Origin of the sequence: Mycolicibacillus trivialis (assembly GCF_002102395.1) — a bacterium.
GTDB classification, from domain to species: Bacteria; Actinomycetota; Actinomycetes; order Mycobacteriales; family Mycobacteriaceae; genus Mycobacterium; species Mycobacterium triviale.
In genome coordinates this window covers 54462-110379 of record NZ_LQPZ01000008.1, presented here as the reverse complement: position 1 = coordinate 110379, position 55918 = coordinate 54462, and the positions used below count along the sequence as shown (strand labels likewise).

At 71.3% G+C, this 55918-nt stretch carries 58 protein-coding genes and 2 pseudogenes (2 of these 60 only partly in view); 14 read left to right on the top strand and 46 right to left on the bottom strand.

The window, feature by feature from the left end; genetic code table 11:
- A protein-coding gene (locus AWC30_RS02040; protein WP_085108147.1) for an esterase LipI crosses the window boundary here: on the top strand, positions 1-33 show its final stretch. Its footprint begins 909 nt before the window's first position; 33 of the gene's 942 nt are visible here — the last part of the coding sequence; its start codon lies off the left edge, out of view; it ends in the stop codon at positions 31-33.
- A gap of 4 nt (positions 34-37) precedes the next feature.
- Here AWC30_RS02040 and AWC30_RS02035 read toward each other — a convergent pair whose 3' ends face one another.
- From AWC30_RS02035 to pyrR, 13 genes are all read right to left on the bottom strand, one after another.
- A complete protein-coding gene (locus AWC30_RS02035) occupies positions 38-289 on the bottom strand; it encodes a hypothetical protein (RefSeq protein WP_085108143.1) in 252 nt (83 codons plus the stop codon).
- Between the two features lie 54 nt (positions 290-343).
- On the bottom strand, positions 344-1546 hold the full coding sequence (gene metK / locus AWC30_RS02030) for a methionine adenosyltransferase (RefSeq protein WP_109561884.1): 1203 nt from the start codon (positions 1544-1546) through the stop codon (positions 344-346).
- Between the two features lie 98 nt (positions 1547-1644).
- Positions 1645-2895 carry a bifunctional phosphopantothenoylcysteine decarboxylase/phosphopantothenate--cysteine ligase CoaBC gene (gene coaBC, locus AWC30_RS02025; protein ID WP_085108137.1) on the bottom strand — a complete coding sequence of 417 codons (1251 nt, stop codon included), beginning with the start codon at positions 2893-2895 and terminating at the stop codon, positions 1645-1647.
- Between the two features lie 14 nt (positions 2896-2909).
- Positions 2910-3215 (bottom strand): DNA-directed RNA polymerase subunit omega, encoded by a 306-nt coding sequence (rpoZ, locus tag AWC30_RS02020; RefSeq protein WP_085108134.1) that lies wholly within the window; start codon positions 3213-3215, stop codon positions 2910-2912.
- A gap of 82 nt (positions 3216-3297) precedes the next feature.
- The gene (gene gmk / locus AWC30_RS02015) at positions 3298-3930 is read right to left on the bottom strand and encodes a guanylate kinase (RefSeq protein WP_085108622.1); all 633 of its coding nucleotides are present in this window, start codon (positions 3928-3930) and stop codon (positions 3298-3300) included.
- Positions 3931-3934: 4 nt separating this feature from the next.
- On the bottom strand, positions 3935-4252 hold the full coding sequence (gene mihF / locus AWC30_RS02010) for an integration host factor, actinobacterial type (RefSeq protein ID WP_085108131.1): 318 nt from the start codon (positions 4250-4252) through the stop codon (positions 3935-3937).
- Positions 4253-4743: 491 nt separating this feature from the next.
- A complete protein-coding gene (gene pyrF, locus AWC30_RS02005; RefSeq protein ID WP_085108128.1) occupies positions 4744-5559 on the bottom strand; it encodes an orotidine-5'-phosphate decarboxylase in 816 nt (271 codons plus the stop codon).
- A gap of 2 nt (positions 5560-5561) precedes the next feature.
- Positions 5562-8903 (bottom strand): carbamoyl-phosphate synthase large subunit, encoded by a 3342-nt coding sequence (carB, locus tag AWC30_RS02000; RefSeq protein WP_085108125.1) that lies wholly within the window; start codon positions 8901-8903, stop codon positions 5562-5564.
- A complete protein-coding gene (gene carA / locus AWC30_RS01995) occupies positions 8903-10024 on the bottom strand; it encodes a glutamine-hydrolyzing carbamoyl-phosphate synthase small subunit (RefSeq protein ID WP_085108122.1) in 1122 nt (373 codons plus the stop codon). The genes carB and carA overlap by 1 nt, the downstream gene beginning before the upstream one ends.
- The gene (locus AWC30_RS01990) at positions 10021-10533 is read right to left on the bottom strand and encodes a PH-like domain-containing protein (RefSeq protein ID WP_085108119.1); all 513 of its coding nucleotides are present in this window, start codon (positions 10531-10533) and stop codon (positions 10021-10023) included. Before AWC30_RS01990 ends, carA begins: the two co-directional genes overlap by 4 nt.
- The gene (locus AWC30_RS01985; RefSeq protein WP_085108116.1) at positions 10530-11822 is read right to left on the bottom strand and encodes a dihydroorotase; all 1293 of its coding nucleotides are present in this window, start codon (positions 11820-11822) and stop codon (positions 10530-10532) included. Before AWC30_RS01985 ends, AWC30_RS01990 begins: the two co-directional genes overlap by 4 nt.
- On the bottom strand, positions 11819-12778 hold the full coding sequence (locus AWC30_RS01980) for an aspartate carbamoyltransferase catalytic subunit (RefSeq protein WP_085108113.1): 960 nt from the start codon (positions 12776-12778) through the stop codon (positions 11819-11821). Before AWC30_RS01980 ends, AWC30_RS01985 begins: the two co-directional genes overlap by 4 nt.
- Entirely contained in the window at positions 12775-13362 is a 588-nt protein-coding gene (gene pyrR / locus AWC30_RS01975) for a bifunctional pyr operon transcriptional regulator/uracil phosphoribosyltransferase PyrR (protein WP_085108110.1), read from the bottom strand. The genes AWC30_RS01980 and pyrR overlap by 4 nt, the downstream gene beginning before the upstream one ends.
- 105 nt (positions 13363-13467) lie before the next feature.
- Here pyrR and AWC30_RS01970 point away from each other — a divergent pair, with 105 nt between their 5' ends.
- Both AWC30_RS01970 and AWC30_RS01965 read left to right on the top strand, forming a co-directional pair.
- Positions 13468-14118 (top strand): class I SAM-dependent methyltransferase, encoded by a 651-nt coding sequence (locus AWC30_RS01970; protein ID WP_085108107.1) that lies wholly within the window; start codon positions 13468-13470, stop codon positions 14116-14118.
- Positions 14115-15320, top strand: coding sequence for a serine hydrolase domain-containing protein (locus AWC30_RS01965; RefSeq protein WP_085108104.1), 1206 nt, complete (start codon positions 14115-14117; stop codon positions 15318-15320). The genes AWC30_RS01970 and AWC30_RS01965 overlap by 4 nt, the downstream gene beginning before the upstream one ends.
- On the opposite strand, the gene AWC30_RS01960 is transcribed toward AWC30_RS01965, so the two are convergent.
- From AWC30_RS01960 to AWC30_RS01945, 4 genes are read right to left on the bottom strand one after another with little or no spacing between them, the layout of a single operon-like run.
- Positions 15317-15958 (bottom strand): NAD(P)H-dependent oxidoreductase, encoded by a 642-nt coding sequence (locus AWC30_RS01960; protein WP_085108100.1) that lies wholly within the window; start codon positions 15956-15958, stop codon positions 15317-15319. The two genes, AWC30_RS01965 and AWC30_RS01960, sit on opposite strands and share 4 nt — an antisense overlap.
- A gap of 11 nt (positions 15959-15969) precedes the next feature.
- On the bottom strand, positions 15970-17148 hold the full coding sequence (locus tag AWC30_RS01955; protein ID WP_085108097.1) for an acyl-CoA dehydrogenase family protein: 1179 nt from the start codon (positions 17146-17148) through the stop codon (positions 15970-15972).
- A gap of 39 nt (positions 17149-17187) precedes the next feature.
- Positions 17188-17754, bottom strand: a complete 567-nt coding sequence (locus AWC30_RS01950) for a TetR/AcrR family transcriptional regulator (protein WP_085108094.1) — start codon at positions 17752-17754, stop codon at positions 17188-17190.
- 47 nt (positions 17755-17801) lie between these two features.
- Positions 17802-18458, bottom strand: a complete 657-nt coding sequence (locus tag AWC30_RS01945; protein WP_085108091.1) for a class I SAM-dependent methyltransferase — start codon at positions 18456-18458, stop codon at positions 17802-17804.
- Between the two features lie 95 nt (positions 18459-18553).
- Between AWC30_RS01945 and AWC30_RS01940 the strand changes: the two genes are divergently transcribed.
- Complete coding sequence (locus tag AWC30_RS01940) at positions 18554-18967, top strand: DoxX family protein (RefSeq protein WP_085108620.1); 414 nt, start codon at positions 18554-18556, stop codon at positions 18965-18967.
- An 18-nt stretch (positions 18968-18985) separates the two neighbouring features.
- Here AWC30_RS01940 and AWC30_RS01935 read toward each other — a convergent pair whose 3' ends face one another.
- The 5 genes from AWC30_RS01935 to AWC30_RS01915 all read right to left on the bottom strand — a co-directional run bounded on the left by AWC30_RS01935 (position 18986) and on the right by AWC30_RS01915 (position 25063).
- Positions 18986-19996 (bottom strand): phosphotransferase family protein, encoded by a 1011-nt coding sequence (locus AWC30_RS01935; RefSeq protein ID WP_085108088.1) that lies wholly within the window; start codon positions 19994-19996, stop codon positions 18986-18988.
- On the bottom strand, positions 19993-22728 hold the full coding sequence (locus AWC30_RS01930) for an aminotransferase class I/II-fold pyridoxal phosphate-dependent enzyme (RefSeq protein WP_085108085.1): 2736 nt from the start codon (positions 22726-22728) through the stop codon (positions 19993-19995). The genes AWC30_RS01935 and AWC30_RS01930 overlap by 4 nt, the downstream gene beginning before the upstream one ends.
- A gap of 133 nt (positions 22729-22861) precedes the next feature.
- Positions 22862-23383 (bottom strand): transcription antitermination factor NusB, encoded by a 522-nt coding sequence (nusB, locus tag AWC30_RS01925; RefSeq protein WP_085108081.1) that lies wholly within the window; start codon positions 23381-23383, stop codon positions 22862-22864.
- A gap of 9 nt (positions 23384-23392) precedes the next feature.
- Entirely contained in the window at positions 23393-23956 is a 564-nt protein-coding gene (efp, locus tag AWC30_RS01920) for an elongation factor P (protein ID WP_085108078.1), read from the bottom strand.
- 15 nt (positions 23957-23971) lie between these two features.
- Positions 23972-25063: a M24 family metallopeptidase gene (locus AWC30_RS01915; RefSeq protein WP_085108075.1), complete on the bottom strand. Its 1092-nt coding sequence runs from the start codon at positions 25061-25063 to the stop codon at positions 23972-23974.
- A gap of 48 nt (positions 25064-25111) precedes the next feature.
- Between AWC30_RS01915 and AWC30_RS17960 the strand changes: the two are divergent.
- Positions 25112-25732 (top strand): annotated as a pseudogene (locus tag AWC30_RS17960) (B-4DMT family transporter); the annotation flags it as partial.
- Positions 25733-25965: 233 nt separating this feature from the next.
- Here the strand turns inward: AWC30_RS17960 and aroQ are convergent.
- The 10 genes from aroQ to AWC30_RS01860 form a co-directional block, all read right to left on the bottom strand.
- Positions 25966-26403 (bottom strand): type II 3-dehydroquinate dehydratase, encoded by a 438-nt coding sequence (gene aroQ, locus AWC30_RS01905; protein WP_085108616.1) that lies wholly within the window; start codon positions 26401-26403, stop codon positions 25966-25968.
- Positions 26400-27488 (bottom strand): 3-dehydroquinate synthase, encoded by a 1089-nt coding sequence (gene aroB, locus AWC30_RS01900; protein ID WP_085108072.1) that lies wholly within the window; start codon positions 27486-27488, stop codon positions 26400-26402. The genes aroQ and aroB overlap by 4 nt, the downstream gene beginning before the upstream one ends.
- On the bottom strand, positions 27485-28069 hold the full coding sequence (locus AWC30_RS01895; protein ID WP_085108069.1) for a shikimate kinase: 585 nt from the start codon (positions 28067-28069) through the stop codon (positions 27485-27487). Before AWC30_RS01895 ends, aroB begins: the two co-directional genes overlap by 4 nt.
- An 8-nt stretch (positions 28070-28077) precedes the next feature.
- Positions 28078-29280: a chorismate synthase gene (gene aroC, locus AWC30_RS01890; protein ID WP_085108614.1), complete on the bottom strand. Its 1203-nt coding sequence runs from the start codon at positions 29278-29280 to the stop codon at positions 28078-28080.
- A 49-nt stretch (positions 29281-29329) separates the two neighbouring features.
- On the bottom strand, positions 29330-29761 hold the full coding sequence (locus AWC30_RS01885; protein ID WP_234807904.1) for a prepilin peptidase: 432 nt from the start codon (positions 29759-29761) through the stop codon (positions 29330-29332).
- A 10-nt stretch (positions 29762-29771) separates the two neighbouring features.
- Positions 29772-30584 (bottom strand): shikimate dehydrogenase, encoded by an 813-nt coding sequence (locus tag AWC30_RS01880; protein WP_234807903.1) that lies wholly within the window; start codon positions 30582-30584, stop codon positions 29772-29774.
- The gene (locus tag AWC30_RS01875) at positions 30574-31821 is read right to left on the bottom strand and encodes an endolytic transglycosylase MltG (RefSeq protein WP_085108062.1); all 1248 of its coding nucleotides are present in this window, start codon (positions 31819-31821) and stop codon (positions 30574-30576) included. The genes AWC30_RS01880 and AWC30_RS01875 overlap by 11 nt, the downstream gene beginning before the upstream one ends.
- Positions 31814-32320: a Holliday junction resolvase RuvX gene (gene ruvX / locus AWC30_RS01870; RefSeq protein WP_085108059.1), complete on the bottom strand. Its 507-nt coding sequence runs from the start codon at positions 32318-32320 to the stop codon at positions 31814-31816. Before ruvX ends, AWC30_RS01875 begins: the two co-directional genes overlap by 8 nt.
- A gap of 3 nt (positions 32321-32323) precedes the next feature.
- On the bottom strand, positions 32324-35011 hold the full coding sequence (gene alaS, locus AWC30_RS01865; RefSeq protein WP_085108056.1) for an alanine--tRNA ligase: 2688 nt from the start codon (positions 35009-35011) through the stop codon (positions 32324-32326).
- Between the two features lie 87 nt (positions 35012-35098).
- Entirely contained in the window at positions 35099-35500 is a 402-nt protein-coding gene (locus AWC30_RS01860) for a secondary thiamine-phosphate synthase enzyme YjbQ (protein ID WP_085108052.1), read from the bottom strand.
- Between the two features lie 106 nt (positions 35501-35606).
- On the opposite strand from AWC30_RS01860, the gene AWC30_RS01855 reads away from it, so the two are divergent.
- A complete protein-coding gene (locus tag AWC30_RS01855; RefSeq protein WP_085108048.1) occupies positions 35607-36230 on the top strand; it encodes a hypothetical protein in 624 nt (207 codons plus the stop codon).
- A gap of 7 nt (positions 36231-36237) precedes the next feature.
- Here the strand turns inward: AWC30_RS01855 and AWC30_RS01850 are convergent, their stop codons facing one another.
- From AWC30_RS01850 to AWC30_RS01840, 3 genes are read right to left on the bottom strand one after another with little or no spacing between them, the layout of a single operon-like run.
- On the bottom strand, positions 36238-37581 hold the full coding sequence (locus tag AWC30_RS01850; RefSeq protein WP_109561882.1) for a replication-associated recombination protein A: 1344 nt from the start codon (positions 37579-37581) through the stop codon (positions 36238-36240).
- A gap of 21 nt (positions 37582-37602) precedes the next feature.
- Complete coding sequence (locus tag AWC30_RS01845) at positions 37603-37971, bottom strand: TM2 domain-containing protein (protein ID WP_085108045.1); 369 nt, start codon at positions 37969-37971, stop codon at positions 37603-37605.
- A gap of 24 nt (positions 37972-37995) precedes the next feature.
- Positions 37996-38838, bottom strand: a complete 843-nt coding sequence (locus tag AWC30_RS01840; protein ID WP_085108042.1) for a DUF3097 domain-containing protein — start codon at positions 38836-38838, stop codon at positions 37996-37998.
- 68 nt (positions 38839-38906) lie between these two features.
- On the opposite strand from AWC30_RS01840, the gene AWC30_RS01835 reads away from it, so the two are divergent.
- Together AWC30_RS01835 and AWC30_RS01830 are read left to right on the top strand one after the other, a co-directional pair.
- Positions 38907-39995, top strand: a complete 1089-nt coding sequence (locus AWC30_RS01835) for an ESX-1 system-associated protein (protein WP_085108039.1) — start codon at positions 38907-38909, stop codon at positions 39993-39995.
- A 46-nt stretch (positions 39996-40041) separates the two neighbouring features.
- On the top strand, positions 40042-40434 hold the full coding sequence (locus tag AWC30_RS01830) for an MmcQ/YjbR family DNA-binding protein (protein WP_085108036.1): 393 nt from the start codon (positions 40042-40044) through the stop codon (positions 40432-40434).
- Between the two features lie 19 nt (positions 40435-40453).
- On the opposite strand, the gene aspS is transcribed toward AWC30_RS01830, so the two are convergent.
- Positions 40454-42217 carry an aspartate--tRNA ligase gene (gene aspS / locus AWC30_RS01825; protein WP_085108033.1) on the bottom strand — a complete coding sequence of 588 codons (1764 nt, stop codon included), beginning with the start codon at positions 42215-42217 and terminating at the stop codon, positions 40454-40456.
- A gap of 121 nt (positions 42218-42338) precedes the next feature.
- Here aspS and AWC30_RS01820 point away from each other — a divergent pair, with 121 nt between their 5' ends.
- Together AWC30_RS01820 and ypfJ are read left to right on the top strand one after the other, a co-directional pair.
- The gene (locus tag AWC30_RS01820; RefSeq protein ID WP_085108608.1) at positions 42339-42845 is read left to right on the top strand and encodes an SRPBCC family protein; all 507 of its coding nucleotides are present in this window, start codon (positions 42339-42341) and stop codon (positions 42843-42845) included.
- A 134-nt stretch (positions 42846-42979) separates the two neighbouring features.
- On the top strand, positions 42980-43864 hold the full coding sequence (ypfJ, locus tag AWC30_RS01815; protein ID WP_085108029.1) for a KPN_02809 family neutral zinc metallopeptidase: 885 nt from the start codon (positions 42980-42982) through the stop codon (positions 43862-43864).
- Positions 43865-43975: 111 nt separating this feature from the next.
- Here ypfJ and AWC30_RS01810 read toward each other — a convergent pair whose 3' ends face one another.
- The 6 genes from AWC30_RS01810 to AWC30_RS01785 form a co-directional block, all read right to left on the bottom strand.
- Entirely contained in the window at positions 43976-44260 is a 285-nt protein-coding gene (locus AWC30_RS01810; protein ID WP_085108025.1) for a WXG100 family type VII secretion target, read from the bottom strand.
- Between the two features lie 31 nt (positions 44261-44291).
- Positions 44292-44588 carry a WXG100 family type VII secretion target gene (locus AWC30_RS01805; protein WP_085108022.1) on the bottom strand — a complete coding sequence of 99 codons (297 nt, stop codon included), beginning with the start codon at positions 44586-44588 and terminating at the stop codon, positions 44292-44294.
- A gap of 69 nt (positions 44589-44657) precedes the next feature.
- Entirely contained in the window at positions 44658-45878 is a 1221-nt protein-coding gene (locus AWC30_RS01800; protein ID WP_085108019.1) for a PPE family protein, read from the bottom strand.
- Positions 45879-45890: 12 nt separating this feature from the next.
- Positions 45891-46187 (bottom strand): PE family protein, encoded by a 297-nt coding sequence (locus AWC30_RS01795; RefSeq protein WP_264000516.1) that lies wholly within the window; start codon positions 46185-46187, stop codon positions 45891-45893.
- A gap of 524 nt (positions 46188-46711) precedes the next feature.
- Positions 46712-47596, bottom strand: a complete 885-nt coding sequence (locus AWC30_RS01790; RefSeq protein WP_085108016.1) for a dihydrodipicolinate synthase family protein — start codon at positions 47594-47596, stop codon at positions 46712-46714.
- 27 nt (positions 47597-47623) lie between these two features.
- Complete coding sequence (locus AWC30_RS01785) at positions 47624-48409, bottom strand: aldolase (RefSeq protein WP_085108012.1); 786 nt, start codon at positions 48407-48409, stop codon at positions 47624-47626.
- A 62-nt stretch (positions 48410-48471) separates the two neighbouring features.
- Between AWC30_RS01785 and AWC30_RS01780 the strand changes: the two genes are divergently transcribed.
- The gene (locus AWC30_RS01780; protein WP_085108009.1) at positions 48472-48990 is read left to right on the top strand and encodes a helix-turn-helix domain-containing protein; all 519 of its coding nucleotides are present in this window, start codon (positions 48472-48474) and stop codon (positions 48988-48990) included.
- 34 nt (positions 48991-49024) lie between these two features.
- Here AWC30_RS01780 and AWC30_RS01775 read toward each other — a convergent pair whose 3' ends face one another.
- The 3 genes from AWC30_RS01775 to AWC30_RS01765 form a co-directional block, all read right to left on the bottom strand.
- Positions 49025-49444, bottom strand: coding sequence for an Rv2576c family protein (locus tag AWC30_RS01775; RefSeq protein WP_372507256.1), 420 nt, complete (start codon positions 49442-49444; stop codon positions 49025-49027).
- Between the two features lie 214 nt (positions 49445-49658).
- The gene (gene hisS / locus AWC30_RS01770) at positions 49659-50933 is read right to left on the bottom strand and encodes a histidine--tRNA ligase (RefSeq protein WP_085108003.1); all 1275 of its coding nucleotides are present in this window, start codon (positions 50931-50933) and stop codon (positions 49659-49661) included.
- Positions 50930-51607: an MBL fold metallo-hydrolase gene (locus AWC30_RS01765; protein ID WP_085108000.1), complete on the bottom strand. Its 678-nt coding sequence runs from the start codon at positions 51605-51607 to the stop codon at positions 50930-50932. Before AWC30_RS01765 ends, hisS begins: the two co-directional genes overlap by 4 nt.
- Before the next feature lie 91 nt (positions 51608-51698).
- On the opposite strand from AWC30_RS01765, the gene AWC30_RS01760 reads away from it, so the two are divergent.
- The 3 genes and pseudogenes from AWC30_RS01760 to AWC30_RS01750 all read left to right on the top strand — a co-directional run bounded on the left by AWC30_RS01760 (position 51699) and on the right by AWC30_RS01750 (position 54435).
- A complete protein-coding gene (locus tag AWC30_RS01760) occupies positions 51699-52568 on the top strand; it encodes a peptidylprolyl isomerase (RefSeq protein WP_085107997.1) in 870 nt (289 codons plus the stop codon).
- 4 nt (positions 52569-52572) lie between these two features.
- A pseudogene (locus AWC30_RS01755) lies at positions 52573-53358 on the top strand (peptidylprolyl isomerase); the annotation flags it as partial.
- Positions 53359-53361: 3 nt separating this feature from the next.
- A complete protein-coding gene (locus tag AWC30_RS01750; RefSeq protein WP_085107992.1) occupies positions 53362-54435 on the top strand; it encodes a SecDF P1 head subdomain-containing protein in 1074 nt (357 codons plus the stop codon).
- A 13-nt stretch (positions 54436-54448) separates the two neighbouring features.
- Here AWC30_RS01750 and AWC30_RS01745 read toward each other — a convergent pair whose 3' ends face one another.
- Positions 54449-55918: the 3' portion of a RelA/SpoT family protein gene (locus AWC30_RS01745; RefSeq protein ID WP_085107990.1), read on the bottom strand. The gene runs 855 nt beyond the window's last position; 1470 of the gene's 2325 nt are visible here — the last part of the coding sequence; its start codon lies beyond the right edge, outside the window; its stop codon occupies positions 54449-54451.

The following is a 55918-nucleotide window of genomic DNA, read 5'->3' as shown; positions in this document are numbered from 1 at the left end:
GGGCTGGCGGCACTGCGGGCGGCGCTGCACTGACCCGTCACCGCGGCGGCGGGCTGTCCCGGCCCTCGTCCTCGTCGGGCGGGTCGGCGGCACTGCGGTGCGCCCACTCCGGCAGCGGGGTCGGCGGCCGCGGCCCGAACATCGCCTTCAGGTAGGCCTCCGCGCCGGGATAGGGCGGCAGTTCCGGCAGGCCGCGGGCGCGCACCCGGCGCACCGCCACCACCGTGAGGTAGCCGAGCGCGAGCAGCAGGTAGACCGTGACCGCGACCTTGACGACGGTGAGCACCACACCGGGCAATCTACCGGCGCCGCCGGCGGGCTCGGCGCAGCGATGCGCGCGGACTCAGATGGCGCGTTTGAGCTCGTCGACCTTGTTCAGCTGCTCCCAGGGCAGGTCGATGTCGGTGCGCCCGAAGTGCCCGTAGGCGGCGGTCTGGGCGTAGATCGGCCGCAGCAGGTCCAGTTCCCGGATGATGGCGCCGGGCCGCAGGTCGAAGACGTCGCCGATGGCCTTCTCGATCTTCACCGGGTCTACGGTCTCGGTGCCGAACGTCTCCACGAACAGCCCGACCGGGGCGGCCTTGCCGATGGCGTAGGCCACCTGCACCTCGATCCGTTCGGCCAGGCCGGCGGCGACGACGTTCTTGGCCACCCAGCGCATCGCGTAGGCCGCCGAGCGGTCCACCTTGGACGGGTCCTTGCCGGAGAACGCCCCGCCACCGTGGCGGGCCCATCCGCCGTAGGTGTCGACGATGATCTTGCGGCCGGTCAGCCCGGCGTCGCCCATCGGGCCGCCGAGGACGAACTTCCCGGTCGGGTTGATCAGCAGCCGGTAATCGGAGGTGTCCATGGTGGAGTGCTGCAACTCCCCGAGCACAGTGTTGACCACCTGCTCACGGATGTCCGGCGCGAGGGTGGCGTCGAGGTCCACCCCCTCGGCGTGCTGGGTGGAGAGCACCACGGTGTCCAGCCGCACCGGGGTGCTGCCGTCGTACTGGACGGTGACCTGCGTCTTGCCGTCGGGGCGCAGGTAGTCCAGCACGCCGGTCTTGCGGACCTCGGTGAGCCGGCGGGATAGTCGGTGGGCCAGCGCGATCGGCAGCGGCATCATCTCGGGGGTGTCGGTGATCGCGTAGCCGAACATCAGACCCTGGTCACCGGCGCCCTGGGCGTCGAGCGGGTCGGTGGCGGCCTCCACCCGGGCCTCGTGTGCGGTGTTGACGCCCTGGGCGATGTCCGGGGACTGCCGGCCGATCGCGATGTTGACCCCGCAGGTGGTCCCGTCGAAGCCGGTCTCGGAGGAGTCGTAGCCGATGTCGAGGATGCGTTGGCGGACGATGTCGGTGATGTCGGCGAAGGCCTCTTTGGCGGTGGTGGTGACCTCCCCGGCGACGTGCACCTGACCGGTGGTGACCAGGGTCTCGACCGCGACGCGGGAGGCGGGGTCCTGGCTGATCAGCGCGTCGAGCACCGAGTCGCTGATCGCGTCACAGACCTTGTCCGGATGCCCCTCGGTCACCGATTCGCTGGTGAACAGCCGCCCCATCTCACTCACAATGGCATCCTTCCCGGACCTCGAAAAAACTTAGCTCGCCAAATGGTATCGCCGCGGCGGCCGGCCGGTCCGGTCGGTGCCGGGGTGTTCTAGTCGGCCGGTCCGCGCAGGAACGCGGCGACGGCGTCCACGATACGGCTCGCCATCACCGTTTTGGACGCGGGTTCCAGCGCCGCCTCGGCGCCGTCGGCGGACAACAGCCAGCCGTCGTTGTGGTCGACCTCGAAGGCCCGCCCCTCCCCGACCGCGTTGACCACCAACAGGTCACAGCCCTTGCGCCGCAGTTTGGCCCGGGCGTGGAAGAGGACGTCGCCCTGGTCGTCGCCGGTCTCGGCGGCGAACCCGACGATGGCGCGCATGTCGGGCAGTTGACCGTCGGCGCGGGCGCGCACCGCCCCGGCCAGCACGTCGTCGTTGCGCACCAGGGTGATGGTGGGCGCCTGGGATTCGATCTCGGTGTTCTTCTTGATCTTGGCGGCCGACACCTGCGCCGGGCGGAAGTCGGCGACGGCGGCGGCCATCACCAGCACGTCGGTGTCGGGGGCGTGTTTGGAGACCGCGTCCTGCAGTTGCTGGGCGGAGCTGACCCGCACCACCTGGACGCCGGCCGGGTCGATCAACCCGGCGGTGTGCCCGGCGATCAGGGTGACCTGCGCACCGCGCTGCGCGGCCACCCGGGCCACCGCGTAGCCCTGCTTGCCCGAGCTGCGGTTGCCGATGAACCGGACCGGGTCGATGGCCTCCCGGGTGCCGCCCGCGGTCACCAGCATCCGCACCCCGGCCAGGTCGTAGGGCAGCGCGTCGTGGCGGTCGAGCAGCAGCTGGGCGAAGGTGGTGATCTCCTCGGCCTCGGGCAGCCGCCCGGCGCCGCTGTCGGCGCCGGTGAGCCGGCCGGAGGCGGGTTCCAGGACCACCGCGCCGCGCCGGCGCAGGGTCGCGACGTTGTCCTGGGTGGCCGGGTGCAGCCACATCTCGGTGTGCATGGCCGGGGCGAACAGCACCGGACATCGCGCGGTGAGCAGGGTGGCGGTCAGCAGGTCGTCGGCCCGGCCTCCGACGGCCCGGGCCAGCAGGTCGGCGGTGGCCGGCGCCACCACCACCAGGTCGGCGCCCTGCCCGATCGCCACATGGGGGACCTGGGGGACGTCGTCGAACACGCCGGTGTGCACCGGCTGGCCGGAGAGCGCCTCGAAGGTGGCCGCGCCGACGAACCGCAACGCCGCCGCCGTCGGTGCGACACGGACGTGGTGGCCCGCCTCGACGAGTTGACGGACGACCGTGCAGGCCTTGTAGGCGGCGATTCCCCCGGAGACGCCGACGACGATCCGCTTGCCGTCCATCGCCCGAATCCCGGCTATTCGCCTTCGGTGTGCTCGAGCAGGTCGGAGTGGATCTCGCGCAGCGCGATCGACAGCGGCTTCTCGTGCAGGCCGGGCTCGACCAGCGGGCCGACGTACTCCAGGATCCCGTCGCCGAGCTGGTTGTAGTAGTCGTTGATCTGCCGGGCTCGTTTGGCCGCGTAGATCACCAGCGCGTACTTGCTCGACGCGCGCTCGAGCAGCTCGTCGATGGGCGGGTTGGTGATGCCCAGCGGGTTGTCGTAGGACTCGTAGCTCGCGTGGGCGTCGGCCTGCGGGGTCTCGGCTTGCGAGGTGCTCACGTGGATTGTCTCCCGGGGTTGTTGGGGTCGGGGTGCTCGGTGGGCTCGGTGGGCCCGGCCCCCGGAGGGTGTCGGCCGGACGTCAGTTCGGGTCCGGTGCCGTTCCCACCAGCAACGATACCAATTTCTTGCCCGCGTTCTCCAATCGGTCGTTGATCACGACCGTGTCGAACTCGTCCTGGGCGGCCAGTTCGGCGCGGGCGGTGGCCAGCCGCCGGGCGATCACCTGCGCGGTCTCGGTGCCGCGGCCGGTCAACCGCGACTCCAGTGTGGCCCAGTCCGGCGGCGCCAGGAAGACGCTGACCGCGTCGGGCAGCGCCTGTTTGACCGCGCGGGCACCGGCCAGGTCGACCTCGATGAGCACCGGGTGCCCGGCCCGGGCGGCGGCCCGGACCGGCGCGGCCGGCGTGCCGGACCGGTGCAGACCGCCGTGGATCTCGGCCCACTCCAGCAGCGCCCCCTCGTCGATGAGGCGCTGGAAGGCCTCCGGGGTGACGAAGTGGTAGTCCACCCCGTCGACCTCGCCGGGCCGCGGGGCCCGGGTGGTGGCGGAGACGCTGAAGTGCAGGTCGGGGATCAGCCGGCGCAGCAGCGCCACGACGGTGGTCTTCCCGACGGCAGACGGGCCGGACAGCACCACCACCCGGCCGGCGCCGGATGACCCCGGCCGCCGGTGGTGTGCGCCGTCCGGCCCCTCGTCGGCGTTGGCTGCCAGCGGTCTAGGAGAAGTCGAACTTCTCCAGCAGCGCCTTGCGCTGCCGGTCACCCAGGCCGCGCAGGCGGCGGGTGGGAGCGATCTCCAGCTCGGTCATGATCTCCTGCGCCTTGACCTTGCCCACCTTCGGCAGTGCCTCGAGCAGCGCGGAGACCTTCATCTTGCCCAGGACCTCGTTGGTCTCGGCGTCCTTGAGCACCTGCTTGAGGTTGGTGCCGCCGCGCTTGAGCCGGTCCTTCAGCTCCGCTCGCGCCCGGCGCGCCTCGGCAGCCTTCTGCAACGCTGCCGCACGCTGCTCGTCGGTCAACTGGGGAAGGGCCACGATTCCTCCGTCTCATGATCACGCGTAGCCGCTCTCGGCTACCGATCGATTTGTGCTGGTTCAGGGGTACATCCGCCAGCGACGACGACCGTACCCACGCCTACCGACGAAATCTAACCCCACCCCCACGCCGCCCGGTGCGCCGGTCCGTCCGCGGCGGTGCCGCCCGAGCCTGCGACCGGGTGCCCGCCGGTCCCGCACTGGCGGCCGTCGCGTCCGGCGACCGCCGCCGCCGGGCAGCAACGTCGTTGCGCGCCAGTCTGTTTGACGTCCGGTCCGGAAAAGGCCGGGTTTGCCCCGCCTGGCCGGCGCCGGCACGGGACGCGGAAAAGGTGAAAAAAATCTCGCTTCCACGCCGCTTGGCGTGTCGCGCGTGTCGGGTTCGGCGGGTCGCGGACCCGGCCGCCGCCGAACCCGATCGCCGCAGGTCACCGGCGTCGTCACCGCCGTGGCAGCTGATACGGACGGGGCGGTTGAGGTCGGCCCGACGGTCAGTCGAGGTGCCGGGCGGCCGCGTCACGCAGCCGCTCCCCCGCCGCGCGCACCGCCGCGACGTCCGGGCCGGCGCCGAGCACCTCCCGTGACACCGCGGGCAGCAGCCGGCCCGGCGGCGCACCGCCCAGCCCGCGCAGGGCGTCGATGCGGCCGCCCTGGGCCCCCACCCCGGGCACCAGCACCGGGCCGCCCAGGGCGCTGACATCGGGCGGTTCGGCGACGGTGGCCCCGACGACCACCCCGACGTCGCCGGCGCCTGCGGCCTGGTTGGCGGCGGCCGCGGCATCCACGATGCGCTGCGCCACCGTCGCCCCGTCCGCGACGGCCCGCTGTATCTGTGCCCCCTGCGGGTTGGAGGTGGCGGCCAGCACGAAGACCCCGCGGTCGTGGGCCGCGGCGACGTCCAGCAACGGCTGCAGCGACCCGAACCCCAGGTACGGGCTGGCGGTCACGGCGTCGGCGGCCAGCGGCGAATCCCCGGCCCAGGCGGCGGCGTAGGCGGCCATGGTGGAGCCGATGTCGCCGCGTTTGGCGTCGGCGAGCACCAGCACCCCGGCGGCCCGCAGCCCGGCGATGGTGTCCTCGAGCACCGCGTAGCCGGCGGCGCCGTACGCCTCGAAGAACGCCACCTGCGGTTTGACCACCGCGAACCCGGCGTAGGCGGCCACGCAGATCTCACTGAACCGGGCCAGCCCGTCGGGGTCGGCGGGCAGGCCCCAGGCGGCCAGCAGTTCCGGGTGCGGGTCGATGCCCAGGCACAGCGGGCCGCGGGCCCGTGTCGCCGCGGCCAGCCGCGCCCCGAACCCGGCCACCGCTACCCCGACCCCAGCCGCCGGTGCAGTTCCTGCAGGGACTGCACCCCGATGTCGCCGCGGATCCCCGCCTCGATGCCCTGTACGGCGGCCGAGGCGCCCTGCACGGTGGTGACGCACGGGATGTTCATCGCCACCGCCGCCGAGCGGATCTCGTAGCCGTCCCGGCGCGGCCCGGAGTTACCGTAGGGCGTGTTGAGCACCAGGTCGACCTCACCGGCCAGGATCGCGTCCACCGCCGACATCGACGGCCGGCCCGGCTGCGGGTCCTCGAAGTGCTTGCGCACCTCGTCGCAGGGGATCCCGTTGCGGCGCAGCATCTCCGCGGTGCCCTCGGTGGCCAGCACCCGGAACCCCAGGTCGGCCAGCCGTTTGACCGGGAAGACCAGCGAGCGCTTGTCCCGGTTGGCCACCGACACGAAGATGGTCCCGGTGGCCGGCAGCGACCCGTAGGCGGCGGTCTGGCTCTTGGCGAACGCGCTGCCGAAGTCGCGGTCGATGCCCATCACCTCGCCGGTGGACTTCATCTCCGGGCCCAGCAGGGAGTCCACCCCGGAGCCGTCGGCGGCGCGGAACCGGTAGAACGGCAGCACCGCCTCCTTGACCGCGATCGGCGCGTACGGGGCGACGGTGGCGCCGTCGCCGGTGGCGGCGAGCAGGCCCTCGCTGCGCAGCGTGGCGATCGAGGCTCCCAGCATCACCCGGGCGCACGCCTTGGCCAGCGGGACCGCGGTGGCCTTGGACACGAACGGCACGGTGCGGCTGGCGCGCGGGTTGGCCTCCAGCACGTAGAGCACGTCGTCTTTCAGTGCGTACTGGACGTTGAGCAGCCCGACCACCCCGATGCCGTGGGCGATGGCCTCGGTGGCGCGGCGGACCTTGTCCACGTCGGTGCGGCCCAGGGTGACCGGCGGCAGCGCGCAGGCGGAATCCCCGGAGTGCACCCCGGCTTCCTCGATGTGCTCCATCACCCCGCCGAGGTAGACCTCGGTGCCGTCACAGAGCGCGTCGACGTCGATCTCGATGGCGTCCTCGAGGAACCGGTCGACCAGCACCGGGTGCTCCGGGGACAGCAGTGCGGCACGGGTGATGTAGCCGCGCAACGTCTCCTCGTCGTAGACGATCTCCATGCCCCGCCCGCCGAGCACGTAGGACGGGCGCACCAGCACCGGGTAACCGATCTCGGCGGCGATGCGGCGGGCCTGCTCGAAGGTGGTGGCGGTGCCGAACCGCGGGGCGGGCAGCCCGGCGGTGGCCAGCACCTCGCCGAACGCGCCGCGGTCCTCGGCCAGGTCGATGGCCGCGGGCGGGGTGCCGACGATGGGCACTCCGGCGGCCTCGAGCCGCTCGGCCAGGCCCAGCGGGGTCTGCCCGCCCAGCTGCACGATGACCCCGACCACCCCGGGGCCGCCGGCACCGGACTGCTGCTCGGCGTAGTACACCTCGAGGACGTCCTCGAAGGTCAGCGGCTCGAAGTAGAGCCGGTCGGCGGTGTCGTAGTCGGTGGAGACCGTCTCCGGGTTGCAGTTGATCATCACGGTCTCGAAGCCGGCCGCACTCAGCGTGGTGGCGGCGTGCACACAGCTGTAGTCGAACTCGATGCCCTGCCCGATGCGGTTGGGGCCGGAGCCCAGGATCAGCACCTTGGGTTTCTCGGTCTGCGGGGCGACCTCGGTCTCGGCCGCCGGGTCGAGCTCGAAAGTGCTGTAGTGGTAGGGCGTTTTCGCCTCGAACTCCGCCGCGCAGGTGTCGACGGTCTTGAACACCGGGTGCACGCCGAGGCGCTGGCGCAGGGTGCGCACCCCGCCCTCGCCGGCCAGTTCGGGGCGCAGCGCGGCGATCTGGTGGTCGGAGAGCCCGTTGTACTTGGCCCGCCGCAGCAACGGCTCGTCGAGCACCGGTGTCTCCAGCAGCTCCGCGCGCAGCGCCACCAGCTCGGCGATCTGGGCGACGAACCAGGGGTCGACGCCCGAGGCGCTCGCCACCTGCTCGATCGTGCCGCCCAGCCGCAGCGCCAGCTCCACGTCGTAGAGCCGGCCTTCGGTCGGGACCTTCAGCCGGTCCAACACCCCGGTGAGGTCGCCGTCGGGGTCGGGGCCGGTCCAGAACCCGGCCCGGCTGGTCTCCAGCGAGCGCATCACCTTGCCGAGCGCCTCGATGAAATTGCGGCCCAACGACATCGCCTCACCGACGGATTTCATCGTGGTGGTCAGCGTCGGGTCGGCGCCGGGGAACTTCTCGAATGCGAACCGCGGCGCCTTGACCACCACATAGTCCAGGGTGGGTTCGAAGCAGGCCGGGGTCTCCTTGGTGATGTCGTTGACGATCTCGTCGAGGGTGTAGCCGATCGCCAGTTTCGCGGCGATCTTGGCGATCGGGAACCCGGTGGCCTTGGACGCCAGCGCACTGGAACGCGACACCCGCGGGTTCATCTCGATGACGATCATCCGGCCGTCGGCCGGGTCGATCGCGAACTGGATGTTGCAGCCGCCGGTGGCCACCCCGACCTCACGCAGGATCGCGATGCCCAGGTTGCGCATCGCCTGGTACTCCCGGTCGGTCAGCGTCATCGCGGGGGCGACGGTCACCGAGTCGCCGGTGTGCACGCCCATCGGGTCGACGTTCTCGATCGAACAGACGACGACCACGTTGTCGTTGGCGTCGCGCATCAGCTCGAGTTCGTATTCCTTCCAGCCGTAGATGGACTCCTCGATGAGCACGTTGGCGCTCGGCGAGGCGGCCAGGCCGGCGCCGGCCATCCGGGCCAGTTCCTCACGGGTGTGGGCGAGCCCGGAGCCCAGCCCGCCCATGGTGAACGACGGCCGCACCACCACCGGCAGCCCGAGGTCGGCGATGGCCTCGTCGACCTCGGCCATGGTGTAGCAGACCGCCGAGCGGGCCGACTCCCCGCCGACGGTGGCCACGATGTCCTTGAACTTCTGCCGGTCCTCGCCGCGCTGGATCGCCTCGAAGTCCGCGCCGATAAGTTCGACGCCGTAGCGGGCCAACACGCCGTTGTCGTGCAGCGCCACCGCGGTGTTCAGCGCGGTCTGGCCGCCCAGGGTGGCCAGCAGCGCGTCGATCTTGTTGCCGCGCTCGGCCTGCTGGGCGATGACCCGCTCGACGAACTCCGGGGTGATCGGCTCGACGTAGGTGTGGTCGGCGTACTCCGGGTCGGTCATGATCGTGGCCGGGTTGGAGTTGACCAGGCTGACCTGCAGGCCCTCGGCGCGCAGCACCCGGCAGGCCTGGGTGCCCGAGTAGTCGAACTCGCAGGCCTGACCGATGACGATCGGGCCGGAGCCGATCACCAGCACATGGTTGATATCGGTGCGACGCGCCATCAGCGGCCCTCCATCAGCTCGCAGAACTGGTCGAACAGGAACTCGGCGTCGTGCGGGCCCGCACCCGCCTCGGGGTGGTACTGCACCGAGAAGGCCCGGCCGTCGGCCAGCCGAACCCCTTCCACCACACCGTCGTTGGCGCAGGTGTGGCTGACCTGCGCGGGACCGAAGTCGGTGTCGAACCGCTGGCCGGCCTCCCCCTGCAGGGCGAACCCGTGGTTGTGGGCGGTCACCGCGACCCGGCCGGTGGCGTGGTCGATGACCGGGATGTTGATGCCGTGGTGGCCGAAGGTCATCTTGTAGGTGGACAGGCCCAGGGCCCGGCCCAGGATCTGGTTGCCGAAACAGATCCCGAACAGCGGGATCCCGGCGCCCAGCACCTCCCGGGTGACGGCCACGACCCGGTCGGCGACCGCCGGGTCGCCGGGCCCGTTGGACAGGAACACCCCGTCGGGGCGCAGCGCGGCGATCTCGTCGAACGTGGTCGACACCGGCAGCACGTGGCTGCGGATACCGCGGCGCAGGAAGTTGGCCTGGGTGCTGGTCTTCACCCCGAGGTCGAGCTGGGCGACGGTGAACCGGGGCGACCCGTCGGGCTCGATGGTGTAGGGCTGAGCGGTGCTGACCTCGCCGACCAGGTCGGCGCCGAGCATGGCGGGCTGGCTGCGCACCCGCTCGAGCAGTTCGTCGGTGCCGGCCAGCGCGGCCCCGGAGAACACCCCGGCCTTCATCGAGCCGCGGCTGCGCAGGTGGCGCACCACGGCCCGGGTGTCGATGCCGGCGATGCCGACGATCCGCTGGGCGGTCAGTTCGTCGGCCAGGGTGGCGGTGGCCCGCCAGTTCGACACCCGCGGTGAGGGGTCGCGCACCGCGTAACCGGCTACCCAGATGCGGTGGTCGCGGCTCTCGTTGTCCTCCGGGTTCCAGCCGGTGTTGCCGATCTGCGGCGCGGTGGCCACCACGATCTGGCGGTGGTAGCTGGGGTCGGTGAGGGTCTCCTGGTAGCCGGACATGCCGGTGTTGAACACCGCCTCCCCCAGCGCCTGCCCGGTCGCGCCGAACTGCACGCCGGTGAAGATCCGGCCGTCCTCGAGCACCAGGTGCGCGGTCGGCGAACTCATCGGGCCTCCTCGATCCAGTGGACGTATTCGCGGCGGTCGTCGGCGCGGATACCGGTGTCGATCTCGGTCCCCGACGGCAGCCGCCACCGGATGGCCAGGATCCCGCCGTCGTGGTTCGCGGTGGGCACGGCTTTGCCGACCATGCCGCGTTCGGTGCGGACCGCCAGGACCGTGTCGGCGGGGATCCAGATCGGGCGGCCGCCGCTGCGCTGCACCATGATCCCCTCCGGATAGCGGGTCAGCACCGCTTTGCTGCGGTAGCCCAGGTCGCCGACGGCGACCCGGTCATGCCAGCGCGGGCTGAGGGTGCAGCCGACGTAGAGTCCGCGCAGCGGGCCGGCCAGGACCGGCCCCACCGTGTCGGGGACCGGGGGCAGTTCCCCGATCAGGTCGGCCTGGCGTTGGGCGCGGCGCCGCCAGCCGCGGATCATCAGCTGGATGAGCCAGGTGACCAGCAGCAACAGCACGAACGCGAAGATCAGCGACCCGACCAGTGTGCCGGTGTTCATGCCGGGATCGCCCCGTCCCGGGCGGTGATCCGGCCGCGCAGCAGGGTCGCGGTGACGGTGGCGGGCAGGGTCAGCTCTTCGTAGGGGGTGTTGGCCGAGCGGCTGGCCATCGCCGCGCCGCGCACCGTCCAGCTGGCGTCCGGGTCGACGACGGTGAGGTTGGCCGGCTCGCCGACCGCCAGCGGCCGGCCCTGATCGGGCAGGCCGACGATGCGGGCGGGGTTCTCGCTCATCACCGCGGCGACGCCGCGCCAGTCGAGCAGGCCGGGGACGACCATGGTGGCGGCCACCACCGACAGCGCGGTCTGCAGGCCCAGCATGCCGGGGCGGGCGGCGGCGAACTCGCAGCATTTCTCGTGGTCGGCGTGCGGGGCGTGGTCGGTGGCCACGCAGTCGATCACCCCGTCGGCCAGGGCCTGCCGCAGCGCGGCCGCGTCGGCGGCCTCCCGCAGCGGCGGGTTGACCCGGTTGATGCCGTCGTAGCTGCGCAGCCGGCTGTCGTCGAGCAGCAGGTGGTGCGGGGTGACCTCGGCGGTGATCGCGATGCCCTGCGCCTTGGCCCAGCGCAGGATCTCCACGGTGCCCGCGGTGGAGGCGTGGCAGATGTGCACGCGGGCGCCGGCGTCGCGGGCCAGCAGCGCGTCGCGGGCGACGATCGCCTCCTCGGCGGCGCGGGGCCAGCCGGTCAGGCCCAGCCGGGCGGCGGTGGGGCCCTCGTGGGCGACGGCGCCGACGGTCAGCCGCGGCTCCTCGGCGTGCTGGGCGATGAGCACCCCCAGCCCGGAGGCGTACTCCAGGGCGCGGCGCATCACCAGCGGGTCGGCGACGCAGAGCCCGTCGTCGGAGAACATCCGCACCTGGGCGGCGCCGGCGGCCATCATGCCCATCTCGGTGAGCTCGGTGCCAGCCAGGCCGACGGTGACCGCGCCGACCGGGTGCACGTCGACCAGCCCGACCTGCTGGCCGCGCGCCCAGACGTGGTCGGTGACCACCGGGGAGTCGGCGACCGGGGTGGTGTTGGCCATCGCGAAGACCGCGGTGTAGCCGCCGAGGGCGGCGGCGGCCGAGCCGGTCTCGATGTCCTCGGCGTATTCGCGGCCGGGTTCGCGCAGGTGGGTGTGCAGGTCGACGAAGCCGGGCAGCAGCACCTGGCCGGCCGCCTCGATCACCTCGGCGCCTGCGGGGGCGGTCAGCTCGGCGCCGATCTCGGTGATCTGGCCGTCGGCCGCCGCGACGTCGACGGGTTCGCCCTCACCGTAGGGCCGCACACCGCGGATCAGCACGCTCATGCGCCCACCGCCGCGGACTCCGCGCTGCCGGCGCCGATCAGCAGGTGGAACAGCACCGCCATGCGCACCTGGACCCCGTTGGCGACCTGCTGCAGCACCGCCGAGCGCGACGAATCGGCCACCGAGGAGGTGATCTCCATGCCGCGCAGCATCGGTCCGGGGTGCAACACCACGGCGTGCTCGCCGAGCAGCGCCGCGCGCCGGTCGGACAGCCCGTAGCGCACCGAGTACTCCCGCGGGGACGGGAAGAACCCGCCGGTCATCCGTTCGGCCTGCACCCGCAGCATCACCACGGCGTCGGCGGCGGGCAGTTCGGCGTCCAGGTCGTAGCCCACGGTGACCGGCCAGTCGGCCACCCCGACCGGCAGCAGGGTGGGCGGGGCCACCAGCACCACCTCCGCGCCGAGGGTGGCCAGCAGCATGACGTTGGAGCGCGCCACCCGGGAATGCAGGATGTCGCCGACGATCACCACCCGCCGGCCCTCGATGCCGCCGAGCCGCTGCCGCAGGGTCAGCGCGTCCAGCAGCGCCTGGGTGGGGTGCTCGTGGGTGCCGTCGCCGGCGTTGATCACCGCCGGGCCTGCGCCGTCCTCGGCGGTCCACTCGGCGAGCAGTTGGGCGGCGCCGGAGGCCGGGTGGCGGATCACCAGGGCGTCGGCCCCGGCGGCGCGCAGCGTGCGGGCGGTGTCGCGCAGCGATTCGCCCTTGTTGACCGAGGAGCCGCTGGCCGAGACGTTGACCACATCGGCGCTCATCCACTTGCCTGCCACCTCGAAGGAGACCCGGGTTCGGGTGGAGTTCTCGTAGAACATGGTGATCACGGTGCGGCCGCGCAGGGTCGGCAGTTTCTTGACGTCGCGGCCCAGCAGGGCCTCGGCGAACCGGTCGGCGTCGTCGAGGATCGCGGTGGCCTCGTCGCGGGTGAGGTCCCCGGCGGCCAGCAGGTGCCGGCTCATGCGGCGTCCCGGGAGATCAGCACCGCGTCGCGGTCGTCGTGTTCACGCAGCAGGACCCGCACGCTCTCGCTGCGCGCGGTGGGGATGTTCTTGCCGACGTAGTCGGCGCGGATCGGCAGTTCGCGGTGCCCGCGGTCGACCAGCACCGCCAGCTGCACGGCGGCCGGGCGGCCCTGGTCGCGCAGCGCGTCGAGGGCGGCACGCACCGAGCGGCCGGCGTAGAGGACGTCGTCGACGAGGATGACCAGGGCGTCGTCGAGGCCGCCGGCCGGGATCGAGGTGGCCTCCAGCGGGCGGGGCGGCTTGATCATCAGGTCGTCGCGGTAGAGCGTGATGTCCAGTGAGCCGTGCGGCACCTGCACGCCGCAGAATTCGCTGATCTTGTCGGCGAGCCGGCCGGCCAGTATCGCGCCGCGGGTCGGGATGCCCAGCAGCACCACCCGCGGGCCCGAATCGGTCGGGTCGTCCAGGGCGGTCTTCTCGATGATCTGATGCGCGATGCGCGAAACCGTGCGGCCCACGTCGGCCGCGGTCATCAGTTCCCGGTCGGGCCCGACGGTGCCGTCGGGTGGGGCTCCGCCCATTTCGCCCATGCCGATTCCTGACCTCCTTCTCCGCCTCACGGGACGGATCGTTAAAGGATGTCGTACGACTCGGCAGCCTAGCACCCCGCGACTAGGCTGGGTGAGATGACCGAGCCGCAGTTCCCACGCCTGGATTTCGACGCGTTCTACCGCGGGGAGAGCCCCGCCGAGGGGGTGCCGGGCACCGCGACCGTGCCGTGGGACACCAAAGCGCCCAAAGAGAGCGTCATCGGCTGGCACGAGCGGGGCCTGGTGCGCGGGGCGGTGCTCGACGTCGGCTGCGGGCTCGGCGACAACGCCATCTACCTGGCCCGGCAGGGTTTCACCGTGACCGGGGTCGACATCTCGGCGACCGCGCTGATCACCGCCGAGCGTCGCGCCGCCGACGCGCAGGCGGACGTCCGGTTCGCCGTCGCCGACGCCACCGAGTTGGCCGGCTACACCGACGCGTTCGACACCGTCGTCGACAGCGGCATGTTCCACTGCCTGGCGCCCGCGGACCGGCCCCGCTACGCCGCCGCCGCGCACCGGGCCACCCGCAGCGGCGCGACACTGCTGCTGTCGTGTTTCAGCGACGCCAACCCGCCCGACGCCGAGCGCCCGCTGCCCGGTCTCACCGAAGCCCAGGTGCGCGAGGTGTGGGACGGGCCGGGCTGGCAGGTGGCGTCGCTGGAGCGGACCGCGGTGCACCGGGAGGGCTGGGGCGGCGAGATGCACTTCTTCTCGGTGCAGGCCACGCGGGTGCCGACGCGGTGAAACTGGAACCCAACCGGGCCCCGATCCTCGAGGCCTGCGACGCCGGACTGCTCGCCGGGGCGCTGACCCTGGTGTGGCAGCACGGAAAGGTGCTGCAGGTCAACGAGATCGGCTACCGCGACGTGGAAGCCCGGCTGCCGATGAGTCGCGACACGCTGTTTCGGATCGCCTCGATGACCAAACCGGTGACGGTCGCCGCGGCGTTGCGGCTGGCCGAGTCGGGCAAGCTGGCACTGCGCGACCCGATCACCCGCTGGGCTCCGGAGTTCGCGACGATGCGGGTGCTGGCCGACGCCGACGGCCCGTTGGAGAAGACGGTGGCCGCGCAGCGGACCATCACCGTCGAAGACCTGATGACCCACCGCTCCGGGCTGGCCTACGGGTTCACGGTGACCGGCCCGCTGGCCAAGGCCTACCGGCGGCTGCCGTTCGGGTCCGGCCCGGATGCCTGGCTGTCCGCGCTCGCCGAGCTGCCGCTCGCCCACCAGCCCGGAGAGCGACTGACCTACGGCCACGCCATCGACGTGCTGGGGGTGCTGCTGGCCCGGATCGAGGGCAAGCCGCTCGACCGGGTGCTCGACGAGCAGATCCTGGGCCCTCTCGGCATGGCCGACACCGCGTTCTTCGTGCCTGCGGCGCAGCGCGGCCGGGCCGCCACCATGTACAGCCTCGGCGACGATCTTCGGCTGCGCCACGACGTGATGGGCCCGCCGCCGATCACGGCGCCGGCGTTCCCCAACGCCGGCGGCGGCTTGTGGTCGACCGCCGACGACTATCTGCGGTTCGCCCGGATGCTGTTGGCCGACGGAGTGATCGACGGACAGCGGGTGCTGTCGGCGGCTTCGGTGCAGGCGATGCGCACCGATCGGCTGACCGCCGCGCAGAAGCGGGAACCGTTCCTGGGCGCCCCGTTTTGGGTCGGCCGCGGTTTCGGCCTGAACCTGTCGGTGGTCACCGACGCCGAGAGGTCACGCCCGCTGTACGGGCCCGGCGGCCCCGGCACGTTCGGCTGGCCGGGGGCGTACGGGACGTGGTGGCAGGCCGATCCGTCCGCGGAGTTGATCGTGCTGTATCTGGTGCAGAACCAGCCGGTGTTCTCCACGACGGCCGCCGCGGCGGTGGCGGGCAACACCGCGGTCACCAAATTACAAACCGCGCAACCGAAGTTCGTCTCCCGCACCTACCGCGCGCTGGTCGACTAGGCGGGCCGTACCGGCTCCAGGGCGGCCCCGGCGCCGCGGGCCGTGGCCAGTGCGTCCTCGCGCAACCGGGCGCGCTCCTCCGGTGTCCAGCGGGTGGTGGGTTCGACGACGAGGGTCTCGACGCGGTAGCCGAGCAGACTGAACACGTACTCCAGGTAGGGCCGCTGGAAGTCCTGCAGTTCGGGGTGGGTGCCGTCGTAGGCGCTGGATCGGGTCAGGATGAGCTGGGCGGGCCGGCCCTCCCCCAGTGTGCCGACGTGTTCGCCGCGCTCGTTGAGGGTGAAGCTGGCCATCGGCTGCACGATGACGTCGATCCATGCTTTCAGCGCGTGCGGCACATGCCAATTCCACATCGGCGACGACACCACCAGGCGGTCGAACCCGCGGACCCGGTCGATCTCGCCGAGCACGGCCGTCCAGATCTGTTTCTGCTCCGGGCTGCGCCGCTCACCGAGCAACGGCGCGAACTTGGCGATCGCGGCGTCCCGGCCGAACCGCAGCACCTCCTCGCCCCAGACCGAGAACCGTTCGACCTCGCCGACCGCGGCGGCCGGTGCCGCGGCGAGGAACTCCTCGGCCAGCGCCGAGGACAGCGAATCGTGTTGCTTGGGGCTGCCTTCCACCCACAGGGTCCGCATCGCGGCCGTCCTCAGATCATCGAGATCGGTGAGATCTTCACGCCGACCTCCAGAGCGCCGGCGAGTTCCCGGCTGACGTCGTAGTCGAAGACGACGTGCCCGCAGATGATGTCGACGTCGCGTTTGGCGCGTTGCAGCGGGTTGTCCAGGAAGTGCACGCTGGCCCCGGCCGCCTCGAGGAGGTCGGCGACGACGGCGCGGGACTCGTGGACGATGTGGGCGGCGGCGGCGCGGGCGTCGGCGCGGGCGGCGCGACCGACCCGCTCACCGGCGGTGACCGCGCCCTGGATCGAGCCCACCGTGTCGTCGAGGAGGCCGTGCAGGGCTCGCAGCCGCACCCGGGCCGAGCCGAGCCGGATCTGGGCGGCGGGCTGATCCTTCTGTGCGGCACCGCTGTAGGCCATCACCCGCTTGCTCAGCCGTTCGGCGAACAGGTCGGTCACCCGCTCGGCGGAGCCCAGGGCGGGCATCGCGGCGACCAGGGCGAGCGCGGGCACCATCGGCCAGCGGTAGGCGGCGGCGTCGTGCAGGGCCGCACCCGGTGTGGTGCCCCCGTAGATGTCGACGACGTTGACCAGCCGGTGGCCCGGCACCCAGACGTCGTCGGCGATGACGTCGTTGGAGCCGGTGGCGCGCATGCCCGCGGTGTGCCAGACGTCGGCGACGCTGATGTCGGCGGCGGGCACCAGCACCAGCGCGGGGAAGATGGCGTCGTCGGCGCCGCAGAGCGCCCCGACCAGGACCCAGTCGGCGTCCATGATCCCGGTGGCCCACGACCAGCGGCCGGTGAGCCGGTATCCGCCATTGCCGGCCGGGTCGGGCACCGCGCGTCCGGTCGGGGCCAGCGGCGCCGGGCAGAGCACCGGGCCGTCGGCGAACACCTCGTCCTGGGTGCGTTCGTCGAAGAGCGCCAGCATCCAGTTGTGCAGGGTGTAGAAGCCCAGCGTCCAGGCGCTGGAGGCACAGCCGTGCGCCATTCGGCGCACCGGGTCCAGGATCGCGGGGAACTCCGCCTGCGCACCGCCGTAGCGGGCTGGCAGCAGCAGTTCGGGCAGACCGGAGCTGCGGTAGTCGCTGATCGTGTCGGCCGGCAGCCGGCGCAGTTGTTCGGCCTCGGCGGCCCGTTCGCCGAGGCGGGTGATGAAGGCGTCGTCGATCCCGGCGGCCGGCGCGGATGTGGTCGTGGTCACGCTCCGGACATTACCATACCTTTTGGTACGGGGTGGGGTTCACCGCCGCAACATCAGCTCCAGGAACGCCTCGCGCCGGGCGGCGGCCCGCGGGTTGGGCCGTGAGCCGGCCAGGTGCAAAAACCCGATACCCGCGGCGAAGGTGGCGTTGGCGCGCATGTCGGCGTCGTCGCCGGCGAACCCGTCGTCGAGGAAGGCCTGGCGCACCGCGGCCACGATGCGGGCGTCCGAGCCGCGGACCGCGTCGGCCACGGCGTCGTCGCTGCGCGCCCACTCCCGCATCGCGCGCTCCAGCATCCAGTGCCGGGGGCTGACCAGCGAGGTCATCATCTTCGACAACCGTTGGCGAGGCGGCAATCCGGTGAGGTGGTCGAAGAGCTCGCGGTCCTCGTCGCGGAAGTCGGCCCAGGCCTCGATCAGGGCGCTGCGGTAGGTCTTCATGTCGGCGAAATGCCAATAGAAGCTGCCCTTGGTCACCCCGAGCCGGTTGCACAGCCGCTGGATGGTCAACGCCTTGATGCCGTCCTCGGCCAGGATGCGGAAGCCGGCCTGGACCCAGTCGCCCGCCGACATGCGGCCGGTTGCGCCGGCATCCGAGGCGGTCATGGCGCCCTACCCTAGCGATGCCCGGCGACGCCGGGGGCCGGTTGGGCTCAGCCCGGCTTGTGGGCGGTGGCCAACAGCCCCGGGATCGTCAGCCGGCCGCGCTCGTCGGTGGCCGCGGCCGGCGGCGCCGACCCGTCGGGCAGGCGGGTCGCGGCCGACTGCAGGTATGCGGTCCGGATCTCCCCCACCTGCCAGTGCCGCCCGAGGACGGCGCGCAACCCCGCCGCGCTGAACCGGGCCGGGCCTTCGCCACCGGCGGCGGGAAAGGCGTCGGCGGCGAAGGCCAGGACGTGCAGCTGCGCACCGCGTGCGGCGGCCCGCGACATCGCGGCCAGGTAGTCGTCGCGCCGCTCCGCCGGCAGCGCGTGCAGCAAGCCGCTGTCGACGATGGTGGTGAACCGGCCGTCGTATCCGGTCAGTTCGGTCACGTCGGCGGTCACGAATTGCGCAGTCAAGCCACGTGTCTCGGCGGCTGCGACGGCTGCGGACAGCGCCGTTTCCGACACGTCCATGCCGACCACGGTGTGGCCCCGGGCGGCGATCGCCAGGGTCAACTCCCCGTAACCGCAGCCGGCGTCGAGCACCTCCGAGCGCACCGCTCCGGGACGGTCCAGGAGGGCGGCCAGTTCCGGTTGGGGTTCGCCGATGCTCCAGGCGGGCGGCCGGTCCCCGCGGTAGGCGCGGTCCCAGTCGGTCGATTCCATGTCAGCTCGTGTCCTCTCCGGTCCGAACGAAGACGTTGCGGGATGCGGCCGCACCGACGACAGTGGATGACAGCGGTATCGGCAAAGGAGTCACCATGGATCTTCTCATCCTCGTCGGGCGCATTCTGTTCGCTGCCGTCTTCCTCGGTGGCGCACTGGGCCATTTCACCAACACCGCCGCGATGAGCGGCTACGCGGAGTCGATGGGGGTGCGTCCCGGGCGGTTGTTTGTGCTGGGCAGCGGCGTGTGGCAGCTTCTCGGCGGGCTCTCGGTGCTGCTGGGGGTCTGGACCGATGTGGGCGCGCTGATGCTGCTGGTGTTCCTGCTGCCGACCGCGGTGATCATGCACCGGTTCTGGGCTGCCGACGACGCCGAGACCCGGGCCGCCGAGCAGATCCACTTCAACAAGGACGTCTCGCTGGCCGGTGCGTCGCTCATCCTGCTGGGATTCGTGCTCAAGGCCGGTGACACCCTCGGCTACACGCTGACCGGACCGCTGCTGGGCTGACGGTCGCCGGCGACGCGGTCAGCCCCGCAGTGCGGCGGCGGCCATCTCGGCGAGCATCGCCGGGCGAGCGGCCATCTCGTCGAGGTAGACGCCCTGCACGCCCATCGCGCCGTCGCGGTAGCGGTGGTAGACGCCCTCGGCGATGCACCCGAGCCGCCACAGCGCGAAGGCGTGGTAGTAGCCGATGTCGCCGATGTCCAGGCCGGTGCGGCGCTGGTATTCGGCGATGATCCGCTCGGTCGGGGCGAAACCCTGTGCGGGGTCGGGAGCCCAACCGACCGGGCGCGGTGAGTCCCACATCGCCACCAGCCAGCCCAGGTCGGCGAGCACGTCGCCGACCGTGCACAGTTCCCAGTCCAGCACCGCACGGACACCGCCATCCGGACCGATGATGAGGTTTCCGGGCCGGTAGTCACCGTGGACAAGCCCGACGCTCTGCTCGGCGGGGATGTCGCGCCCCAACCGGCGCGCCACGTCGCGCAGCGCCCCGGTGGTGGCCTCGATGCGGTCCAGTTGCTGCCCCCACCGCCGCAGCTGTCGTTCGACGTAGCCGCCGGGACGACGCCACTGCGCGAACGGCGCACGGTCGCAATCGATCCGGTGAATGTGCACCAGGACGGCCACGACGTCGGCGGAGAACGCGGCGGGCCCGGACGCGGTCAGGGCGGCGGTGTCGTCGTCGCTGTTGAGGATGACCCCGTCGACGAAGTCCATCACGTAGAAGTCCGCGCCGGTCACCGCCGGGTCGCTGCAATGACCGGCCACGGCCGGGACCGGCACGGCGCTGCCGGCCAGCCCGGACAGGATCGCCTGTTCGCGCAGCACGTTGTGCGCCGAGGGCAGCACGGCGCCGGTCGGCGGGCGGCGCAGCACCCAGCGCCCGCCGGCGCGGTCGGTGACCACGTAGGTGAGGTTGGAGCGCCCGCCGAGCACCAGCTCGAACGCCAACGGCACTGTCACGCCGGGGATGTGGGCCAGAAACCAGTCGGTGACCGCGGCGGAGTCGATGCCTACCGGGTCACCGCTCACCGGTGCGCCGTCATCCGCGCCAGCGCGTCCTCGGTGAACACCGACAGGCCCAGTTCGGCGTGGTAGCCGTGGATCTCCTTGACATCGAGTTCCAACAGGAACCGCAGGATCTCCGGAGAGACCGTCTGGCCGGGGACCAGCACCGGGAACCCCGGCGGGTAGGGCACGACGAACGTGGTGGACACCAGCCGGCGGCCGGACTCGAGCACCGCGCCGGCCTTCTCCAGCGGGATGTGTTCGCGGTCGGTGTCGTCGTAGCCGGCGTAGAACGCGGTGCGCATGTCGCCGAACGCGCCGGTCGGTTCGGGGCGGAACGCGTCGTCGAAGCTGCTGAAGTCCGGCAGCGGCGGCAGTCCGTCGGTGATCGCGGCGACGCGGTGGCGGTGCAGCGCGGCGTCTTCGGCGCCGGCCTGCTCGGCGGCGCGTTCGAAGTCGATGGCCACCCGGCGCAGCGCGTCGAGCAGGTAGTGGACGCTGGACCAGGTGGCGCCGATGGTGAAGATCAGCAGCACGCTGTTGATCGAGGTCTTGTTGATCTGGATGCCGAAGCGTTCCATCAGGATCTTCTCCCGGAACGCGTAGCCGGTCATCCCGGTATTGCCGACGAACAGGGTCGCCCGGGTCGGGTCGAGCACGAATTCATCGGAGCGCCAAGCCTCGTTCCATTCGGCCAGCGCGCCCTGACGCACCTGCCGGTAGGACTGCACCGCCGAGGCGCGGAATTCCTCGGGCACCAGGTCGAATTCGTCGAGGATGCGGAACCATTTACTGATCAACGGGTCCCGGCGGATGCGGTACCGGAACACCAGCGCCATGTCGTAGACCCCGCGGACCATCTGAAAGCCCTCCAGGTCCACCTGGCGGCGGGCCAGGTCCAGCGAGGCCAGCAGCTGCTGGTTCGGGGAGGTGGAGGTGTGGGTCAGGAACGCCTCGGCGAACGAGTCGCGGTGCCCGCCGAAATCCTGGTCGCGGACGTGGATCATCGACGCCTGCCGCAGCGCTGACAGCGACTTGTGGGTGGAGTGGGTGGCGTACACCCGCACCCGGGCCTTGTCCGGGTCGGGCAGCAGCCGCTGGGTCAGCCAGTGCGCACGGTCCTCCCCCGGCTCGAAGCCACTCATCCCGTCGCGCCAGGCGCGGTACTCCTCGGCGTACTCGGGTGAGGCGAGCCGGTTCTCCAGCCGCTCGGCGGCGATCATCGCGGTCCGCTGCCGCGACCAGGGCACCGCGGTGGCGAAGGCGTACCAGGCCTCGTCCCACAGGAAACAGATGTCGGGTTTGATCGCGAGCACTTCCTCCATCACCCGCAGCGGGTTGTAGACCACGCCGTCGAAGGTGCAGTTGGTCAGCAGCAACATCCGCACCCGGTCGAGTTGGCCGGCCGCCTCCAGGTCCAGCAGCGTCTTCTTCACGGTGTGCAGCGACACTCCGCCGTAGATCGCGTACGGCGCCAGCGGATAGGCGTCCAGGTACAGCGGGTAGGCCCCGGCCAGCACCAGCCCGTAGTGGTGGGATTTGTGGCAGTTGCGGTCGATCAGCACGATGTCGCCGGGCCGGGTGAGCGCCTGCACGACGATCTTGTTGGCGGTCGAGGTGCCGTTGGTGACGAAGTAGCTCTGGTGGGAGTTCCAGGTCAGCGCCGCCTTGTCCATGGCCGCACGGATGTTGCCCTGCGGATCCAGCAGCGAGTCCAATCCTCCTGAGGTGGTGGAGGTTTCGGCCATGAAGATGTTACGGCCGTAGAACTCGCCCATATCCTGCAGGGATTTGGAGTTGAAGATCGAGGCCCCGCGGGCCACCGGCAGGGCGTGGAACTGGCCGACCGGCTCCTCAGCGTAGCTGCGCAGCGCGTCGAAGAACGGGGTGGCGAACCGCTTGCGGATCCCGGCGAGCACCGTGGAGTGCAGGTCGGTCACGTCGTTGAGCCGGTAGAAGGTGCGGTCGTAGACGTCGGGTTCGACGGTGGTATCCGCGGCGATCGATTCGTCGGTGAGCAGGTAGCGGTCGATGTGCGGGCGAAGTTCGCGGATCCATTCGGCGCATTCGAACGCGTCGTGGGTGCAGTCGGCGGCCACCGCGTCGTCGTTGGCGCCCAGCAGTGCGGTCATCAACGGCAGCCGGTCGCGGGACCGCAACGGCAGATCGTGGCGGATGATGGCGGCCTGGATCTCGCCGTTGAGGGCGACCGCCGTGATGACGTCTTCGATGCTGGTCATCACCAGCAGTTCGAACCGGATGTCGTCGGCGGGGTCGTGCAGGGCGCGCAGGCTGCCCGCGAGGCTCTCCGGTGCGTCCGGTGAGTAGTCGTCGCCGAGTACCACGGTGTAGAACTGCTGCTGCTTGGTCTGCGCCACCAGTTCCTGTTCGGCCAGCGGGACGGTGGTGTCGAACAGGGCGGCGCGGTCGCCGTACTCCGACAGCAGTCGCACCGCCAGCGAGACCTCGTCGGTGAGCCGGATGGTCTTGTTCTCCTCGAGGTAGCGGCGGAACTTCGCCAGGTTCGCCGCCCCGGGGTACAGCCAGTAGCGCTCGTAGGCGCCGATGCGGTCCAGCAGCCGTTTCACCCGGTTGGCGTGGTGGGTGATGTCCCGGCGGGCCCGGTTGACCTCGGCCAGCTGCCGGCAGGCGTCGTCGAGCAGGTTCCAGGTGTCCACCCGCGAGTACGACGGGTTGGCCACTGCGGCCAGTGCCGACACCCGAAGTCGCCGGGGCCGTTCCCGGTCGCCGATCATGCCTGTACCCGCGGTTCGAATATGGAGGCCACGGCCGACATTGTCCCGTGTCCTCGCACCGGATGGGCGGGTTTGGCGTTCCCCGCACGGCGCGCGGGTGACCGGGCCCGCTACCCGGTGCGGAAGTCGGCGATCACGGCTGGGGCGTGGCTTTCGGCGGTGCGTCGGGTCCCTCGTCGCCGGCGGGGCCCGGCCGGCGAACCGCCTCGGCGGCGGCGCGGATCTGCGGGGTCACCAGCATCACCTGTCCCAGCACGCCGTTGACGAAGCCCGGCGAGTCGTCGGTGGACAGTTTCTTGGCCAGCTCGACGGCCTCGTCGACCGCGACCGGCTCGGGCACGTCCTCGGCGTGCAGCAGCTCCCACACCGCCACCCGCAGGATCGCCCGGTCCACCGCGGGCAGCCGTTCCAGCAGCCAGCCCTGCAGATGCGAGCTGATCAGGTCGTCGATGTGCGGGCCGTGCTCGGTGACCCCGTGCGCCACCGTGACCGTGTACGGGTGCGGTGGGCTGACGTCGGGGTTCGCCGCGGCCAGCTCGCGGCGGGCGTCGGCGGCCGCGGCCGGGCTCACCCCACGCGCCTCGGCCTCGAAGAGCAGGTCCACGGCGCGTTTGCGGGCCTGGTGACGGCCCCGCACCGGTTTGCCGTCAGGCATCGGGCAGGCTCACCCGCTGACCCGGCCCAGGTAACTGCCGTCCCGGGTGTCGACCTTGACCTTGTCGCCGGTGTTGAGGAACAGCGGCACGTTGATCTGCGCCCCGGTCTCCACGGTGGCCGGTTTGGTGCCCGCGTTGGACCGGTCGCCCTGCAGCCCGGGGTCGGTGTGGGTGATCTCCAGTTCGACGCTGACCGGCAGCTCCAGGTAGAGCGGCGCACCGTTGTGGAAGGCGATCTGCACCGGCATGCTCTCCAGCAGGAAGTCGGCGGCGGTGCCCACCATGGTGGCCGGCAGCGGGTGCTGCTCGTAGTCGGCGCTGTCCATGAACACGAAGTCGGCGCCGTCGCGGTACAGGTAGGTGGCGTCGCGGCGGTCCACGGTGGCGGTCTCCACCTTCACCCCGGCGTTGTAGGTCTTGTCCACGGTCTTGCCGGAGACGACGTTCTTGAGCTTGGTCCGCACGAACGCCGGGCCCTTGCCGGGTTTGACGTGCTGGAACTCGACGATCTGCCACAGTTGGCCGTCGATGACCAACACCAGTCCGTTCTTGAAGTCGGCGGTCGATGCCACGGTCTTCTCTGTCTCCTAAACGACGGCCAGTTCCTTCGGGAACCGGGTCAGCACTTCCGGGGTCTGCCCCGAGTCCCCCACGATCAGCGTGTCCTCGATCCGGACACCGCCGCGGTCGGGCAGATAGACGCCGGGCTCCACCGTTACCGCGGAGCCAGCAAGCAGTGTACCGGCGGCGCTGGCGTTGATTCCGGGCGCTTCGTGGATCTGCAGGCCCACGCCGTGGCCCAGCCCGTGCGGGAAGCGCTCCGCATGCCCGGCGTCGGCGATCACGTCGCGGGCGGCGGCGTCGACGTCGCGGAGCGCGGCCCCGGCGACCGCGGCCACCGCGCCGGCCCGCTGCGCGGTGGCGACCAGTTCGTAGAGTTCGCGCTGCCAGTCGGCCGCGCGTCCCAGGACGAACGTGCGGGTCATGTCGGAGTGGTAGCCGGCCACCAGCGCGCCGAAGTCGATCTTGACGAAGTCGCCGGTCGCCAGCACCGCCTCGGTGGGCCGGTGATGCGGGATCGCGGAGTGGGCTCCGGCCGCGACGATCGTCTCGAACGACGCGCCGTCGGCGCCGTGCTCGACCATCAGGGCCTCCAGGTCGCGGGCGACCTGCCGTTCGGTGCGGCCGGCGCGCAGGCCGCCGTGTGCGACCAGGTCGCGCAGCGCGGCGTCGGCGGCCGCGCAGGCCCGGCGCAGCAGCGCCACCTCGTCGGGGCCCTTGATCTCGCGCAGCGGTTCCACCAGCCGCGGGGCGCGCACCAGCTCGGCGCCGTCGGGCAGATCGGCGGTCAGGGCGTCGAGTCCGTCGACGGTGACCACGTGGCTTTCGAAACCCAGCCGGCGCGTGCCCGCGGCGGCGGCCCGGCCGGCCAGGTGCCTGCCGACCGCGCGGTCGATGGCCACCTCGACGTCGGGGGCCTGCGCGGCCGCCTGGGTGCGGTAGCGGCCGTCGGTGGCCAGCACGGTCGGCGTGTCGTCGGCGAAGACCAGCAGCGCGGCGTTGGATCCGGTGAATCCGCTGAGGTAGCGCACGTTGACCAGGTCGGTGACCAGCAGTGCGTCGATGTCGGCGGTTCCGATCCGGTCGCGCAGGGCGGCTCGACGGTGGGAATGTGTCACGCCCCGGAACGGTACTCGTTACGCTGTGGCCTCATGACCAACAACTGGCTGCTGCGCGGGCTGGTCTTCGCGGCGGGGATGATCGTGATCCGGCTGATCCAGGGTGTGCTGATCAACACCTTCGAGATGCACGCGACGCTGATCAGTGTGCTGCTGCTGCTCGTCTTTGTCGCCGGTGTGGCGGTGTGGGCCTACGCCGACGGCCGCGAGGACGCCAAGGCCACCGCCGACCCGGAGCGTCGCACCGACCTGGCGATGACCTGGCTGCTGGCCGGGCTGGTGGCCGGGGTGCTCGGCGGCGCGGTCGTCTGGCTGTTCTCCCTGTTCGATGAGGGCATCTACGCCGGGTCGCTGATCAACGAGTTGACCACGTTCGCGTCGTTCACCGCGCTGCTGACCTGGGTTCCTGCGGTGGCCGCGGTCGCCGTCGGCCGCTGGCAGGTGGACCGGGAGTACGAGAAGAACCCCGAGCTGCGCCGCCGGCGTCCCGATGACGACGACGACCGCGCCGACACCGATGTGTTCGCCGCGGTCGGCGGCGAACCGGCCGAAGCCGAGGCCACCGAGACGGTCGATCCGGCCGCGAGCGCCGAGACCACCGAGCTGGCGCCCGCCGGTGAGGAGCAGACCACCGCGATCGCGACGCTGCCCGATTTCGAGAAGACCGAACCGAAGAAGCGCTGGTGGCAGCGGAGCAAGAAGACCGCGGCCGCACCGACCGTGCCCGCGCCGACCGCCTACACGATGGACCAGACCCAGCCGGTCGAGACCGACCAGGCCGGGCAGGCCGAGGAGACGGTCCGCATCGACGCCGACGGCTCCGCGGAGCCGACCACCGAGATCCCGGCGGTCTCCCCCGCCGAGGACGAGCAGACCACCGAGATCGACCGCGGCGAGCAGCCCTAGCCGGCCGTGGGCCCGTCTGCCAGGTAGCGCAGGGCCAGCAGGTAGCCCTGCACGCCGAGGCCGACGATGACCCCGGCGGCGACCGGGCTCAGATAGGAGTGGTGGCGGAACTCCTCGCGGGCGAACACGTTCGAGATGTGCACCTCGATCAGGGGGGCGGTCAGTTCGGCGCAGGCATCACGCAGCGCCACCGAGGTGTGGGTCAGCCCGCCGGCGTTGAGGATCACCGGTTCGCCCGCGTCGGCGGCCCGATGGATCCAGCCGAGCAGTTCGGCTTCGCTGTCGGTCTGGCGGACCTCCGCGGTCAGCCCCAGCGCCTCGGCTTCGCGTCGCACCAGCGCGGCGAGATCCTCATGGCTGAGCGCGCCGTAGACGTCGGGCTCCCGGCGGCCGAGCCGGCCCAGGTTGGGCCCGTTGAGCACCTGCACCGTCACCACGGCCGCGCCACCTCCGCGTAGGCGGCGGCCAGCAGCGTCGGGTCCGGGCCCTCCAGCCGGCCGGGCTTGCCGAGTCCGTCGAGGACCACGAACCGCATCACCCCGGCCCGGCTCTTCTTGTCGCCGGCCATGTACTCCATAAGTTTCGGTAAGGCGTTGGCGTGGTAGGTGTCCGGCAATCCGATTGCACGGATGATGCGGCGGTGCCGATCGGCGGTGGCGTCGTCGAGCCGCCCGGCCAGCCGGGCCAGTTCGGCGGCGAACACCAGGCCGACCGCGACGGCGTCGCCGTGGCGCCAGCGGTAGTTCTCCAGCGCCTCGATGGCGTGCGCCAGGGTGTGGCCGTAGTTGAGGATCTCGCGCAGTTCCGATTCCTTCTCGTCGGCGGCGACCACCTCGGCCTTGACCGCGATCGCGCGCCGGATCAATTCTCCCAGAACCGGTTTGGTGGGGTCGACGGCGGCTTCGGGGTCGGCTTCGATGAGGTCGAGGATCACCGGGTCGGCGATGAACCCGGCCTTGACCACCTCGGCCATCCCGGTCACGATCTCGCGCGGCGGCAGGGTCTCCAGGGTGGCCAGGTCGACGACGACCGCGTCGGGCTGGTGGAACGCGCCCACCAGGTTCTTGCCCGCATCGGTGTTGATCCCGGTCTTGCCGCCGATCGCGGCGTCGACCATCGCTAGCAGGGTGGTGGGCACGTGCACGATCGACACCCCCCGCAACCAGGTCGCGGCGGCGAACCCGGCCACATCGGTCGCGGCCCCGCCGCCCAGGCTGACCAGGGCGTCCTTGCGGCCCAACCCGATTCGTCCCAGCACATCCCAGATGAACCCGAGGACCGGCAACTCCTTGCCGTCCTCGGCGTCGGCGATCTCGACGCGGTGCGCGTCGATCCCGGTGTCGGCCAGGTGCGCGCGGATCGCCTCGGCGGTGGCCGCCAGCGTCGGCTGGTACAGGATCGCCACCCGGTGGCGGCCCTGCAGCAGCTCGGCCAGGTCGCCGAGCAGACCGGTTCCGATCACCACCGGGTAGGGCGGGTCGGTCTGCACCTGCACGGTGACCGGTTCGGGCTGAGTCATTCACGGACCTCGGTTCGTCGGGCGGCCAGCGCTGCCGCGGTGGCCGGCGTGGGCTTGGTGTCGGGGACGGGTTTGGGTTTCTGCAGCCGGGAGACGATCTGGCGGACGACCGCGCCCGGGTTGCGGCGGTTGGTGTTGATCCGCACGGTCGCGACCTTGCGGTACAGCGGCGCCCGCTCGGCCATCAGCGCACGGTACTTCTCGGCCCGGTCCGGCCCGGCCAGCAGCGGGCGAACCGTGCTGCCGCCGGTGCGCCGCACCCCTTCGGCCAGTGAGATGTCCAGGTAGACCACGGTGTGCCCGGCCAACGCGTCCCGGACCCCGGCGGTGGTGATGGCGCCGCCGCCCAGCGACAGGACCCCGTCGTGCTCGGCGAGGGCGGCGCGCACCACCTCTTCCTCGATGCGGCGGAAGCCGGGTTCGCCGTCGGTGGCGAAGATGTCGGCGATGGTGCGGCCGGTCCGCTGTTCGATCGCGACGTCGGTGTCGAGCATCGGCACGCCGAGGGCCTTGGCCAGCCGCCGACCGATCGTGGACTTGCCCGATCCGGGCAGCCCCACCAGTACGGCCCGCGGCGCCATCGCCCCGGCTACCCTGACGCTCGGTGCGCGGCCGGTTGCTGTTCGGCGACCGCCCGCAGGTACGCGTCGATGTTGCGGCGGGTCTCGGTCAGCGAGTCCCCGCCGAATTTCGCCAGCGCGGCCCGGGCCAGCACCAGCGCCACCATGGTCTCGGCGACCACCCCGGCTGCCGGTACCGCGCAGACGTCGGAGCGCTGGTGGATGGCGACGGCCTCTTCACCGGTGGCCATGTCGACGGTGGCCAGCGCCCGCGGCACGGTGGAGATCGGTTTCATCGCGGCGCGCACCCGCACCGGCTGGCCGTTGGTCATGCCGCCCTCCAGGCCGCCGGCCCGATTGGTGGAGCGCCCCACCCCGTCGGCGCCGGGGTACATCTCGTCGTGGGCGGCGCTGCCGCGCCTGCGGGCGGTGGCGAAGCCGTCGCCGATCTCGACGCCCTTGATCGCCTGGATCCCCATCACCGCCCCGGCGAGTTGGCTGTCCAGCCGGTTGTCGCCGCTGGTGAACGAGCCGAGGCCGACCGGAAGGCCGGTGGCGACCACCTCCACCACCCCGCCGAGGGTGTCGCCGTCGGCCTTGGCGGCCTCGATCTCGGCGATCATCGACTCCTCGGCCGCCTTGTCGTGGGCCCGCACCGGGCTGGCGTCGATGGCCGGCAGGTCGCCGGCCTGCGGCGGCGGCCCGGTGTAGGGCTCGGAGGCGCCGATCGCGATGACGTGGGACAGCACCTCCACGCCGAGCGCCTCGCGCAGGAAGGCCCGGGCGACGGTGCCCGCGGCGACCCGGGCGGCGGTCTCCCGGGCGCTGGCCCGCTCGAGCACCGGGCGGGCGTCGTCGAAGCCGTACTTGAGCATGCCGGCGTAGTCGGCGTGGCCGGGCCGCGGCCGGGTCAGCGGGGCGTTGCGCGCCACCTCCAGGTCGGCCGGGTCGACCGGGTCCGGCGACATCACGGCCTGCCATTTGGGCCATTCGGTGTTGCCGATCTCCACCGCGATCGGCCCGCCCAGGGTGATGCCGTGCCGGACCCCGGCCAGCACGCTGACCTGGTCCTGCTCGAACTTCATCCGGGCGCCACGGCCGTAACCGAGCCGGCGGCGGGCCAGTTGGGCGGCGATGTCGTCGGCGGTGACGGGGACACCGGCGACCATGCCCTCGACCACGGCGATCAGGGCGCGGCCGTGGGATTCACCGGCGGTAGTCCATCGCAACACGCGTCCCATCTTCCCATGCGGGCGTGGTGCGGGGAAAACCGCCGGGCGCTCACAGCACCGTCAGCGCGACGGCCGCGACGCCGGTCAGCGCCATCGCCGGGGCGTGCGGCACGGCGGCTACCCCGCGCCGCGCCGCGAGCAATCCCCAACCGGCGGTCAGCAGCGGCGCGCCGAGCGCGGCCAGCGTCCACACCGCCGGGCCGAAACAGCCGGTGATCGCCCCGACGCCCAGCGCCAGTTTCACGTCTCCGCCGCCGAGCCCGGCCGGCCGCAGCAGGTGAACCAGCAGATACAGCCCGGCCAGGCCGGCCGCGCCGGCCAGCGCGGGCAGCCCCCGACCCAGCAGCCCGGCGCCGGCCAGCGCCGCGGCCGCGCCGGGCAGGGTCAGCGTGTCGGGCAGCCGCCGGTCGCGCAGGTCGCACCAGGTCAGTGTCACCAGCCAGGCCAGCGCCGCCAGGCCCAGGCCCGCCCGTAGCGCCACCGCAGCAGTGTCAGCCGTGCTCGGCCAGCGCGCAAGTCATCGCTTCCCGCGGCGCCTGCCGGCCGGTGAACAACTCCACCTGAGTGAACGCCTGGTGCAGCAGCATCTGCAGGCCGTTGATCGCGGTGCCCCCTGCCGCGGTCACCGCGGCCGCCAGCGGCGTGGGCCAGGGCTGGTAGATGGCGTCGAGCAGCACCGCGGTTCCGGACAGCGCCGCCGTGTGGGCGGCGGCCGCCGCGGCCGGGATGGTGCTGACGGTGGCCGCGGCGGCGCCGGCCAGTGCGGGCAGCGCCGGGTCGTCGAGGGCGCAGTAGCCGGTGGCCACGCCGAGCCGCTCACCGAGTGCGACCAGGCGGGCCGCTTTCTGCGGGTCGCGGGCGGCCACGGTGATGCCGTCGGCACCGAGTCCGGCGAGTGCGAGGACGGCCGCCGGTGCGGTGCCGCCCGAGCCGACCACCACGGCGGGGCCGGTGACCGAGCCCAGCGCCCCGGTCACCCCGTCGACGTCGGTGTTGTCGGCGAGCCACCCGCCCGGGGTGCGGACCAGGGTGTTGGCCGACCCGATCAGCGCGGCGCGGTCGGTGCGTTCGTCGGCGACCGCCAGGGCGGCGAATTTGCCGGGCATGGTCACCGACACCCCCACCCACTCCGGGCCGAACCCGGCGACCAGGCCGGGCAGCGCGGCGGCGTCGCACTCGATGCGCTGGTAGCTCCAGTCAGTCAGCCCCAGCGCGCGGTAGGCCGCCAGGTGCAGCACCGGGGAGCGGGAGTGCGCGATGGGTGAGCCGAGGACCGCGGCCTTGCGGGCGCGCTCAGCGCACACTGTCGAGGACACCGTTGCGTTTGGCCGTCTCGATGTTGGCCAGGTGTTGCTCGTAGTCGGCGGAGAACAAGGTGGTGCCCTGCAGGTCGACGGTGACGAAGTACAGCCACGGCCCGTCGGCGGGATGCTCGGCGGCCCGCAGCGCGTCCTCACCCGGCGAACAGATCGGGGTGGCCGGCAGGCCCTCGGTCATGTAGGTGTTCCACGGGGTCGGCTCGGCGCGGTCGGCGTCGGTGGTGGCCACCTCCTGGCGGTCCAGCCGGTAGTTCACCGTGGAGTCGAATTCCAGCTTGCGGTGCTGATGCAGCCGGTTGTAGATGACTCGCGCCACCTTCGGGAAGTCCGCCGGCTTGGTCTCCCGCTGCACCAGCGAGGCCACCGCCAGCACGTCGTAGGGCGACATCTCCAGCGGCTCGGCCGAGCGGGGCAGCCCCGCGGCGGTGTAGGCGGTGGCGCTGGCGCCGATCAGCCGCGACAGGATGGTGGTCGCCGATCCGGACGGGTCGACGTTCCAGGTGCCTGGGGTGATCAGCCCCTCGATGCGGCGGTGGTCGCGGCCCATCTGGGTGACCGGCAGCGCGGCCCATTCCGGCACCGACAGCATCGCCGGGCTGGCGGTGCCCGCCGCGGTGCGCAGGTCGTCGGCCTCGACGCAGTGGTCCACCCCGTCCAGCTCGACGCAGCTGGCCTGGGCGATCAGCGTGAAGATGCCCGGGGTGACCTCGTCGGTCTTCATGTCGATGGTGTCGTCGAGCTGGCGTCCCTCCGGGATCACCAGCCGGCCCACCCGGTTCTGCGGGTCGGCGAGGCGTTCGACGGCGCTGGCGGCCGGGATCACGGTACGCATCCGGTAGAAGCCGGGCTGGATGGCGGAAATCTTGTCGTTGCCGTGCGCGGCGTCGACGAAGGCGCGCACGGTGGCGACCACCCCGGTGTCCAGCAGGGTCTGGCCGACGGCGGTGGTGGTGTCGCCCTCGTGGATCTGGATCACCACGTCGCGTTCGCCGTCGCCGCGGAAGTCGCCGCGGTCACCGGCCAGGGTGTGCCACAGCTTCGCGCCGAGCACCACGGTTGCGACCACGACCACCGCCAGCAACGCGGTCACCAGGGTGCCGGTGATGCGTCGGCGGCGCCGCGCGCGTTCCCGGCGCATCCGCTGCGAGCGGGGCAGCCGGTGCCGGGCGGCGGGCCCGACGGCGACCGGCTTGGCGCGCCGCTGTCCCCAATCGTCAGTCACGCTCGGCACCTCCAGGCCGGGCGTCGGCGACCGCGCGACGCTCGTCGAGCCAGTTCTGCAGGATCGCCACCGCGGCGGCCTGGTCGATCACCGCGCGCTGCTGTTTGGCGCGGATCCCGGCCTGCCGCAGCGAGCGCTGGGCGCCCACGGTGGTCAGCCGCTCGTCGGCCAGCCGGACCGGCACCGCGACCCGGGCGGCGAGTGCGTCGGCCACCTCGATGGCGTCACGCGCCGACGGCCCGGTGCGGTCGGCGAGGGTGCGCGGCAGGCCCACGACCACCTCGACCACCGCGTGGTCGGCAGCCAGCGCGGCCAGCCGCCGCAGGTGGCCGCCGGAGCGGTCGCGGCGCACCGTCTCCACCGGGGTGGCCAGGATGGCGTCGGGATCGCTGACCGCGACACCGATCCGCACCGTGCCGACGTCGATGCCGAGGCGCCGGCCGCGGCCGGGATCGTCGGGGCCGGGCCGGTCGGGGCGGCGGTGTTCGGCGGTGGTCATCGGTCAGCTCCGGGCGATCTCGTCGCGCACCGCTGCCAGTGCCGCGTCGATGCCGGACGGGTCCTTGCCGGACCCCTGCGCCTGGTCGTCCTTGCCGCCGCCGCGGCCGGCGACCGCCGCCGACAGCGGTGCGATCAGCGCCGAGGCGCGCAGCCCGAGGTCGCGGGCGGCGTCGTTGACCGCGACGACGTAGGGTACGGCGCCGTCGGCGCCCTCGGCGATCAGCGCCACCACCGCCGGGTCGGCGCCCAGCCTGCCGCGGACGTCACCGACCAGGGAGCGCAGGTCGGCGCCGCTCATCGGACCAGACAACCGGTGCGCCACGAGTCGAACCTTACCGACCCGCTCGGCGCCGGCGGCCGCATCGGCCGCCGCGGCGCGGGCACCGGCCAACCGGGCCCGCTCGAGCTCCTTCTCCGCGGATTTGAGCCGCTCGACCAGGGTGGCGACCCGCGCGGGAACCTCCTCGGAGGGCACCTTGAGGGTGGACGCCAGCCCGGCCATCAGCGCCCGCTCCTTGGCGAGGTGGCGGAAGGACTCCAGGCCGACGTAGGCCTCCACCCGGCGCACCCCGGATCCGACCGAGGACTCCCCCAGCAGGGTGACCGGGCCGATCTGCGCGGAGTTGCGCACATGGGTGCCGCCGCACAGTTCCAGGGAGAACGGTCCGCCGATCTCGACGACCCGCACCCGGTCGGGGTAGCGCTCCCCGAACATCGCCATGGCGCCCATCGCCTTGGCCTTCTCCAGGTCCTCGTCGAAGGTGTGCACCGCGAAGTCGGCCTGCACGGCCTCGTTGGTCACCTCTTCGACCTGGCTGCGCTGCTCCTCGGAGAGCGGGCCCTGCCAGTTGAAGTCGAACCGCAGGTAGCCGGGCCGGTTCAGCGATCCGGCCTGCACCGCACCCGGGCCCAGCACCTGGCGCAGCGCGGCGTGCACCAGGTGGGTGCCGGAGTGGCCCTGGGTGGCGCCCTTGCGCCACTGCGGATCCACCGCCGCGGTGACGGTGTCGCCCTCCACGAACTCGCCGGACTCCACGGTGATGCGGTGCGTCCACAGGGTGTGCGCGATCTTCTGCACGTCGGTGACCGCGGCGCGGGCGGTGCCGTCGCCGCCGGTGACGGTGCCGACGTCGGCGATCTGCCCGCCGGACTCGGCGTAGAGCGGGGTGCGGTCGAGCACCAGCTCGACCCGCCCGGCGCCGACGGCGGTGTCGTGGGCCACCACCGGGACCCGGGCGCCGTCGACGAAGATGCCCAGGATGCGCGCCTCGGAGCTCAGCTCGTCGAAACCGGTGAACTCGGTGGGGCCGGCGTCGATCAGTTCGCGGTAGGCGGTCAGGTCGGCGTGGGCGTGTTTGCGGGCGGCGGCATCGGCCTTGGCCCGCTCCCGCTGCTCGGCCATCAGCGACCGGAAGCGGGTCTCGTCGACCTCGAGGCCGGCCTCGGCGGCCATCTCCAGGGTGAGCTCGATCGGGAAGCCGTAGGTGTCGTGCAGGGCGAAGGCGTCGGCGCCGGACAGCACCGTGGTGCCCGCCGCCCTGGTGGCCTGCGCGGCCTCGTCGAACAGCTTCGAGCCGGCGGCCAGGGTGCGGTTGAACGCGGTCTCCTCGGCCACCGCGATCCGGGCGATCCGGTCGAAGTCGGTGACCAGTTCCGGGTAGGAAGGGCCCATCGCGTCACGCACGGTGGCCATCAGGTCCCCGACGATCGGTTTCTCGATGCCCAGCAGCTTGGCCGAGCGGATCACCCGGCGCAGCAGTCGGCGCAGCACGTAGCCGCGGCCGTCGTTGCCGGGGCTGACCCCGTCGCCGATCAGGATCGCCGCGGTGCGGCAGTGGTCGGCGATGATGCGGTAGCGCACGTCGTCGGCGTGGTTGCCGGCGTCGTAGGGGCGGGCGGCCGACGCGGCCACGGTGTCCAGCACCGGGCGCAGCAGGTCGGTCTCGTAGACGTTGTGGACGCCCTGCAACACCAGCGCGACCCGCTCGATGCCCAGGCCGGTGTCGATGTTCTTGCGCGGCAGCGGGCCCAGGATCGGGTAGGACTCCTTGCCGGTGCCCTCGCCGCGCTCGTTCTGCATGAAGACGAGGTTCCAGATCTCCAGGTAGCGGTCCTCGTCGGCCACCGGGCCGCCCTCGGCGCCGAACTCCGGGCCGCGGTCGTAGTAGATCTCCGAGGACGGGCCGCAGGGTCCGGGAATGCCCATCGACCAGTAGTTGTCGGCCATGCCGCGGCGCTGGATGCGTTCCGGCGGCAGCCCGGCCACCTCCTGCCACAGCGCGATGGCCTCGTCGTCGTCGAGGTAGACGGTGACCCACAGCCGTTGCGGGTCCAGGCCGTAGCCGCCGTCGTCGACGGCGTTGGTCAGCAGCGCCCAGGCCAGCTCGATCGCCCGGCGTTTGAAGTAGTCGCCGAACGAGAAGTTCCCGGCCATCTGGAAGAAGGTGTTGTGCCGGGTGGTGATCCCGACCTCGTCGATGTCGGGGGTGCGGATGCACTTCTGGATGCTGGTGGCGGTGGTGTACGGCGGGGTGCGCTGGCCCAGGAAGTAGGGCACGAACTGCACCATGCCGGCGTTGACGAACAACAGGTTGGGGTCGTCGAGGATCACCGAGGCGCTGGGCACCTCGGTGTGGCCGGCCTTCACGAAGTGATCGAGGAAGCGTTTCCTGATCTCGTGTGTCTGCACGTCTCCGCCGTCCTTGTATGCGTGGGTTCGACCGCACCACAGTACCGGCCCGCCGCGCGGTCCCTCACCGACGAGCCGGGCCCGCGGTCATCCGCCCAGAAAGCTCAATCGGACCGAGCGGCGCGGGTTGTCGCGGTTGAGGTCGACCAGCACGATGCTCTGCCAGATCCCCAACAGCGGCTCCCCGCCGCGCACCGGCACCGTCACCGACGGGGCGACCAGCGCGGGCAGCAGGTGGTCGGCGCCGTGGCCGGGCGACCCGTGGGCGTGCCGGTAGCGGTCGTCGCGCGGCAGCAGCCGCTCGAGGGCGTCGACGAGGTCGGCGTCGGAGCCCGCGCCGGTCTCGATGATGGCGACCCCGGCCGTGGCGTGGGGCACGAACACGTTGCACAGCCCGTCGGCGTGCCCGGCGCAGAACCCGCGCACCGCGTCGCTGAGATCCACGATGCGCCGGGTGGCGGTGTCGACTTCCAGCACGTCGGTGTCCATCGCCTCAGCCTATCGACGGTTGAATCCGCCCGCCGGGGGGAGGAAAGTGGAGGGCAGACCGGCGGCGTCGCCGGGGCGTCGCCCCGACCTGGCAAGGAAGTGCGCCATGTTTGCACGCTCGACGACTGTTTTCGCCCATCCCGCGTTGATCGACGACGGTGTCGCCCACATCCGGGACCGGGTTATGCCGGTCATGCAGGGCATCGACGGCTACGTGGGCCTGTCGCTGCTGGCCGACCGCCGCTCGGGGCGGTGCATCATCACCAGTTCCTGGCTGGACCGCGAGCTGATGCACGCCAGCGCGGCCTGGGTCGGTCCGATGCGCGACAGCGCCGCCGAGGTGTTCGGTGGCCCCGCCCGGGTCGCCGAATGGGAGATCAAGGTGCTGCACCGGGGCCGGCTCACCCGCCGCGGGGCGGTCGCGCGGTGCACCTGGGCCAAGGCCGACCCCGACCAGCTGGACCGCTGGGTGGGCAATTACCGGGCGGCGGCGCTGCCGGCCATGGACGGGCTCGACGGGTTCTGCAGCGCCAGCCTACTGGTGGACCGCCGGTCCGGGCTGGCCGTGTCGTGTTCGTCGTTCGAGGATCGTGATGCCCTGGACCGCACCCGCGATGAGGCGTCGACGGTGCGCGCGGACCTGCTGCGGATGCTCGGTGCCACCCAGGTCGACGTCGGTGAATTCGAGCTCGCGGTCGCGCATCTGCGGGTGCCGGAGCTCGTCAGCTGATTCTCGGCTAATCGCGCCGGCGGCGGATGATGGCCCGCAGCCGGCCCACCCGGGTGCCGATGTCGCGTTCGGCGCCGCGGCCGGTCGGCCGGTAGTAGTCGGTGCCGACCAGCTCATCGGGTGGGTATTGCTGAGCGACCACCCCGTCGGGGTCGTCGTGGGCGTAGCGGTAGCCCTGCGCGTGGCCCAGCCCGGCGGCGCCGGAGTAGTGGCCGTCGCGTAGGTGGGCGGGCACCATTCCGGCCTTGCCCGCCTTGATGTCGGCCATCGCCGCGCCGAGGGCGACGGTGACGGCGTTGGATTTGGCGGCGGTGGCCAGGTGCACGGTGGCGTGGGCGAGGGTGAGTTGGGCTTCGGGCATGCCGATCAGGGCGACGGTCTGGGCGGCGGCGACCGCGGTGGGCAGCGCGGTGGGATCGGCCATGCCGATGTCCTCGCTGGCCAGGATCATCAGCCGCCGGGCGATGAACCGCGGGTCCTCCCCGGCCACCAGCATCCGGGCCAGATAATGCAGGGCGGCGTCGACGTCGGAGCCGCGTACCGATTTGATGAACGCGCTGATGACGTCGTAGTGCTGGTCGCCGTCCCGGTCGTAGCGGATGGCCGCCTCGTCGAGGGCCTGCTCGACGGCGGCGCGGTCGACCTGCTCCCCCGTTTCGGCGGCCACCTCGAGTGCGGTCAGGGCGCGGCGGGCATCGCCGGCGGCGAGGCGGACCAGCAGGTCCAGTGCGTCGTCGGTGACCGGGATACGCCCGTCCAGTCCGCGCGGGTCGTCGATGGCGCGGCGCAGCACGGCGCGGACGTCGTCGGCGCCCAGCGGGCGCAGCTGCAGGATCAGCGAGCGCGACAGCAGCGGCGCGACCACCGAGAAGGACGGGTTCTCGGTGGTGGCGGCCACCAGCAGCACCACCCGGTTCTCCACCGCCGACAGCAGGGCGTCCTGCTGGGTTTTGGAGAACCGGTGCACCTCGTCGATGAACAGGACGGTTTGTTCGCCGTGGATGGCGGCGCGGCGTGCGGTGTCGATGACGGCGCGGACGTCCTTGACCCCCGCCGACAGCGCCGACAACGCCTCGAAGCGGCGGCCGGTGGCGCCGGAGATCAGCGACGCCAGGGTGGTCTTGCCGGTGCCGGGCGGCCCGTAGAGGATGACCGAGGCCGCGCCGGAGCCGTCGACCAGCCGCCGCAGCGGCGAGCCGGGACCCAGCAGGTGGTCCTGGCCCACCACCTCGTCGAGGGTGGCCGGGCGCATCCGTACCGCCAGCGGAGCCCCGGCCGCCGGGGCGGCCGGTCCGCTCGGCTGCTCGGGGCCGGGCTCGTCGAACAGGCCGTCGGTCACGGTCTCAGGCATACCACGCGGCGGTGACCGGGGTCAGGGGCGCAGCGGGCGGCCCTGGGCATCGCGCACGCTGCCGGTGAGGATCAGGATCCCGTCGATCAGCCCCCAGATCCAGCCGACGATCCCGAAGGTCAGCGTGGTGACGAGCAGCTGGGCGACCCCCATCCCGATGTGGCCGAGGTAGAACCGTCCGACGCCGAACGAGCCGAGGAAGATCTGCAGCAGTCCCGCGGCGATCTTGCTCTTCTCCGAGTAGGCGGCGCCGTGGGCGTCGACACCGAACGGCGCCCCGTAGTTGGCCGGGCTGTACTGCGGTGGGTAGTCCGGCGGCGGATAGCCGGACGGCGGCGGATACGCGGGGCCGGACTGCTCGGTGAACGGGTCGTGATCGGGGGTGCTCACAGGTTCCTCCTAGGTCCAGCCAATCTACCGGCGCACCGCGGTGACGAAGTCGATCAACTCCTCCACCCGGCCGATCAGCTCCGGTTCCAGATCGGTCCAGTCGCGCACCCGGCCGCGGATGCGCTGCCAGGCGGCGGCGGTGTCGGCCTGGGTGGCGTGCGGCCATCCCAGGGCGGCGCACACCCCCTTCTTCCATTCGACGTCCCGTGGGATCCGCGGCCAGGCTTTCAGCCCGAGGCGGGCCGGTTTGACCGCCTGCCAGATGTCGACGTACGGGTGTCCGACCACCAGGGTGTGGTCGCCGCCGGGGCCGCGCCGGACCGCCTCGGCCAGCCGGCCCTCCTTGGAGCCGGTGACCAGGTGGTCGACGAGCACGCCGAGCCTGCGGTGCGGGCCGGGCCGGAAGTCGGTCACGATGTCGACCAGGTCGTCGATCCCGCCGAGCGGTTCGACGACGACGCCCTCCACGCGCAGGTCGTCGCCCCACACCTGCTCGACGAGTTCGGCGTCGTGGCGGCCCTCCACGTAGATCCGGCTGGCCAGGGCGACCTTCGCGCGGGCGTCGGGCACGGCCACCGAGCCGGACGCGGTGCGCGCCGGTGCCGTCGGGGCGCTGCGCCGGGGGGCGGTGAGGATCACCGGCTGCCCGTCGATGAGGTAGCCGGGGCCGACCGGGAACTGTTTGGTACGTCCGTGCCGGTCTTCGAGTTGCATGCGCCCGTATTCGACGCGGGTGACCGCCCCGACATAGCCGGTCTGCGCGTCCTCGACGACCAGGCCGATCTCGACCGGTCGCAGCTCCGAGCGGGGTTTGCCGGCGGTGTGTGGATTGTGGGCCAGAACATCACGGCCGTAGCGATCGGTCACGAGACACGATCTTATGGCCGTGCCCAATCGATCCCCGCGGACCGACATTCACTCTAAGCTGCACGATTGTGTTCGATGACTACGACTTCGACGATGACGACGACGAAGTCGATGACGATGACGACGACTTCGACGACGACGAAGACGGCGGCCGTCGCGGACCCAAGCGGGACAACAGCCTGAAATTGGCGCTGGGGCTGGTGGTTTTCCTGGCGGTGGTCGCGGTCGCCGCGATGGCGCTGGTCGTCTTCGGTGGCGGCGATTCCGCCACCTCGGCACGGGACGGCGCCGAGCCGGGCCGCACCGGCGAGATCGCCAGCGCCACCGACACCGGCCCGGTCGGTGTCATCATCGCCGATCCCACCTGCACGTCGTGGACGACGATCAACGACACCCTCAGCTCGGCCGGGGAGGGCAAGTGGAACGACCGGGACCGGTCGCTGCCCGCGTCGGAGTGGACCCCCGAGTTGCAGCAGATGCACATGGGCGCCGCGGCGGTGTTGCGCAGCGCCGCGGCGCAGGCGGTCGGGCTGGCCAAACTGACCCCGCACCGGGTGATGCGGGAACTCTACGAGCAGTTCATCGCCTATGGCCGCGCCTACGCCGAGAAGGTGCCGCAGTACACCCCGGCGGACAACAACCTGGCCGAGGCCGCCAACAGCGCCGCCTCCGCGCTGGGGGCGATCTGCCGCGCCATCGACGACGGTTCGGCGGCGTCCCGTGGGCCGCTGGCTCCGCTGCAGGGCCCGCCGGAGTTGACCGCCACACCGGCCGACCCCACCAACCCGGTGCCGTTCCTGGCCGCGGCCAACCCGGTCTGCCGGGATTGGCGGACCACGTTGCGCGACTACATGGCCAAGACCGCCGACTGGCAGCAGATGGACCCCAGCCTCGCCGCGATCCTGTGGAACCCGCAGCAGAAGGCGGTCAATGTGGCTGCGGCACAGGTGATGAGCACGCACGCCAACACCATCGAGCAACTCGGCCGCAACAGCGGAAACGCCACCCTGCAGGATTTCGCGATCCTCATCGCGCAGTACCAGCGGGCTTTCGTCGCGGCGATCATGACCTATACGCCGGCCGATCAGCATCTGGCCAACGCGGCCGCCTTCACCTCCGCTCTGGTCGACTCGGCCTGCACGATCAGCGGCGCATAACCGGAAATCGCCCGGCGGATCGGCGATTTCGGGGCAGAATCGGCATGTGGCCACGTGGCGGGACGTCGCCCGGCTGGTGGACGCGCTGCCGCTGACCGAGCGGTGTGCCGGACGCGACTGGCGGGTCGGGAAGAAGCTGGTGGTGTGGGAACGCCCCCCGCGCCACTCCGACCGCCATCACTACGCCCGGCCCGGGGCCGGCGGCGCCGACGGCGGCGACATCCTGGCGGCCCGGGTCCCCGACGAGGCGGCCAAGGCGGCGCTGATCGCCGAGCGGCCCGCGGTGTTCTTCACCACGCCGCACTTCGACGGCTACCCGGTGGTGCTGGTCCGGCTGGCTGCGATCGGCGTGGCCGAGCTCGAGGAGATCATCACCGGCGCCTGGCTGGTGCAGGCGCCCCGGACGGTGACCCGGGAATATCGCGGCCGGCGCGGCTGAGGCGCCGCTTCGCGGCGGTTCAGGTCTGCGGCGCGGCGTCGATCCCGGATTCTTTGCGTTGCTGCGGGGTGATCGGGGCCGGCGCGTCGGTGAGCGGGTCGACACCGCCACCGGATTTCGGGAACGCGATGACCTCGCGGATCGAGTCCACCCCGGCCAGCAGTGCGGTGATCCGGTCCCACCCGAAGGCGATCCCGCCGTGCGGCGGTGCGCCGTAGGTGAACGCGTCGAGCAGGAAGCCGAACTTCTCCTGGGCCTGGTCGGCGTCGATGCCCATGACCGCGAACACCTGCTCCTGGACGTCCCGGCGGTGGATGCGCAGCGAGCCGCCGCCGATCTCGTTGCCGTTGCAGACGATGTCGTAGGCGTCGGCGATGACAGCGCCGGGGTCGGCGGTGAGGGCGGCGGCCGAGTCGGTCTTGGGGGCGGTGAACGCGTGGTGCACCGCGGTCCAGGCCCCGGAGCCGACGGCCACGTCACCGGCGGCGGTGGCCTCGTCAACCGGCTCGAACAGCGGCGGGTCCACCACCCAGGTGAACGCCCAGGCGGCGGGATCGATGAGGTCGAGGCGGTGGGCGATCTCCCCGCGCGCGGCGCCCAGCAGCGCCCGCGACGCCTTGATCGGCCCGGCCGCGAAGAAGACGCAGTCGCCGGGTGCCGCGCCGACGTGCCCGGCCAGTCCGGCCCGCTCGGTGTCGGACAGGTTCTTGGCGACCGGGCCGCCCAGCTCGCCGTCCTCGCCGATCAGGACGTAGGCCAGGCCTTTGGCGCCGCGCTGCTTGGCCCATTCCTGCCAGCCGTCGAGCGTGCGGCGCGGCTGGGACGCCCCGCCGGGCATGACCACCGCGCCGACGTAGGGCGCCTGGAACACCCGGAACGGGGTGTCGTGGAAGAACTCGGTGCACTCGACCAGTTCCAGCCCGAACCGCAGATCGGGTTTGTCGGTGCCGAACCGGCGCATCGCGTCGGCGTAGCTGATCCGGGGCAGCGGGGTGGGCAGGTCGTAGCCGATCAGCGCCCACAGGGCGGCGAGGATCTCCTCGGCGACGGCGATGACGTCCTCGGCGTCGACGAAGCTCATCTCCAGGTCGAGCTGGGTAAACTCGGGCTGGCGGTCGGCGCGGAAGTCTTCGTCGCGGTAGCAGCGGGCGATCTGGTAGTAGCGCTCCATGCCGGCCACCATCAGCAGCTGTTTGAACAGCTGCGGGCTCTGCGGCAGCGCGTAGAAGGTGCCCGGCCGCAGCCGGGCCGGGACCAGGAAGTCGCGGGCGCCCTCGGGCGTGGAGCGGGTCAGCGTCGGGGTCTCGATCTCGATGAAGTCGCGGGCTGCCAGCACCGCGCGGGCTGCGGCGTTGACCCGGGAGCGCAGCCGGAGCGCCGCGCCGGGGCCGTCCCGGCGCAGGTCCAGGTAGCGGTGCCGCAGCCGGGCCTCCTCCCCCGGTGCCTCGTCGAGTTGGAAGGGCAGCGGTGCGGCTTCGCCGAGCACGTCGAGGCCGGTGACGTTGACCTCGATGTCCCCGGTGGGGATCTCGGGGTTGGCGTTGCCCTCCGGGCGGATCTCGACCACACCGGTCACGGCGATGCAGAATTCGGCGCGCAGCCGGTGGGCCTCGTCGAGCACGGCGTCGTCGCGGAAGACCACCTGCGCCACCCCGGAGGCGTCGCGCAGGTCGATGAAGATGACCCCGCCGTGGTCGCGGCGGCGCGCCACCCAGCCGGCCAGGGTGACCTGCTGCCCGGCGTGGGCGGATCGCAGGGAACCGGCGTTGTGACTGCGCAGCACAGCTACTCCTCGAGGGCGGGGCGGGAAACGATTGACCAGTCTAAGGCTGCCGGGCGGTGTGGTGCGCCGGGGCGGCATGTGATGGGCTGGGGGTCATCGGACCGGAGGTTTACAGGTGGGCCTGAAGAACAAGAAGCATCCCTGCCAGCGCGTCGACGTCGGGTTCATCGACACGGCGCCGTACCGCTTCGCCAACAGCGTCGAGTTGGCCATCACCCCCGAGCAGTTGTTCGAGGTGCTCGCCGACGCCGGGTCGTGGCCGCAGTGGGCGTCGGTGATCACCGACGTCACCTGGACCAGCCCGGCGCCCTACGGGGTGGGGACCACCCGGACGGTCACGATGCGCGGCGGGATCGTCGGCTACGAGGAGTTCATCGCCTGGGAGCCGTACACGTTCCTGGCGTTCCGGTTCAACGAGTCCTCCACCAAGGCGGTGGGGGCGTTCGCCGAGAGCTATCGGGTGGAGTCGACGGCGCAGGGCTGCCGGCTGACCTGGACGATGGCGCTCAAACCGCTGGGCCCGGCCCGGCTGGCGATGGTGGTGGCGCGGCCGGTGATGAACGTGATGCTCAAGTGGTTCCTGGTCCGGTTGCGGCGCTACACCGACCGGCGATTCGCTGCGGTGTAGCGCGCCGCTGTGGCCCCCGCGATTGCCGAAGACACCGGCAACGCGGGCGCGCGCACGCCAACGTGTGCGAAGCTGAGGTCGGCCGTGCCGGAAGCGCGGTCCGCCCAGAAAACCTGTGAGCGACGGAGCCTGCGATGACCTTCAACGAGGGTGTCAACATCGACACCAGCACCACCCGGGCCACCGGCGGGCGAGGCGGGGGCGGCCGCGGAATGGCCATGGGCGGCGGGTTGGCCGGCCTGCTCGTGGTGGTGGTGGCGATGTTCCTCGGGGTGGACCCCGGCGAGGTGATGCCGCCGGAGGCGAGCGCCCCCAGCGACGTGGCGCCGGGTTTCGACTTGAACAAGTGCAAGACCGGTGCGGACGCCAACAAGTACGTGCAGTGCCGGGTCGTGGCGACCGGCAACTCGGTGGACGCGACCTGGGCGCAGTTGTTGCCCGGTTACAAGCGACCCAGCATGCGGCTGTTCAGCGGCCAGGTGAACACCGGGTGCGGCATGGCGACCAGCGAGGTCGGCCCGTTCTACTGCCCGGCGGACCAGACCGCCTACTTCGACACCGACTTCTTCCAGGTGCTGGTCGACCAATTCGGCTCCAGCAGCGGCGCATTGGCGCAGGAATATGTGGTGGCGCACGAGTACGGCCACCATGTGCAGAACCTGGCCGGGACGCTGGGGCGGGCGCAGAGCGGCGCCAAGGGGGCCACCGGCGCGGGGGTGCGCACCGAGTTGCAGGCCGACTGCTACGCCGGGGTGTGGGCGCACTACGCGGCGATCACCAAGGATGAAAGCACCGGTGAGCCGTTCCTGCAGCCGCTGAGCGATCAGGACATCGCCGACGCACTGTCGGCGGCGGCGTCGGTCGGCGACGACCGGATCCAGGAGTCGATGACCGGGCGCATCAACCCGGATGCGTGGACCCACGGATCTTCCGAGCAGCGGCAGCACTGGTTCACCGTCGGCTACCAGAGCGGTGAGCCGGCGAAGTGCGACACCTTCGCCACGCAGGACCTGGGCTGAGGCCCGGCGACCCAACGGCACTGTCCCGACGGCGTCGCCTCCAACGGCGCAGCCCCTCCAACGGCGAAGCCCCCACCTGTTCGGGCGGGGGCTTCGTCGTGCCGGTGCGGGTTACAGCCAGCTGGAGCCGACCGCGCTGTCGGTGGACGACATGTTGTTGCCCGCGTTCTGCACCTTGGCGCCGTGGTCGTTGGCCTGCTGGTAGATCACCTGGAAGTTACGACCCAACTGCGCGATGAACTCCTGGCACGCCGCCGAACCGGCACCACCCCAAAAGTCCCCGGCCATCAACACATCCCGAATGATCGCCTGGTGCTCGGCCTCCAACGACGCCGCCTGCGCCCTGATCATCGCCCCATGGGCATTGACATCACCGAACTGGTAATTGATCGTCATCTGCTTATCCCTTCCAAAACCGAAGTGGTCGTCAGCTGCTCAGGCTCGACTGCGCCGCAGCTTCCTGCTGCTCATACACATTGGCGTCACGAATCAACCCGTCACGCACCCCGTGCAACATGTTCACGATGTTGCGAAACGCCGCCTGCATCTGCCCCATCGTGTCCAACGACGTCCGCTCCGCGATACCACTCCACCCGGCACCCGAGATGTTCTGCGACGACATGAACATCCGCCGCGCCTCATCCTCCACCGTCTGAGCATGCACCTCAAAACGCCCCGCCATATCCCGCATCATCTGCGGATCGGTCATAAAACGAGCTGCCATGATCAATCTCCTTTGAAACCTGTGGTCGTGAGTTGTGTTGCTCGCCTAGCGAGTTCAGGGGGCCGCGTGTCAGCCGCCCTTGGCTGACGCGGCGGCCTTGGCGCCGGCCTTGGCCATCGAGCCCAGGCCGCCGAAGCCGCGTCCGGCCAGTGCGCCCATCATCGCCTGGGCGAACGGCCCGCCGGGCATGCCCGCCTGGACGGTGGTCGGTGAGACCACCGTGGTGGCCGGCGGCACCGGCAGCGCGCGGGTGATGGTCTGGATGGCGCCGTCGGGCACCGAGAGACCGCCGATGCGCGAGGCGTTGGCCAGCTGGGCGCCGACCTGCTGGCCGATCTGCGAGCCCCACGAGGACAGCTGGTTGCTCAGCCCGGAGGTCAGGCCCTGCAGTTTGCCGCTGACCATCTCGTTGATGGCGTCCAGCAGTGAGCTGGTGCCGCCACCGCCGAGCTGGCCGAGACCGCCCAACCCGGTGCCCCCGGTGCCGCCCCCGCGGGTCAGGCTGGTGAGCATGCTGACCGGGGCGGTCATCATCCGGGCGGGAATGTTGAACAGCTCGGAGGCCGAACTCATCCCCGGCGTGGTCAGGATGCTGGCGGGATTGCTGACGATGCTATATACGTCCCCAAGAATCGGGATCGACGTCCCGATATCTCCGAGGCTGCCGAGCCCGGGAATTTCCGGAAGTGAGAGATTCGGCATAATTTCAGTGGCCAGACTCGGCTTAGCAACCATGGTTTCTTCGCCGGTGCTCATCCGCGAGACGGTTGGCGGCGGATGTTGCCGCTCGGTCGCCGGTCGCGCGGCGTGCGAAGCGGATTGGTATTGCAGCATCGCCATCACGTCGTCGGCCCAGTACATCTGGTATTCGGCCTCGCAAGCGGCGATCAAGCCGGTGTTCTGGCCCAGGATGTTGGTTGAGACCAGCGTGAGCAGGCGAACCCGGTTGGCCAGCACCATCGCCAGCGGAATCGAGGTGGTGCGCGCTTGTTCGAATGCGGCGGCGACGGCTCCCGCCCGTGCACCCGCGTCGGCGGCCTCGATCGATGACTCGTGCAGCCAGGCCACATATGGGCTGACCGCACCTTCCATCGCCAGCGCCGACGGCCCCGTCCACTCCGCGACCAGGCCGCCGGTCAGGGATTGGATGGTCTGGGCGGTTGTCTCGAGCTCGGCGGCGAGGTTCTCCCAGGAAACCGAGGCTTCCAGCATGGGCGCAGAACCCGGGCCCGAGGAGATCAGAAACGAGTTGATCTCCGGAGGAAAGAATGGAAACCCGAACCCCAGCATCTCAGTTACCGATCACTGAGCACTGGCCGCGTTGGCGGCCTCGGCGCTGGCGTAGGCGGCGGCGTTGGTACGCAACGTGTTGACGAACTGCTCGTGGATCGCCGCGGCCTGGGCTGCCATCGCCTGATACATCTGCGCATGCGCGGAGAACTGCGCCGCGGTCAGCGCTGAGACCTCGTCGGCGGCGGCGGGAGCCACCCCGGTGGTCGGGGCCGCCGCGGCGGCGTTGCCCGCATTCATCGAAGCGCCGATCGCCTCGAGGTTGCCGGCCGCTGCCATCAGCACGGCCGGCTCAGTCTTCACATACACCCGGTAACCCCCTTGGTCGAACCCGGAACCGAACCGAACATCGGCGACTGGCGCTGCCGCACCACCACGCTATTTACGCGCCGCCGAGTAGCGATTATGCCAAATCGATAGTGATCCACGCCACCCCCATCGTCGCGAACCTTAGCGATCCCTGACCAACCCGCCGCCTAGCGCGCTGGCCATGGCCCGGAACGCTACACCCCCGATCCGCCACAGGGAACCGTTTGGCATGGTCCTGGCCGGATTTTCACTACCCTACCCCGGCCGGCAGCCCAGACGGCCAATCGATGCGTCGCTTCGCTCAAGCTAACCGCTTCCTTAACGAGGGTGCCCGGGCCGTCTCGATGACGTCCGTGCGGTGGTCCGGTCACGCCGCGAGAGCAGGGCAAAACCCCCGGGGCCGCGGTGCCGGATACCTGAGCGTGTGCACACGCGGTCATCTCCACGCCGCTGTCACCGCGCTGACCTGTGCGGGCACAGTGCATCGACTGTGCTTTCACCCTCAACGCTTCTCTCCCCGCCCGTCAGGCGCCGGAAGCGAGCCTGTCCAGGATTGCCTGCAGCCGGTCTCGGCCGGCACTGTCCAGCGGCAACAGCGGTCGGCGCGGGTCGCCGGCGGACTCACCCAGCAACTCCAATCCCGCCTTGACGGTGGTGGCCAACCCGCCCGCAACGATGAACTCCAGCAGCGGGTTCAGCCGGTCATAGAGCGCCTGCGCTTTCTCCTGCTCACCGGCCCGTACCGCGGCGACCAGATCCAGGCAGGGCTGCGCGACCAGGTTGGGCGCCGAGGTGCACCAACCGGTCGCACCGGCCCGTAGCGCGTCGAGCACCAGCGGGTTGCTGCCGTTGTAGAACGGCAGCAACCCGTCGCTGAGTTCGGTGATCCGCTGCATCCTGCGCAGGTCCCCGGTGGATTCCTTGACCATGGTGACGTGTTCGATCGACTCGAACATCGAGACCAGCAACTCCGGGCTCATGTCGACTCCGGCGGTCGCCGGGTTGTTGTAGGCCATGATCGGGATGTCGATCGCGTCGGAGACCGCCCGGAAGTGCTCGGTGATCTCGCGGTCGTTGAGCTTCCAGTAGGACACCGGCACCACCTGCACCGCATCGGCGCCGGCCTGCTGGGCGTAGCGCGCACGGCGCACTGTTTCCGCGGTGGTCATCGCCGAGACCCCGACCAGCACCGGCACCGCCCCGTCGACCGCGGCGATCGTGGTGTCCACGACGGTGTCGAACTCCGCGTCGTCGAGGTAGGCCAGCTCACCGGTGCTGCCCAGCGGGGCCATGGCGTGCACACCGTCGGCGACCAGCCGTTTGACCAGGCCCGCCAATCGGGTGGTGTCGATCCCGTCGGCGGTGAACGGGGTGACCGGGTAGGCGATGACGTCGCGGATGTCGGACACGGGCTGGCTCCTCGGTCGGGTCGGGTCTCAGGCGGTGATCGCGTCGGGGTGGCGCGCCAGCGCCCGACGCGCGTAGTAGGCGAAGTTGGCTCTGCTGCGTTGCGGCGTCGAGGTCCAGTCGTGGGCCTCGCGGGCCAGTTTCTCCGGCAGCGGCGCGATGGGCCCGGCGGCCATGGCGGCCAACTGCAGCTGGGCGGCGCGCTCGATGAGCACGCCGAGTGTGCAGGCCTCCTCCACACTGGCGCCGACGACGATCTGCCCGTGATGGGCCAACAGGATCGCGCGCTTGTCCCCCAGCGCGGCCGCGATGATGTCGCCCTCTTCGTTGCCGACCGGCACCCCCGGCCAGTCCTTGAGGAACGCGCAGTCGTCGTATAGCGGGGTGGTGTCCATCTGCGAGACCACCAGCGGGGTCTCAAGCATGGACAGCGCCGCGACGTGGAACGGGTGGGTGTGCACGATGCAGTTCACGTCGGGTCGCGCCCGGTAGATCCAGCTGTGGAACCGGTTCGCCGGGTTGGCCATGCCGTCGCCTTCGAGGACGTTGAGGTCCTCGTCGACGACGAGCAGGTTGTCCTCGGTGATCTCGTCGAAACCCAAGCCCAGCCGCTGGGTGTAGTACGTGCCGGGTTCTTCGGCCCGGGCGGTGATCTGACCGGCCAGACCGGAGTCATGGCCGCGGTCGAACAGCGCGCGGCAGGTCAGTGCGAGTTTCTGGCGGGTGGTCCAGTCCGGCTCATCGACGTTGGCGGCCAGCTGGTCCTTCGCCCGGCCCATCAACGCTTCTTTGGATTCGGTGAACGTGGTTGCCATGCCGGCTCCTCAGATCGGAAACACTGACTCCACTATAGGACACTTTGTGTCATAGTGGCGGTGTGACCGCTCTGGTGCGCACGATCCGCCGGCAGCGAGGACTGACCCTGCAGGACCTCGCCGACGAAACCGGGCTGACCAAGAGCTACCTGTCGAAGGTGGAACGGGACCAGGCCACCCCGTCGATCGCCGCGGCGCTGAAGATCGCCGACGCGCTGCAGGTGGATGTGGCGCGACTGTTCTCCGCCGGTGACACCGGCGGACAGATCGCGGTGGACCGCACCGGCGGCGCCCAGCGATACCGCGCCCTGGCACCCGAATTGTTAGGCAAGGCGATGTCGCCGTTCGTCGTTCGCCCGGCCGACGGCGAGGCCGACGACCCCCACCCGGCCCACAGCGGCCAAGAGCTGGTGTTCGTGCGCACCGGCACGATCGAGTTGGACTACGGCGAGGACACCGTGACGCTCGGCCCCGGCGACAGCGCCTACTTCGACGCCTCGGTCGACCACCGGATCCGGGCGGTCGGCGACGAACCCGCGGAGGCGTTGGTCGTCGCCTACCACGAGCCCGGGGCCCGCTGACCGGGTCAGCGCCCGGCCGCACGGCCCGGGTGGGCTACCAGGGTCGGGTGGAGCAGGTGACGCCGCTACCGCCCTGCTCGGAGACGACCACCTCGCCGTCGACGGCGATCTCGCAACGGAATTCCGGGTTGATCCGCAGCCCGCCGCTCGCGGTGATCAGGGCCCACTGGCCCGGATCGGCCAACGTGGTGGTGTACACCAACGTCTGCCCGCCGGTGATCGGCGTGCGGTAGAGGGTCTTCAGGTACTTGTCCGGTTCGGCGTTGTAGGCGTCCATGCTGGGCGGGTCGGTCTCGATGTACCGGATGTCGCCGTGCAGGTCGCTGGTGGTGGTGATGGTGTAGGTGACCTCGTGGCCACCGGCCTCCGGGTCCGCGGCGGCAGCGGCTTGGCTGACCGCGACACCGGCGGCCGCCACCGCCAGCGCAGCCCCGACCGTGGTTGGAATTCGCATGTACGCCATATCGAGGCAGGTTACCGAAGCGTTACAGCCGCGCCGCAGTCCGCACCCGGCTCCCGCCGAGCGGCCGTAGCCCTGAAATCGACACCGATTCGGCGAAATCCGGGCGTTTTCGGGCCTATGCGCCCGCTGGCGCGTCGATTTCAGGGCTACACCGGCGATCGGTGCTCCGCGATCACGCTCTCAACCCGCAAAACCGCAGGTCGCATCAGCGCGACTCGAGCCGGCCACGCACCTCGCCGACCACCTCAGCCAGCGGCACCGGTACCTGCTCGCCGCTGCCGAGATCTTTCACGCCCACCACGCCCGCGTCGATGTCGCGCTCACCGGCGACCAGCGCCACCCGCGCACCGGACCGGTCGGCGGCCCGCATCGCGCCCTTGAGGCCGCGGTCGCCGTAGGCCAGATCGACCCGGACGCCCGACGCCCGCAGTGCGGCGGCCAGCTGCGCCAACTGCAGCTTGGCTCGCTCCCCCAACGGCACCCCGAACACCTCGCAGCGCGCGGTGGAGCCGACGGTCTTGCCTTCGGCGGCCAGGGCCAGCAGGGTGCGGTCCACCCCGAGGCCGAACCCGATGCCGGACAGGTCCTGCCCACCGAGCTGATGCATCAGCCCGTCATAGCGGCCGCCACCGCCGATGCCCGACTGTGCGCCCAGCCCGTCGTGGACGAACTCGAAGGTGGTCTTGGTGTAGTAGTCCAAGCCGCGCACCATGCGCGGATTGATCACATACGGCACGCCGAGCGCGTCCAGGTGCTCGCGCACGGTCGAGAAGTGGTCCCGCGCGGAGTCCGAGAGGTGATCGAGCAGCACCGGCGCATCGGCGGTGAGTTCACGCATCCGGGGGCGCTTGTCGTCGAGCACCCGCAGCGGGTTGATCTCGGCGCGCCTGCGGGTCTCTTCGTCGAGGTCCAGCCGGAACAGGAACTCCTGGAGCAGCTCGCGGTAGGCGGGCCGGCAGGTCTCATCGCCCAGGGACGTGAGTTCCAGGCGGAAGCCGTCGAGCCCCAGGGAGCGGAACGCGGTGTCGGCCAACGCGATGACCTCGGCGTCGAGCGCCGGGTCGTCCACGCCGATCGCCTCGACGCCGACCTGCTGCAACTGCCGGTAGCGGCCGGCCTGCGGGCGTTCGTAGCGGAAGAACGGTCCCGCGTAGCAGAGCTTGACCGGCAGCTGCCCCCGGTCCAGGCCGTGTTCGATCACCGCGCGCACCACCCCGGCGGTGCCCTCCGGCCGCAGCGTCACCGAACGGTCGCCGCGGTCGGCGAAGGTGTACATCTCCTTGGAGACCACGTCGGTGGATTCGCCCACGCCGCGCGCGAACAGTGCGGTGTCCTCGAAGATCGGCAACTCGATGTCGCCGTAGCCGGCGCGCCGGGCCGCGGCGAGCATGCCGTCGCGCACGGCCACGAAGGCCGCCGAATCCGGCGGCAGATAGTCCGGGACGCCTTTGGGGCCGGCGAAGGCGCTGTATCCGCTCATCCGCTCAGCCCCTCCAGGAACGGGTTGGTGCGCCGCTCGAGACCGATCGTGGTGGCCGGGCCGTGGCCGGGGTAGACCACGGTGTGGTCGTCGAGCACCAGCAGTTTCGCCACGATCGAGCCGAGCAGGTCACGCCCGCTGCCGCCGGGCAGGTCGGTGCGGCCCACCGATCCGGCGAACAGCGTGTCGCCGCTGAACACCACGTCGTGCGGGCCGTCGGGTGCGGCGCCGGGAACGCGGAAGCAGACCGAGCCGCGGGTGTGGCCCGGGGTGTGGTCGACGGCGACGGTGATGCCGCCGAGCTCGACCTTGTCACCGTCGCGGTCGAGTTCGACGACCTGCTTGGGCTCACGGAACAGTGCGCCGAGCGCCAACTGGCCCAGTCGCGGCCCGAAACCGCGGATCGGGTCGGTCAGCATGAACCGGTCCTCGGGGTGGATGTAGGCGGGGATGCCGTAGGTGTCGCACACCTTCTGCGCTGACCAGATGTGGTCGATGTGGCCATGGGTGATCAGCACGGCGGCCGGGGTGAGCCGGTTCTCGTCGAGGATCCGGCGCAGCTCCCCCATCGCGCGCTGACCCGGGTCGACGATGAGCGCGTCCGCGCCGGGCCCCTCGGCCAGCACATAGCAGTTGCACGCCAGCAGCCCGGCGGGAAATCCGGTGATCAACACGCCGTCCAGTTTCCCATCGGGTGGTGTCGGCGGCACACACCAGGGCTGGCAGACTCTTGCCGAGGGACACGACCACGGAGGATGAGCTGCGGTGCCGACCAACGAACAACGACGCGCGACGGCCAAACGCAAACTCGAGCGGCAGCTGGAGCGACGCGCCCATCGGGCCCGCCGCCGCCGGATGCTGACCATCGCCGGGTCGATCGGCGGCGTGGTCATCCTGGTGGCCGCCGGTGTCTTCGCCGTGGTCTCGCTCAACGGCGACTCCGATTCCACGGCCGCGCCCTCGGGCGAGACCACCGACCCCGGCCTGGACGGAGTGCCGGGCCTGCCGGAGTTCACCGCGAAGTCCGGCAGCGTCTCGTGCAGCTACCCGGCGTCGGACAAGAAGGCCGTCAAGGACGTCGAGCCGCCGAAGACGCAGGACGGCAAGGTGCCCACCGAGCCGGCCACGGTCAGCATGTCGATGATGACCGACCAGGGGCCGGTCGGGTTGATGCTGGACAACGGCAAGTCGCCGTGCACCGTCAACAGTTTCATCAGCCTGGCGCAGCAGAACTTCTTCAAGGACACCCCGTGTCACCGGTTGACCACCGCACCCACCCTGCGGGTGCTGCAGTGCGGCGACCCGGGCGGCGACGGCAAGGGCGGCCCGGGCTATGAGTTCGCCAACGAATACCCCACCGACGAGTACGAGGCGGGCGACCCGGCGCTGCAACGCCCGGTGGTCTACCCGCGCGGCACGTTGGCGATGGCCAACTCCGGCCCCGACACCAACGGCAGCCAGTTCTTCCTGGTCTACGGCGGCTCGCAACTGCCGCCGAACTACACCGTGTTCGGCACCATCCAGGACGACGGGCTGGAGACCCTGGACAAGATCGCCGATGCCGGAGTGGCCGACGGCACCACTGATGGCGCCCCGAAGACTCCGGTGACGATTGAGTCGGTGCTCCTTGACTAGGGCGGTGCGGGCCGCCGCGGCGGCCGCGGGTCTGGTGGCGCTGGTGGCCGGCTGTTCGGGTGCCGAGCAGCCGCCGACCGCATCTTCGACGGCGTCGGCGACCTCGACCGCCACATCGCCGCTGACCCGACCGGCCGACCCGCGTCCGTACGACGGCCGGCTGCCGCAGTTCACCCCGCCGCCGCAGGCGGGCTCGAACTGCCAGTATGCGCCCACCGGCCAGTCGCCCGCGAAGAACGTGGACGCACCGCCCACCGGTGAGGTGCCGACCACTCCGGCGAGTGTCGCCGCGACGATCGCCACCGACCAGGGGCCGATCGGGCTGGAGCTGAACCAGGCCGAATCACCGTGCACGGTCAACAGTTTCATCAGCCTCGCGCAACAGGGCTTCTTCGACGACACCGACTGCCACCGGCTGACCACCGCCGACACCCTGCAGGTGCTGCAGTGCGGCGATCCCAGCGGTAACGGCACCGGCGGGCCGGGCTACGAATTCGCCAACGAATACCCCACCGACCAGTACCCGCCGGGCGACCCCACCCTGCAGCGCCCGGTGCTCTACCCGCGCGGAACCCTGGCGATGGCCAACGCCGGCCCCGACACCAACGGCAGCCAGTTCTTCCTGGTCTACGGCGACTCGCAACTACCGCCGAACTACACCGTGTTCGGCACCATCGGGGACGAGGGGTTGCAGACCCTGGACGGCATCGCCGACGCCGGAGTGGCCGACGGCAGCAGAGACGGCGCACCCGCCACCCCGGTGACGATCACCTCGGTGCACCTGGACTAGACCATGACCTCCTCCCACCAACCCACCGACCGCCGCCGGCTGCTGCGTCACCTCCTGGTGGTGCTGCTGGTCGTCGTGTTCGCCTACCTGGTGGCCGTGACCGCGTCGCTGGTGATCGGCGATCAGCAGAAGGGCTCCGACCTCGAGCGCCTCGGCGGCACCCGCGTCACCCTGAGCCCGCGGACCTTCGACGGCACGCCGCTTCCGGCCGACGAGATGAGCAGCGCCGAGAAGATCCTCGGCGCCCGGCTCAAAGCCGCGGGCATCCGAAACGCGGAGACGGCCGTCGACGGTGACACGGTCGTGGTCAGCGTTCCCGGCGACGATCCCGGCCTGCCCACCGATCTCGGCGCGCGCCGACAGCTTTTCGTACGCCCGGTGCTCGAGTCTCTTCCCGCCGCACCGGCCGACGGCCGCATCACCCCCACGCCGACACCCGCCGAGGGCCCGCTCGCCGAGCGGGTCAGGGCCGAGCAGAAGACGCGGCAGAGCGACGACCGACTCATCCAACTGCAGGCGCTGCAAGCCCAGACCGACCGCTGCGGCCGGGCGGACCCGTTGGCCGGCTACGACGACCCCGGCCTGCCGCTGGTGACCTGCTCCACCGATGGCACCACCGCCTACCTGTTGGGACCGGCGATCCTCGACAACGACCAGATCGAACGCGCCGCCGCCGAGGTGGACAAGGACTCCGGCACCAACCTGGTCGAGGTCATCCTGACCGGCGACGGCAAGAAGATCTGGGCGAAGTTCACCGCCGAGAACATCGGGGTGGCCGCCGCCTTCAGCCAGGACTCCACGGTCCTGAGCGCACCGGTCATCCAGGAAGCCATCCCCGGCGGACGAGCCCAGATCACCGGCAACTTCAGCGCCGAAGACACCCGCGATCTCGCCGCCGAGATCAGCCAGGGCCCGCTTCCGGTGGCCTTCGAGGTCACCGACTCCGAACCGGTGGCGGCCACGCCGTCGTCGTCGAACTTCTCCTCCCCCGAGTTCGGGCTGATCGCAGGCGGGTTCGTGGTGATGGTCGGGCTGATCGGCGGGTTGGTCTTCCTGATGGCCCGCGAACGGTCCTGACCCGCAACCCCGCTCAGGCCGCCGAGGTCACCCGGTAGACGTCGTAGACGCCTTCGACGTTGCGCACCACGTTGAGCAGGTGCCCCAGATGCTTGGGGTCACCCATCTCGAAGGTGAAGCGGCTCACCGCAACCCGGTCCCCGGAGGTGGTCACCGAGGCGGAGAGGATGTTGACCTTCTCGTCGGCCAGGGCGTGGGTGATGTCGGAGAGCAGCCGGTGCCGGTCGAGCGCCTCCACCTGGATGGCGACCAGGAACACCGACGACGCCGACGGGTTCCACTTCACGTCGATGATCCGTTCCGCCTGCTCCAGCAGCGACGAGGCGTTGGTGCAGTCGGTGCGGTGCACGCTGACCCCGCCGCCGCGGGTGACGAAGCCCATGATCGTGTCACCGGGCACCGGCGTGCAGCATTTGGCCAGCTTCGTCAGCACGCCCGGCGCCCCGGGCACCTCCACTCCGACGTCGTCGCCGCTGCGTTCCCGGCGCGGCAGCATGGTGGCCGGGGTGGACCGTTCGGCCAGTTCGTCTTCGGCGTCATCGGATTCCAGTGCCGACACCAGTTTCTGGACGACGTGTCGCGCCGAGGTGTGGCCCTCCCCGACCGCCGTGTAGAGCGCCGAGACGTCCGCGTAATGCAGTTCGCGGGCCAGCGCCGCCATCGACTCGCCGCTGACCAGCCGCTGCAGCGCCACCCCGGTGCGACGCGCTTCGCGGGCGATGGCGTCCTTGCCCGCCTCCAGTGCCTCCTCGCGGCGCTCCTTGGCGAACCACTGCCGGATCTTGGCTTTGGCGCGCGGGGAGACCACGAAGCCCTGCCAGTCGCGCGACGGCCCGGCGTTCTGCGCCTTGGAGGTGAAAACCTCCACCACTTCCCCGTTTTCGAGCTTGCGTTCCAGCGCCACCAGCCGGCCGTTGACCCGTGCGCCGATGCAGCGGTGTCCCACCTCGGTGTGCACCGCGTAGGCGAAGTCGACCGGGGTGGACCCGGCGGGCAGCGTGATGACGTCGCCTTTGGGGGTGAAGACGAAGATCTCCTTGACCGCCAGGTCGAATCGCAGCGACTCGAGGAATTCGCCGGGGTCGGCGGCCTCCCGCTGCCAGTCGAGCAGTTGGCGCATCCAGGCCATGTCGTCGATCTCGGCGGCGGCGTGCGGATGCGGTACGGCGTTGCGGCCCTTGGCCTCCTTGTAGCGCCAGTGCGCGGCGATCCCGTACTCGGCGGTGCGGTGCATGTCGCGGGTGCGGATCTGCACCTCCAGCGGTTTGCCCTCCGGGCCGACGACGGTGGTGTGCAACGACTGGTAGACGCCGAACCGGGGCTGGGCGATGTAGTCCTTGAACCGCCCGGCCATCGGCTGCCACAGCGAGTGCACCACGCCGACCGCGGCGTAGCAGTCCCGGATCTGTTCGCACAGGATCCGGACACCGACCAGGTCGTGGATGTCGTCGAAGTCGCGACCCTTGACGATCATCTTCTGATA

Excerpts from the sequence above, each read along its gene's own strand:
- aroB (WP_085108072.1), bottom strand. The coding sequence starts at position 27,488 with ATGACTCAGCCCGAACCGGTCACCGTGCAGGTGCAGACCGACCCGCCC.
- AWC30_RS01985 (WP_085108116.1), bottom strand. The coding sequence starts at position 11,822 with ATGAGCGTGCTGATCCGCGGTGTGCGGCCCTACGGTGAGGGCGAACCC.
- ruvX (WP_085108059.1), bottom strand. The coding sequence starts at position 32,320 with ATGACCACCGCCGAACACCGCCGCCCCGACCGGCCCGGCCCCGACGAT.
- AWC30_RS01785 (WP_085108012.1), bottom strand. The coding sequence starts at position 48,409 with ATGGCAACCACGTTCACCGAATCCAAAGAAGCGTTGATGGGCCGGGCG.
- AWC30_RS01990 (WP_085108119.1), bottom strand. The coding sequence starts at position 10,533 with ATGAACACCGGCACACTGGTCGGGTCGCTGATCTTCGCGTTCGTGCTG.
- AWC30_RS01940 (WP_085108620.1), top strand. The coding sequence starts at position 18,554 with ATGGATCTTCTCATCCTCGTCGGGCGCATTCTGTTCGCTGCCGTCTTC.
- carA (WP_085108122.1), bottom strand. The coding sequence starts at position 10,024 with ATGAGTTCGCCGACCGCGCACCTGGTGCTCGAGGACGGCCGGATCTTC.
- AWC30_RS01930 (WP_085108085.1), bottom strand. The coding sequence starts at position 22,728 with ATGATCGGCGACCGGGAACGGCCCCGGCGACTTCGGGTGTCGGCACTG.
- AWC30_RS01850 (WP_109561882.1), bottom strand. The coding sequence starts at position 37,581 with ATGCCTGAGACCGTGACCGACGGCCTGTTCGACGAGCCCGGCCCCGAG.
- AWC30_RS01970 (WP_085108107.1), top strand. The coding sequence starts at position 13,468 with ATGACCGAGCCGCAGTTCCCACGCCTGGATTTCGACGCGTTCTACCGC.
- metK (WP_109561884.1), bottom strand. The coding sequence starts at position 1,546 with ATGGGGCGGCTGTTCACCAGCGAATCGGTGACCGAGGGGCATCCGGAC.
- AWC30_RS01810 (WP_085108025.1), bottom strand. The coding sequence starts at position 44,260 with ATGACGATCAATTACCAGTTCGGTGATGTCAATGCCCATGGGGCGATG.
- AWC30_RS01980 (WP_085108113.1), bottom strand. The coding sequence starts at position 12,778 with ATGAGCCGGCACCTGCTGGCCGCCGGGGACCTCACCCGCGACGAGGCC.
- AWC30_RS01855 (WP_085108048.1), top strand. The coding sequence starts at position 35,607 with ATGTTTGCACGCTCGACGACTGTTTTCGCCCATCCCGCGTTGATCGAC.
- AWC30_RS01960 (WP_085108100.1), bottom strand. The coding sequence starts at position 15,958 with ATGCGGACCCTGTGGGTGGAAGGCAGCCCCAAGCAACACGATTCGCTG.
- pyrR (WP_085108110.1), bottom strand. The coding sequence starts at position 13,362 with ATGGGCGGAGCCCCACCCGACGGCACCGTCGGGCCCGACCGGGAACTG.
- hisS (WP_085108003.1), bottom strand. The coding sequence starts at position 50,933 with ATGAGCGGATACAGCGCCTTCGCCGGCCCCAAAGGCGTCCCGGACTAT.
- AWC30_RS01860 (WP_085108052.1), bottom strand. The coding sequence starts at position 35,500 with ATGGACACCGACGTGCTGGAAGTCGACACCGCCACCCGGCGCATCGTG.
- AWC30_RS01800 (WP_085108019.1), bottom strand. The coding sequence starts at position 45,878 with ATGCTGGGGTTCGGGTTTCCATTCTTTCCTCCGGAGATCAACTCGTTT.
- nusB (WP_085108081.1), bottom strand. The coding sequence starts at position 23,383 with ATGCCTGACGGCAAACCGGTGCGGGGCCGTCACCAGGCCCGCAAACGC.
- carB (WP_085108125.1), bottom strand. The coding sequence starts at position 8,903 with ATGGCGCGTCGCACCGATATCAACCATGTGCTGGTGATCGGCTCCGGC.
- ypfJ (WP_085108029.1), top strand. The coding sequence starts at position 42,980 with ATGACCTTCAACGAGGGTGTCAACATCGACACCAGCACCACCCGGGCC.
- AWC30_RS01950 (WP_085108094.1), bottom strand. The coding sequence starts at position 17,754 with ATGACCGCCTCGGATGCCGGCGCAACCGGCCGCATGTCGGCGGGCGAC.
- coaBC (WP_085108137.1), bottom strand. The coding sequence starts at position 2,895 with ATGGACGGCAAGCGGATCGTCGTCGGCGTCTCCGGGGGAATCGCCGCC.
- AWC30_RS01895 (WP_085108069.1), bottom strand. The coding sequence starts at position 28,069 with ATGGCGCCGCGGGCCGTACTGGTGGGGCTGCCCGGATCGGGCAAGTCC.
- AWC30_RS01805 (WP_085108022.1), bottom strand. The coding sequence starts at position 44,588 with ATGGCAGCTCGTTTTATGACCGATCCGCAGATGATGCGGGATATGGCG.
- AWC30_RS01775 (WP_372507256.1), bottom strand. The coding sequence starts at position 49,444 with ATGCGAATTCCAACCACGGTCGGGGCTGCGCTGGCGGTGGCGGCCGCC.
- AWC30_RS01945 (WP_085108091.1), bottom strand. The coding sequence starts at position 18,458 with ATGGAATCGACCGACTGGGACCGCGCCTACCGCGGGGACCGGCCGCCC.
- AWC30_RS01750 (WP_085107992.1), top strand. The coding sequence starts at position 53,362 with ATGACCTCCTCCCACCAACCCACCGACCGCCGCCGGCTGCTGCGTCAC.